Annotated in this window: 50 protein-coding genes (2 of these 50 running past the window's edge); 26 read left to right on the forward strand and 24 right to left on the reverse strand. The window is 62.5% G+C overall.

Annotated features, from left to right (window positions below):
* From HKD31_RS07460 to HKD31_RS07475, 4 genes are all read right to left on the reverse strand, one after another.
* Positions 1-2622, reverse strand: partial view of a TonB-dependent receptor domain-containing protein gene (locus HKD31_RS07460; RefSeq protein WP_194264730.1) — the 5' portion only. 357 nt of this gene lie to the left of the window's left edge; only the first 2622 of its 2979 coding nucleotides appear in the window; its start codon is at positions 2620-2622; its stop codon lies beyond the left edge, outside the window.
* Positions 2623-2904: 282 nt separating this feature from the next.
* A complete protein-coding gene (gene groL / locus HKD31_RS07465; protein ID WP_062495641.1) occupies positions 2905-4545 on the reverse strand; it encodes a chaperonin GroEL in 1641 nt (546 codons plus the stop codon).
* A gap of 50 nt (positions 4546-4595) precedes the next feature.
* Entirely contained in the window at positions 4596-4886 is a 291-nt protein-coding gene (gene groES, locus HKD31_RS07470; protein WP_062027127.1) for a co-chaperone GroES, read from the reverse strand.
* A 130-nt stretch (positions 4887-5016) separates the two neighbouring features.
* Positions 5017-5223, reverse strand: a complete 207-nt coding sequence (locus HKD31_RS07475) for a DUF4169 family protein (RefSeq protein ID WP_062495645.1) — start codon at positions 5221-5223, stop codon at positions 5017-5019.
* Positions 5224-5265: 42 nt separating this feature from the next.
* Between HKD31_RS07475 and HKD31_RS07480 the strand changes: the two genes are divergently transcribed.
* Both HKD31_RS07480 and HKD31_RS07485 read left to right on the forward strand, forming a co-directional pair.
* Entirely contained in the window at positions 5266-5991 is a 726-nt protein-coding gene (locus tag HKD31_RS07480) for a dienelactone hydrolase family protein (protein WP_194264729.1), read from the forward strand.
* 133 nt (positions 5992-6124) lie between these two features.
* On the forward strand, positions 6125-6388 hold the full coding sequence (locus HKD31_RS07485; protein WP_228120338.1) for a hypothetical protein: 264 nt from the start codon (positions 6125-6127) through the stop codon (positions 6386-6388).
* Positions 6389-6451: 63 nt separating this feature from the next.
* Here HKD31_RS07485 and HKD31_RS07490 read toward each other — a convergent pair whose 3' ends face one another.
* Positions 6452-7342: an S-methyl-5'-thioadenosine phosphorylase gene (locus HKD31_RS07490; protein WP_194264728.1), complete on the reverse strand. Its 891-nt coding sequence runs from the start codon at positions 7340-7342 to the stop codon at positions 6452-6454.
* A 274-nt stretch (positions 7343-7616) separates the two neighbouring features.
* Between HKD31_RS07490 and hemF the strand changes: the two genes are divergently transcribed.
* On the forward strand, positions 7617-8534 hold the full coding sequence (hemF, locus tag HKD31_RS07495) for an oxygen-dependent coproporphyrinogen oxidase (RefSeq protein WP_194264727.1): 918 nt from the start codon (positions 7617-7619) through the stop codon (positions 8532-8534).
* A complete protein-coding gene (locus HKD31_RS07500) occupies positions 8531-9613 on the forward strand; it encodes a type 2 periplasmic-binding domain-containing protein (RefSeq protein ID WP_194264726.1) in 1083 nt (360 codons plus the stop codon). Before hemF ends, HKD31_RS07500 begins: the two co-directional genes overlap by 4 nt.
* Before the next feature lie 5 nt (positions 9614-9618).
* Here HKD31_RS07500 and HKD31_RS07505 read toward each other — a convergent pair whose 3' ends face one another.
* Positions 9619-10182, reverse strand: a complete 564-nt coding sequence (locus HKD31_RS07505; RefSeq protein WP_338085549.1) for a Smr/MutS family protein — start codon at positions 10180-10182, stop codon at positions 9619-9621.
* A 162-nt stretch (positions 10183-10344) separates the two neighbouring features.
* Between HKD31_RS07505 and HKD31_RS07510 the strand changes: the two genes are divergently transcribed.
* Positions 10345-10554: a hypothetical protein gene (locus HKD31_RS07510; protein ID WP_062495659.1), complete on the forward strand. Its 210-nt coding sequence runs from the start codon at positions 10345-10347 to the stop codon at positions 10552-10554.
* Between the two features lie 111 nt (positions 10555-10665).
* Positions 10666-11865 (forward strand): alpha/beta hydrolase, encoded by a 1200-nt coding sequence (locus tag HKD31_RS07515; protein ID WP_194264725.1) that lies wholly within the window; start codon positions 10666-10668, stop codon positions 11863-11865.
* Positions 11866-11931: 66 nt separating this feature from the next.
* Here the strand turns inward: HKD31_RS07515 and HKD31_RS07520 are convergent, their stop codons facing one another.
* From HKD31_RS07520 to HKD31_RS07540, 5 genes are all read right to left on the reverse strand, one after another.
* Positions 11932-13440 carry a glycosyltransferase family 61 protein gene (locus tag HKD31_RS07520; RefSeq protein WP_194264724.1) on the reverse strand — a complete coding sequence of 503 codons (1509 nt, stop codon included), beginning with the start codon at positions 13438-13440 and terminating at the stop codon, positions 11932-11934.
* Positions 13441-13656: 216 nt separating this feature from the next.
* A complete protein-coding gene (locus tag HKD31_RS07525; protein WP_194264723.1) occupies positions 13657-15135 on the reverse strand; it encodes a cytochrome-c peroxidase in 1479 nt (492 codons plus the stop codon).
* A 93-nt stretch (positions 15136-15228) separates the two neighbouring features.
* A complete protein-coding gene (locus HKD31_RS07530) occupies positions 15229-16047 on the reverse strand; it encodes a DNA-methyltransferase (RefSeq protein ID WP_011253407.1) in 819 nt (272 codons plus the stop codon).
* Positions 16044-17186 carry a murein transglycosylase A gene (gene mltA, locus HKD31_RS07535; RefSeq protein ID WP_194264722.1) on the reverse strand — a complete coding sequence of 381 codons (1143 nt, stop codon included), beginning with the start codon at positions 17184-17186 and terminating at the stop codon, positions 16044-16046. Before mltA ends, HKD31_RS07530 begins: the two co-directional genes overlap by 4 nt.
* A 12-nt stretch (positions 17187-17198) precedes the next feature.
* On the reverse strand, positions 17199-17996 hold the full coding sequence (locus tag HKD31_RS07540; protein WP_194264721.1) for a Tim44/TimA family putative adaptor protein: 798 nt from the start codon (positions 17994-17996) through the stop codon (positions 17199-17201).
* A gap of 193 nt (positions 17997-18189) precedes the next feature.
* On the opposite strand from HKD31_RS07540, the gene secB reads away from it, so the two are divergent.
* A complete protein-coding gene (gene secB, locus HKD31_RS07545) occupies positions 18190-18711 on the forward strand; it encodes a protein-export chaperone SecB (protein WP_062495672.1) in 522 nt (173 codons plus the stop codon).
* Here secB and HKD31_RS07550 read toward each other — a convergent pair whose 3' ends face one another.
* Positions 18712-19359 carry a uroporphyrinogen-III synthase gene (locus tag HKD31_RS07550; protein WP_338085550.1) on the reverse strand — a complete coding sequence of 216 codons (648 nt, stop codon included), beginning with the start codon at positions 19357-19359 and terminating at the stop codon, positions 18712-18714.
* A 50-nt stretch (positions 19360-19409) separates the two neighbouring features.
* Positions 19410-20459, reverse strand: coding sequence for a hydroxymethylbilane synthase (gene hemC, locus HKD31_RS07555; protein ID WP_194264816.1), 1050 nt, complete (start codon positions 20457-20459; stop codon positions 19410-19412).
* A 67-nt stretch (positions 20460-20526) separates the two neighbouring features.
* On the opposite strand from hemC, the gene tsaD reads away from it, so the two are divergent.
* Genes tsaD through HKD31_RS07570 form a run of 3 tightly spaced genes read left to right on the forward strand, consistent with a single transcriptional unit; the run spans position 20527 to position 23437 of the window.
* Positions 20527-21624, forward strand: coding sequence for a tRNA (adenosine(37)-N6)-threonylcarbamoyltransferase complex transferase subunit TsaD (gene tsaD, locus HKD31_RS07560; protein ID WP_194264720.1), 1098 nt, complete (start codon positions 20527-20529; stop codon positions 21622-21624).
* The gene (locus HKD31_RS07565) at positions 21621-22460 is read left to right on the forward strand and encodes a 23S rRNA (adenine(2030)-N(6))-methyltransferase RlmJ (protein ID WP_194264719.1); all 840 of its coding nucleotides are present in this window, start codon (positions 21621-21623) and stop codon (positions 22458-22460) included. Before tsaD ends, HKD31_RS07565 begins: the two co-directional genes overlap by 4 nt.
* A gap of 2 nt (positions 22461-22462) precedes the next feature.
* Entirely contained in the window at positions 22463-23437 is a 975-nt protein-coding gene (locus HKD31_RS07570) for an NAD(P)H-dependent glycerol-3-phosphate dehydrogenase (RefSeq protein WP_194264718.1), read from the forward strand.
* 8 nt (positions 23438-23445) lie between these two features.
* On the opposite strand, the gene sodC is transcribed toward HKD31_RS07570, so the two are convergent.
* Together sodC and HKD31_RS07580 are read right to left on the reverse strand one after the other, a co-directional pair.
* Positions 23446-23970: a superoxide dismutase[Cu-Zn] gene (gene sodC / locus HKD31_RS07575; protein WP_194264717.1), complete on the reverse strand. Its 525-nt coding sequence runs from the start codon at positions 23968-23970 to the stop codon at positions 23446-23448.
* A gap of 100 nt (positions 23971-24070) precedes the next feature.
* The gene (locus HKD31_RS07580; protein ID WP_194264716.1) at positions 24071-25276 is read right to left on the reverse strand and encodes a NupC/NupG family nucleoside CNT transporter; all 1206 of its coding nucleotides are present in this window, start codon (positions 25274-25276) and stop codon (positions 24071-24073) included.
* 157 nt (positions 25277-25433) lie between these two features.
* Here HKD31_RS07580 and HKD31_RS07585 point away from each other — a divergent pair, with 157 nt between their 5' ends.
* Complete coding sequence (locus HKD31_RS07585) at positions 25434-25928, forward strand: glutathione peroxidase (RefSeq protein ID WP_194264715.1); 495 nt, start codon at positions 25434-25436, stop codon at positions 25926-25928.
* Here the strand turns inward: HKD31_RS07585 and HKD31_RS07590 are convergent.
* On the reverse strand, positions 25922-26311 hold the full coding sequence (locus HKD31_RS07590; RefSeq protein WP_194264714.1) for a DUF4112 domain-containing protein: 390 nt from the start codon (positions 26309-26311) through the stop codon (positions 25922-25924). The genes HKD31_RS07585 and HKD31_RS07590 overlap by 7 nt on opposite strands.
* A gap of 106 nt (positions 26312-26417) precedes the next feature.
* Here HKD31_RS07590 and HKD31_RS07595 point away from each other — a divergent pair, with 106 nt between their 5' ends.
* From HKD31_RS07595 to HKD31_RS07610, 4 genes are all read left to right on the forward strand, one after another.
* Positions 26418-26663 (forward strand): hypothetical protein, encoded by a 246-nt coding sequence (locus tag HKD31_RS07595; protein ID WP_041112121.1) that lies wholly within the window; start codon positions 26418-26420, stop codon positions 26661-26663.
* A gap of 76 nt (positions 26664-26739) precedes the next feature.
* Positions 26740-28296, forward strand: coding sequence for a murein biosynthesis integral membrane protein MurJ (gene murJ / locus HKD31_RS07600; protein ID WP_194264713.1), 1557 nt, complete (start codon positions 26740-26742; stop codon positions 28294-28296).
* A gap of 95 nt (positions 28297-28391) precedes the next feature.
* Positions 28392-31043 (forward strand): DNA mismatch repair protein MutS, encoded by a 2652-nt coding sequence (gene mutS, locus HKD31_RS07605; protein ID WP_194264712.1) that lies wholly within the window; start codon positions 28392-28394, stop codon positions 31041-31043.
* A complete protein-coding gene (locus tag HKD31_RS07610; RefSeq protein ID WP_194264711.1) occupies positions 31040-33889 on the forward strand; it encodes a [protein-PII] uridylyltransferase in 2850 nt (949 codons plus the stop codon). Before mutS ends, HKD31_RS07610 begins: the two co-directional genes overlap by 4 nt.
* Here the strand turns inward: HKD31_RS07610 and HKD31_RS07615 are convergent.
* Both HKD31_RS07615 and HKD31_RS16255 read right to left on the reverse strand, forming a co-directional pair.
* Complete coding sequence (locus HKD31_RS07615) at positions 33870-35552, reverse strand: tetratricopeptide repeat protein (protein ID WP_194264710.1); 1683 nt, start codon at positions 35550-35552, stop codon at positions 33870-33872. The genes HKD31_RS07610 and HKD31_RS07615 overlap by 20 nt on opposite strands.
* A 260-nt stretch (positions 35553-35812) precedes the next feature.
* Positions 35813-35935 carry a hypothetical protein gene (locus HKD31_RS16255; RefSeq protein ID WP_255520123.1) on the reverse strand — a complete coding sequence of 41 codons (123 nt, stop codon included), beginning with the start codon at positions 35933-35935 and terminating at the stop codon, positions 35813-35815.
* A 141-nt stretch (positions 35936-36076) separates the two neighbouring features.
* Between HKD31_RS16255 and HKD31_RS07620 the strand changes: the two genes are divergently transcribed.
* From HKD31_RS07620 to HKD31_RS07640, 5 genes are read left to right on the forward strand one after another with little or no spacing between them, the layout of a single operon-like run.
* Positions 36077-37060 carry a hypothetical protein gene (locus tag HKD31_RS07620; protein WP_194264709.1) on the forward strand — a complete coding sequence of 328 codons (984 nt, stop codon included), beginning with the start codon at positions 36077-36079 and terminating at the stop codon, positions 37058-37060.
* 23 nt (positions 37061-37083) lie between these two features.
* Complete coding sequence (thrC, locus tag HKD31_RS07625) at positions 37084-38484, forward strand: threonine synthase (RefSeq protein ID WP_172493020.1); 1401 nt, start codon at positions 37084-37086, stop codon at positions 38482-38484.
* Positions 38485-38543: 59 nt separating this feature from the next.
* On the forward strand, positions 38544-39809 hold the full coding sequence (locus HKD31_RS07630) for a M16 family metallopeptidase (protein ID WP_194264708.1): 1266 nt from the start codon (positions 38544-38546) through the stop codon (positions 39807-39809).
* A complete protein-coding gene (locus HKD31_RS07635) occupies positions 39806-41140 on the forward strand; it encodes a TldD/PmbA family protein (protein WP_194264707.1) in 1335 nt (444 codons plus the stop codon). Before HKD31_RS07630 ends, HKD31_RS07635 begins: the two co-directional genes overlap by 4 nt.
* Positions 41140-42078, forward strand: coding sequence for a Tim44 domain-containing protein (locus HKD31_RS07640; RefSeq protein WP_194264706.1), 939 nt, complete (start codon positions 41140-41142; stop codon positions 42076-42078). The genes HKD31_RS07635 and HKD31_RS07640 overlap by 1 nt, the downstream gene beginning before the upstream one ends.
* Before the next feature lie 200 nt (positions 42079-42278).
* On the opposite strand, the gene HKD31_RS07645 is transcribed toward HKD31_RS07640, so the two are convergent.
* The 3 genes from HKD31_RS07645 to HKD31_RS07655 form a co-directional block, all read right to left on the reverse strand.
* The gene (locus HKD31_RS07645) at positions 42279-43229 is read right to left on the reverse strand and encodes a heme o synthase (protein ID WP_041112112.1); all 951 of its coding nucleotides are present in this window, start codon (positions 43227-43229) and stop codon (positions 42279-42281) included.
* Positions 43226-44404, reverse strand: coding sequence for a cbb3-type cytochrome c oxidase subunit I (locus tag HKD31_RS07650; RefSeq protein ID WP_062495709.1), 1179 nt, complete (start codon positions 44402-44404; stop codon positions 43226-43228). Before HKD31_RS07650 ends, HKD31_RS07645 begins: the two co-directional genes overlap by 4 nt.
* Before the next feature lie 86 nt (positions 44405-44490).
* Entirely contained in the window at positions 44491-45171 is a 681-nt protein-coding gene (locus HKD31_RS07655) for a class I SAM-dependent methyltransferase (protein WP_011253381.1), read from the reverse strand.
* Between the two features lie 164 nt (positions 45172-45335).
* Here HKD31_RS07655 and HKD31_RS07660 point away from each other — a divergent pair, with 164 nt between their 5' ends.
* Positions 45336-45530 (forward strand): hypothetical protein, encoded by a 195-nt coding sequence (locus HKD31_RS07660; protein ID WP_062501980.1) that lies wholly within the window; start codon positions 45336-45338, stop codon positions 45528-45530.
* 9 nt (positions 45531-45539) lie between these two features.
* On the opposite strand, the gene gshB is transcribed toward HKD31_RS07660, so the two are convergent.
* Positions 45540-46517: a glutathione synthase gene (gene gshB, locus HKD31_RS07665; protein WP_194264705.1), complete on the reverse strand. Its 978-nt coding sequence runs from the start codon at positions 46515-46517 to the stop codon at positions 45540-45542.
* A gap of 94 nt (positions 46518-46611) precedes the next feature.
* Between gshB and HKD31_RS07670 the strand changes: the two genes are divergently transcribed.
* Positions 46612-47076: an NUDIX hydrolase gene (locus HKD31_RS07670; RefSeq protein ID WP_194264704.1), complete on the forward strand. Its 465-nt coding sequence runs from the start codon at positions 46612-46614 to the stop codon at positions 47074-47076.
* A 4-nt stretch (positions 47077-47080) separates the two neighbouring features.
* Here HKD31_RS07670 and greB read toward each other — a convergent pair whose 3' ends face one another.
* Together greB and uvrB are read right to left on the reverse strand one after the other, a co-directional pair.
* Positions 47081-47587 (reverse strand): transcription elongation factor GreB, encoded by a 507-nt coding sequence (gene greB, locus HKD31_RS07675; RefSeq protein ID WP_194264703.1) that lies wholly within the window; start codon positions 47585-47587, stop codon positions 47081-47083.
* Positions 47588-47691: 104 nt separating this feature from the next.
* Entirely contained in the window at positions 47692-49902 is a 2211-nt protein-coding gene (gene uvrB, locus HKD31_RS07680; RefSeq protein WP_370543903.1) for an excinuclease ABC subunit UvrB, read from the reverse strand.
* A 169-nt stretch (positions 49903-50071) separates the two neighbouring features.
* On the opposite strand from uvrB, the gene HKD31_RS07685 reads away from it, so the two are divergent.
* The 4 genes from HKD31_RS07685 to HKD31_RS07700 form a co-directional block, all read left to right on the forward strand.
* Complete coding sequence (locus HKD31_RS07685) at positions 50072-50476, forward strand: hypothetical protein (protein WP_024717091.1); 405 nt, start codon at positions 50072-50074, stop codon at positions 50474-50476.
* Positions 50477-51163: 687 nt separating this feature from the next.
* Positions 51164-53383 carry a TonB-dependent receptor family protein gene (locus HKD31_RS07690; protein WP_228120363.1) on the forward strand — a complete coding sequence of 740 codons (2220 nt, stop codon included), beginning with the start codon at positions 51164-51166 and terminating at the stop codon, positions 53381-53383.
* A gap of 278 nt (positions 53384-53661) precedes the next feature.
* Positions 53662-56028 carry a glucose/quinate/shikimate family membrane-bound PQQ-dependent dehydrogenase gene (locus HKD31_RS07695; RefSeq protein WP_194264702.1) on the forward strand — a complete coding sequence of 789 codons (2367 nt, stop codon included), beginning with the start codon at positions 53662-53664 and terminating at the stop codon, positions 56026-56028.
* Between the two features lie 344 nt (positions 56029-56372).
* Positions 56373-57671: the 5' portion of a TonB-dependent receptor gene (locus HKD31_RS07700; RefSeq protein ID WP_194264701.1), read on the forward strand. It continues 1131 nt past the right edge of the window; 1299 of the gene's 2430 nt are visible here — the first part of the coding sequence; it begins with the start codon at positions 56373-56375; its stop codon lies off the right edge, out of view.

Raw genomic sequence — 57671 nt, forward strand, 5'->3', positions numbered from 1 at the left:
GTTCGGACCGCCGGCATACAGCAGCGCACCCGTGTAGTTGGTGAACGCGCCACCCGGAACCAGCTGCTGCGTGTAGTTCAGCAGGTACTGGAAGTTGTTGGACACCGACAGGACGTCGTGACGGGCCACACGGATACGATAGTCGAAGTCGAAGTCCACGCCGCTCTCATGCAGGGCACCCGTGTTCTGGTCCGTTGCCGAAACCGTGTTGATCTGGCCGTTGGACAGACGGTTCACGAGGTTGCACAGCGAGGCGTTGGTCCCGGTGTAGCAGCCATCCAGGATGTACTGCGTCGGAAGCGCACTGATCGTGTGATTGACCGAGTAGTGCCAGAACTCACCCGAGATGGAGAGGTTCGGAATCCAGCGCGGCGTGATGATCGTACCGAACGTATAGGTCCGGCCCACTTCCGGCGCGAGATGTGCGTTACCGCCACCCAGCGTCGGAACCTGACCGGTGCCGGACTGATGGAACGTGGACGAGTTGATACCCTGCTTGGCACAGGTCGCAGCCACCGTTGCAGCAGCACCGCCATAGGTACCGACCTGAGCCGCATCGCACGGATCATTGGCAAGGTTGTAGCTCAGCGACTGGCCGCCATACAGCTCATAGACGTTCGGCTGACGATAGGACGTACCGATCGTACCGCGGAAACGGATGTCCTGCGTCGGAGCCCAGTTGATGGACGCCTTCCAGTTCTTTGCCGTATCCGACGTCGTGCTGTAACCGGACGCACGCCCCTGCACGTCAACCGTCAGATCCTTCGCAAGGAAGACGTTCTTCAGCAGCGTCGCCTTGGCTTCCGCATAACCTTCCGTCACGTCGAAGCCGCCGCTGGTCGGCAGAACCGTGTTGGTCAGGCTCTGGCCGCTGCTGATCAGTTCGTCAGGCGTGTTGGTCAGCTGCTCGCCACGATGCTCGAAACCCACCGCAATCCCCAGATCGCCGCCGCCCTTCCAGGGCATCGTCGTCACGTGGTTGTTGTTGATGCGCAGGTTCCAGTCACGAAGCTGGTAATGCGAATGCGTGTTCGTATTGTAGTTGACGTAGGACGCTGCCTGACTGCCCATCGTCCCGAACGGATTGCTGCACCCGAAAGACGGGCAGACCGACGGGTTGTAGACCAGGGCACTCGTCGAGCTGGACGGGTCAACCTGCTGCAGACCATAGGCATTCAGCAGGTTCGTATAGGACCCGACGTTCTCCAGGTGATCCGTCGACATGTTGGAGCCATAGGTATACGACAGGTCGTAATCCCAGCCATAAGCAATGGCGCCGTTGATCCCCACCTTGGCCGTGACCGTATCGGTCGCATTCTCGTCGCGACGATCCCCGAGTTCCGTCAGACGCTTGGTAATGTCGACATCCTGACCGAAGGGATTGTTCGGATCGTTCGCCGGCACCGTCAGAACGGACGGCAGGGTGCTGGGAGGCACGGAACCGTCAAACGGCTCGGCCGCCATGTAGCTGGAGCTGGTCCGATGCGAGTACATCACATTGGAATACAGGTTGGCATGCCGGTTGAACTCGTAGTGGAAATCACCCGAGAGGCTGGCATCCTGAAGCTGGTTGATCAGGCTCTGGTGACGACCGTAATCATAACGGTTGTTCGTGCCCCAGTCGCTGACCGTCTTGCCGTCCGGTGCAACGGCAGCATTCAGCCCCGATGCGCTCTGGACATGCGTATAGTTGGAATAACCGGACCCGAAGGTCTCTCCACCCGAACCCACGGGGTTATCCGTCAGCTGCACCGGATTGGCCCAGCTACGGTTACGCTGCAGGACGCCGCCCTGCGTCATGTACTGACCGAACAGCGTCAGGTTGCCCTTGTCATGATCGAAGTTCCAGCCCTTGTAGGCGGAAATCATGCCCGTATCGTTGTCGCCCTGCCCGGTGATGCCACCACGGATCGTGATGTTTCCGTCCGACAGATCATGACGCATCTTGATGTTGATGACGCCCGAGACGGCATCGGCACCGTAAAGCTCGGAACCGCCATCCTTCAGGATTTCGACGCTGGCAATCTGCTGGATCGGCAGCGCGTTCAGATCGATGCAGTTCGTCTGCCCGTTCAGCGTGGCGCGCTTGCCATCGATCAGGACGAGAACGCGGTTCGATCCCAGGTTACGGATGTCGGTGCAAGATGCACCACCCGTACCATTGGTTTCCGAGTTGTTCGTGCCCGTTCCGCCGATGGACGGAATACGTGCGAAGAAGTCGCTGAGCGTCGTGGCGCCCGTCTGCTGGATCTGCTTCGCCGTCACGATCTGGACGGGGTTGGCGTTCTGGTTGTTCGAGGAGGCCAGAGCCGATCCCGTAACAACCATGCGCTCGGTCCCACCCGAGACACCCTGCGATTCAAGCAGTGCGGCACGACGGCGGCTGGAGTAAGCCGGCGCGGTCGTGGCGACAGGAACGGCGACGGACGATGTGGTGGCAGGAGCAGCGACAGCGGCGGTCGTGCCCTTGGTAGCAGTCGTCGGGGTGGAAGCCTTGTGATGCACAACCTTGTGGGAACGGTGTTCCGGCTGCGTCGTGGAATCAGCGAAAGCCGTCCCGGACAGGGTCCCAACCCCGAGAATTGATGCACACAGCAACAAATGGCGACGAGATGTGTTCATCAAAGAACAAGATCCTTCAAAAGAATGATGGACCCTCTCTAAAGATGTCAGAGCGTTACTGTCACGAAAAATACATACCTGCCATGCTTTTACGGGGCACTTGAATGCAACATGTGTTCTCCACGCAACAGTTATACCCCTGCCCCGTTTTTTCGTTATCTTTCAGCAACTAAATAGGCAAAGAAAAAGCCTCTGACCCGCAGGCCAGAGGCTTTTTTGCAACATCTGGGGGGCCTTCCCGGCCCCTTCCTTGGAAGGGACAGGAAAGGGACCGGACTTCGATCAGAAGTCCATGTCACCCATGCCGCCCATGCCACCAGGAGCGCCGGCCGGAGCCTTCTTCTCAGGGCGTTCGGCAACCATGGCTTCCGTCGTGATCAGCAGACCGCCAACCGAAGCGGCGTCCTGCAGGGCCGTACGCACAACCTTGGTCGGATCGATGATACCGGCCGCAACCAGGTCCTTGTACTCACCCTTCTGGGCGTCGAAACCGAAGACATAGCCGTCGTTCTCAAGCACCTTGCCTGCGATGACCGCACCGTCTTCACCGGCGTTGAACGCGATCTGGCGCAGCGGAGCCTGCAGGGCCTTGCGGACGATCTCGCCACCAACGCGCTGGTCGTCGTTGTCGAAGGTCAGACCCTTCAGAGCGGAGGATGCGCGGGCCAGAGCCGTGCCACCACCCGGAACGATGCCTTCTTCAACGGCAGCGCGGGTTGCGTGCAGGGCATCGTCAACGCGATCCTTGCGCTCCTTCACCTCGACCTCGGTGCTGCCACCGACGCGGATGACGGCAACGCCACCAGCCAGCTTTGCCAGACGCTCCTGGAGCTTCTCGCGGTCGTAGTCAGACGTCGTTTCCTCGATCTGCGCACGGATCTGGTTGCAACGGCCCTTGATGTCGTCGCTGTTGCCAGCGCCTTCGACGATCGTGGTGTTTTCCTTCTCGATGTGGATCTTCTTGGCGCGACCCAGCATTTCGAGCGTGACGGATTCCAGCTTGATCCCGATGTCTTCGGAGATCACCTGGCCGCCCGTCAGGATGGCGATGTCTTCCAGCATGGCCTTGCGACGGTCACCGAAGCCCGGAGCCTTGACGGCAGCGATCTTCAGACCACCACGCAGCTTGTTTACGACCAGCGTGGCCAGTGCTTCACCATCGACGTCTTCGGCGATGATCACCAGCGGACGACCGGACTGAACAACGCTTTCGAGAAGCGGCAGCATCGGCTGAAGCGAGGAGAGCTTCTTTTCGTGGATCAGGATGTACGGGCTGTCGAGGTCAGCCGTCATCTTCTCCGGGTTCGTCACGAAGTACGGGGAAATGTAGCCACGGTCGAACTGCATGCCCTCGACAACGTCGAGCTCGGTGTGCAGGCCCTTGGCTTCTTCCACCGTGATGACGCCTTCAGAACCGACCTTCTGCATCGCAGAAGCGATCATCTCGCCGATTTCGGTCTCGCCGTTGGCGGAAATCGTTCCGACCTGGGCGATCTCTTCCGGAGACGTGATCTTCTTCGTGTTGTTCTTCAGCTCTTCAACGACGACGCCGACAGCCTTGTCGATGCCGCGCTTGAGATCCATCGGGTTCATGCCGGCGGCAACAGCCTTGGCACCCTCACGGATGATGGCCTGGGCCAGCACGGTTGCGGTCGTGGTGCCGTCGCCTGCGATGTCGTTCGTCTTGGACGCGACTTCGCGGACCATCTGGGCGCCCATGTTCTCGAACTTGTCAGCCAGTTCGATTTCCTTGGCAACCGACACACCGTCCTTGGTGATGCGCGGTGCGCCAAAGCTCTTGTCGAGAACAACGTTACGACCCTTCGGGCCCAGCGTCACCTTGACGGCATTTGCGAGGATATCAACGCCACGCAGCATACGCTCGCGGGCATCAGCGCCGAACTTTACGTCCTTGGCAGCCATAATTCTTACTCCTGAATGAGGTTCTTACGAGAGGAAACGGGGACGGCTGATCAGCCGATCACACCCATGATGTCGCTCTCTTTCATGATCAGCAGCTCTTCGCCGTCGATCTTGACCTCGGTGCCGGACCACTTGCCGAACAGCACCTTGTCACCGGCCTTGACGTCCAGAGCCACGATCTGGCCCTGCTCGTTGCGGGCACCCGGGCCGACGGAAACGACTTCGCCTTCGGTCGGCTTGTCCTTGGCGGTGTCAGGAATGATGATGCCGCCGGCGGTCTTCTCTTCGCCCGTCAGGCGACGGACCACCACGCGGTCATGAAGGGGACGAAACTTCGTCATGGATCGCTCCATTTGTGGCCACACCCTTGTACAAAGCAGCGTGACCGGGTTGCTGCACTCAATGACTGCAGTGCATTTTGGCACTCTCACATGGAGAGTGCCAAAGACATAGTCGCCCCCACCCTCGGCGTCAAGGATTCTCGCTTTCGTCCGAAGAGGCTCCGGAAGAAAGTCTGCGCCCGTCCAAAAGCGCCTGCACCCGCTGTTTCTCAAGCGTTTCAGCCAGTTTCTGCCCCCTGGTGCGGCCATGCAGACGGCGGTTCGCATCGGCAACCTTCGCATCCTCTACGCTCTTGCGGCGTTTGCGTTCCCGACGGAGATTGATGACGTCGCTCATGGCTCATGGCCTTCCGGGCATTACAAGACTGGACACACAGACATGAAACACACTCCTTCGGACAAGAAAAACCCCGTTTCCGGCACGGAAGGTCACCTGACCAGCCTGACCGCATCCGATGGCCACAGCTTCAAGGCCTGGGAAACCGGCTCCGCGGAGTCGCCCTTTGCCGTCATCGTCGTGCAGGAAATTTTCGGCCTCACCACCCATATCCGCAATGTCTGCAACGATTTCGCAGCCGAAGGCTTCCACGTCCTCGCCCCGGCCGTCTTCGACCGCGTCAAACCCGACATCATTCTGGAATACACACAGGCCGGCGTGACCGAAGGTCTCGAACTGCGCAGCAAGATCCCGTCCGAAAAGACCCTCGCCGACATCGCCGCCTGCGCAAAAGCCCTGCGCGACGCCGGCCACAGGAAAGTCGGCATCATCGGCTTCTGCTGGGGCGGTCTCCTCGCCTGGCTCACCGCCACCCGCACGCATGACGTGGATGCAGCCGTAAGCTGGTATGGCGGCAGCATCGGCAACCATGTCGAAACAGCACCGCACTGCCCGGTCGAACTGCATTTCGGCGGCGAGGATTCCTCCATCCCCCACACCGAAATCCAGAAGATCCGCGACGCCCGCCCCGAAGTCGAGGAATATGTCTATGACGACGCCGGCCACGGCTTCGGCTGCCCCGAGCGCCCGAGCTTCAACCGCGATGCCCGTGACCTCGCATGGTCCCGCAGCGTCGATTTCCTGAAAACCAATCTCGCACGGGACTGAAGCACACCCTCAGTACCATCGCCGGGAGCCGGCATCTCAAAGCGGTGACACAGACAGTCGCAAAACCGTGGAAGAGGTCTATAATAACGGCAATCCCGGCACACCCGGCGCCGGATCATACAGGAGTTTCAAGATGAGCACCAATCCGCTCAAAGACGATCCCAGACGCGACGCCGCCATTCGCCACGAAGCGCGCCTCCTGTGGGAAGCCGACGGCAAGCCGGCCTGCGGTCCCGAAGGCTATATCGAGAAGGCGACCGACCTGATCGCCATCAAGGGCGTCCCGCAGGGCACCCCGGTCAAGGACCTGCCGCCGCCGGAACTCGACGGCGTGGAAATCGACGATGCCCGTGCAGGCATTGATGTCGACGCAGACCCGAACCACAATTTCGACTGATCCCGTCAGCCGATCACGGTTCCAGCCGCGCCCGCATCACGCAGGCGCGGCATCCGCATGGCCTCAGCCCTGCTTCAGAACACGCCCTGCAACGGCACCAAGCTTGGCCACCAGCTTCGGATCACGAGCAGCCGGTGCCGTAATGATCGCATGATCCAGAGCCCGCTCGGCGCTCGCATCCACCGGACGCTTCTTCCCCAGCACCGGAATGACCGCCTTCACCAGGCGGCGCGCATTATCCGCATTCCCTTTCATGACCTTCACGACAGCCTCGACCGTCACACTGTCATGGTCGGAGTGCCAGCAGTCGAAATCCGTGACCATCGCAACGGTCGCGTAGTTCATCTCCGCTTCACGTGCGAGCTTGGCTTCCGGCATGTTGGTCATACCCACAACCGAACAGCCCCAGGACCGGTACAGCTCGCTCTCGGCGCGCGTTGAGAACTGCGGACCTTCCATCACCAGATACGTCCCGCCCCGCGTGAACGGAATCCCAAGCGCAGCCGCCTCGCCCTGCACCACATCCAACACACGCGCCGAAACCGGGTCCGCCATGCCAACATGCGCCACGCAGCCGGTGTCGAAAAAGCTCTTCTCACGCGCGAAGCTGCGGTCGATGAACTGGTCCACCAGCACGAAATGCCCCGGCGGCAGTTCTTCCTTGAGCGAGCCCACAGCCGAAAGTGACAGGATATCCGTCACACCGGCCCGCTTGAGCGCATCGATATTGGCGCGGAAGTTCAGACGCGACGGCGGAATGGGATGCCCCCGCCCGTGACGCGGCAGGAACACGCACTGCACGCCTTCAAACGTGCCGAACAGCAGTTCGTCCGAAGGCTCACCCCAGGGCGTTTCCACCCGGCGCCATTCCTTGTTCTCGAGTCCGTCAATGTCATACAGCCCCGAGCCACCGATCACACCGATGACGGGCTGGATTTCCTGTTCCGAAGACATGTCTGTTCCTGATTTCTGGTTGATCCGCTCGCCCGTTCTGGACCACGAGACGGCCCGACACGCAAGTCTTGCGACCCGCAGGCAGCGTGTTGCAGCATTCAGAGAAACTTTTTCACAAAACGCTGCCGTTTTTACGAAATGAAAACGTCTTTGCGCCATCGTCCCGCCACGGATCACCGGCAGGCATGCATCAGCCAACTGTTCGGCGACGGCGCGATTTGCTAGGACACTGCGCGTAACGAAGTTTTGTCCTGTATAGACGGGGGAAGAAAACATGGACCAGATCAGCCCCGGTTTCGCCGAAACCGTTCGTCCAGACGTGCCTCACGACGCCCTCAAGCAGGACGCCAAAGCCTGGTTCGAAACCCTCCGCGACCGCATCTGCGCGTCCTACGAAAAACTCGAAGACGAAGCAGCCGAAGGTGGCTCGCAGGTCCTGCGTGACCGCACAGCCCCCGGCCGTTTCGAACGCACTGCCTGGAGCCGCCCCGAAGGCGGTGCAGGTGTCATGTCCGTCATGCGCGGCCGCGTGTTCGAGAAGGTCGGCGTCAACGTCTCGACCGTCTGGGGCGAGTTCTCCCCCGAATTCCGCAAGAACATCCCCGGCGCTGACGAAGACCCCCGCTTTTTCGCAACCGGCGTCTCCCTCGTCGCCCATCCGTGCAACCCGCATGTGAGTGCTGCGCATTTCAACACGCGCATGATCATCACAACGAAGGGCTGGTTCGGTGGCGGCGGCGACATCACCCCGATGTTCCCCGAAAGTACGGAAGCCCAGTCGGACGCAGCCTATTTCCACAAATCCTTCGAAGACGCCTGCAACCGCCACGACCCGGAGCATTATCCCCGCTTCAAGGAATGGTGTGACCGCTACTTCCACCTGCACCACCGCAACGAACCGCGCGGCCTCGGCGGCATCTTCTACGACCAGTTCTATACCGGTGACGTCGCTCTGGACTTCGCCTTCACCAAAGACGTCGGCATGGCCTTCCACGACGCCTACCCGGCCGTCGTCCGCCGCCGCATGTTCACCCCCTGGACCGAAGCCGACCGCGACGCCCAGCTCATCCGCCGCGGCCGCTACGTCGAATTCAACCTGCTGCACGACCGTGGAACGCTGTTCGGCCTCAAGACGGGCGGCAATACCGAAGCCATCCTCATGAGCATGCCGCCGGAAGTCCGCTGGCCGTGAGACTGACCCGACGTGCAGCCCTGAAGGGGCTGGCGGCTCTGACCGGAGCCGCTCCCTTCCTGAATATCCCGGCCCGCGCTGGCACCCTGACGGATGTCCAGCTCCTTCTGGGCGGCACGCTCGCCTCGACCCCGGGCCAGTTCGCAGAACTCGCAAGCGGCCCCCTGTCCCACGCCCTGGGGCTGGAGACACCTCTTGAACTGACCCCCGACATCGGACAGGACGGCGTCCGCGCCGCCAACCTGTTCGACGCCAACAGCGCACCTGACGGCAACACCGCCCTGGCCCTGCCCGGCGCCACGCTGCTGGCATCACTGACCGGCGATTCCCGCGTCCATTACGATTTCGGTCGCTGGATTCCCGTCCTCGTGGCCTCAACCACAACCGTCGTCATCGCGCGCGCGGAGCTGCACAAGACCCTGCGCAGCCGCCTGACGGGTTTCTTCCATGACCACCCCGTCCGCCTCGCGGTCTCCCACATCGGCGGCCCAGAACTGAACGCCCTGATGGGTCTGTCACTTCTCGGCCTGCGCCCCATTCCCGTGCCTGGCTATGTCGACTCATCAAACGCTCTGACCGCCCTGCATGAAGGCACCGTCGATGCGGTCCAGATTTCCCCCTATACGCTCGACCGTCCGCTCGATGACGTCCTCGCCAACCTGCCCGAAGGTACGAGCGCGATCTATTACACGGGCGACCTGACCGACACGCATGCGACGACCATTCCCATTTTCATGGAAGCCTACCAGCAGGCCCGGCACCGCCCGCCCGAAGGCCCGTTCTACCACGCCTGGCAGGCCGTCTCCGCCGCCGCAGATACGGCCATGGCCATCGCGCTGCCCATGCTGACCCCACCCGAAATCATCATGCAATGGAGCCACGCCTGCTCAGCGGTCGGGGCGGATGCAGGCGTCCGGCGATGGTCCGACCTGCATCATTTCAAGCTGGCCACAGGCGACAATGCCGCCCCGTTCCTGTCGCGAACGGTCCCGGATCTCGGGGCCACGCTGGCCCTGCGCCGCTGGCTCGCCGTCAACATTCCGCGCTGGCGCGAAGGACAGGAAACCCGTCACATCTGACAGAATCAGCGAGGGCGGGTCTTCAGCAGAATGCGAACAGATCCATGATTGGCGGCATGCGGATGCACCACGGCCAGCACCATGGACCGCAAATCCCCCCGCTGAAGCCACATCGGCAGTTCGCGCCGGATCAGCCCGCTGGTCTGCCCGCTCCCCAGCCCCGTCACGACCTCGACACAACGCCAGTTCCGAACCCGTGCACGCTGCATGAAGTCATAAAGCCGCTCGAACGCTTCCTGCACGACATAGCCATGCAGATCGAGCCGAGCATCCACCTTCATCTGCCCGCGTGACAGACGCTTCCAGCTCGTATCATCCAGCCCCGGTGCGCGAACGCCAACAGACAGTTCCGCCGGACGCGGCGCAGGCTTCACAGACGGCACCGAAACAAAGGAACGCCGCGACACCACGGGTGTCGAGCGCGCAACCTCCGGCATAGGCGCAGGCGGCTCGGCCTTCGCCACAGGCATCATGCGACGCGGCGCGCGCGGAGAGCGCAACGGCTTGATGTCACGGACAACCATCCGCCACAACGTCGCCTCGTCCTCCCTCAGATCCCGCTTCGCCACACCATCCTCGCTTGCTGTCCCACCCGCATTGCCCGGTCGGGAATTCAGGTCCCGAGCATGTAACGGGTTCCAGCGTCATTGAACAATGTTCTTTCGGGATTTCGGCACTCACGCCGTCCTGATACGTTTACTCCCAGGTTCCATTTTCGAGAGAGCAGACCCATGAGCCATCTCACACAGGAAGAACGCGACAGCCTGCCCGACAGCGCCTTCGGCCTCCCCGAAAAACGCGCCTACCCGATCGACACCCGCGCCCGCGCCAGCAACGCCAAGGCCCGCGCCACGCAGGAATACGAGCGAGGCCTCCTCACGTCCGAAGAGCGTGACCGGATCGACAAGGCCGCTGATCGACGTCTCGCACAGGACGACTAAAGCTAGCCGCAATCGCAAATTCACTTGACGTTAAGGGGCATGCCGTCAGTGTCGCTTCCATTCGGCGTTACATGCGCCGGCTTTCGAAGCGAGACTGACAAAGGACTTTCCATGCCCCTGCCTTTCCTGCGCAAGATCCTGCCCCTTCTTGCGAGCACGGCTCTCTGCGTCTCTGGCCTCGCCCACGCTCCCGCAGCACATGCCGCAACCCCGGTCGCTGTCCAGAAGCCCGGAACCATCACCGCTTCGGTCCCTCTCGCCGACGCTCTCGGCCTTCCGGACGCCGGACGCTCGCTGCGCATCACCTATCTTTCGACCAACGGCATCACCGGCAAGGGCCTCGTTCCCGTCACGGCCGAGATCATCCTGCCCGCAGGCCCTGCTCCTCAGGGCGGCTGGCCAATCGTCGCCTGGGCCCACGGCACCGTCGGCGTCGATGACAGTTGCGCCCCGTCCCTCAACCCTGTCAGCGACCGCAACCGCACCTATCTGTCCGCCTGGATGAAGCGCGGCTTCGCCATCGTCGCCACGGACTATCAGGGCCTCGGCACACCCGGCACCCATCCCTATCTGGACACCCGCGTCGAAGCCTACAGCGTCCTCGACAGCGTCCGTGCTGCCCTCGCCAACGTCCCGGACCTGCAGAACCGGATCATGATCGTCGGTCAGTCTCAGGGAGGCGGCGCAGCCGTCGCCACAGCGTCCTACGCGCCAGCTTACGCGCCCGAACTGGACATCCGCGGCACCGTCGCCACCGGCGCGCCTTATGTGACGCCCGAACTTCTTGGCGGCCTGCTCAAGGCCGCTTCGCAGCCCGGCGTCGGCTACAGCCCGCTGATCAATTACGTCTTTTATCTCGCCGCCGGACTGGAAGGACGCGATCCGCATTTCCGTCCCGAACAGGCTTTCACGCCCAAAGCGCTGCCCGTCTATCGCAACGCGGCCCATGAATGCCTGACCTCCCTGTCCCATCAGACGCAGGAAGCCGGCCTGACCTTACAGAACAGCCTCCAGCCGACCTTCCTCAAGGCCATGAGCCCGGCCCTGAAAGACATGGCGTTCCCAACCCTCAAGCTGGCCCAGCCCCTCTTCACCGGCACTGGAACGGACGACCGCGACGTGCCCCCCGCCCTTCAGCTCGGTCTGGTCAAAGCCGCCTGTGCGGCGGGCTCGACCGTTCAGGCCCATCTCTACAAGGGGCTGGACCACAGCCAGGTCGTAAACGGCTCCCTGCCGGACTCCACCACTTTTACGACAGCCGTCATGACCGGCCAGCCCGTCACCCCGCAATGCAATCCCGTTCCCGAATAAGCCAAAGGAGATAAAGCCTTTCCCTAATCCCCAATCAGGCGTCACGATTGTCAGAAGAGAAAAATTCTACTGACAATCGGAGCCTTCGAACCGGTGAAGCGCATTCTCAAGACAGGGTGCAATCGTCAGACATCCAGCAACATCCCCCGTGTCAGAAAGATAAGCCAGCGCTTCCAGCAGAACTTTCAGGTCACCGGAAAAATCCGGATCTTCCACACGCTTCAGCCGGAACAACTCCCAATCATTGACATGGTCCGCATCGCAATGAAGATTCTTCTTCAACTCAGGCGGAACTGCTTTCAGCCATTTTCCATTTACCGGATTCTGGAATCCGACAACATTTTCTTCTTCAAAATTAAGATATGATATGACTCTTGTCTCGCTCAGCTCTTTTTCTATGAAAAAAGGCGGCAAAGAGGAATGATTTGCAAAAATAAATGACTTATTGCCGACTGTAGCCACAAGGACTTCATCATCCCTGGCTTCCTTCATATCTCTCGCAAGAAGGATATTTTCATTACCAACAAAGAAAATATCTCCTCTGTTTTTTCGTCCCAGGAATCCCAGTCCAATTTTTTCCGTTATTGTTTTCCAATACGTATTTGACCCGGCAGCCTGCACCAGAACTTCCGCAAGCGTTGAAGGATCTACTTTATCCTTACTGTATACATAGCGTATCTCGGCATCATGTGCTGCATCCATCAATTCGTATGAACGCGCAATAGGCCGGTCTTCCGGGCAAATGGCTATTCCTTTCGGGGCCCCCGCAAAGATCGACGTATGAAAAGCCGAGCCAATAGGCCCTATGACAATATTCTCGTTAAATATCTTGATCTGATCGGCAACAGACAGGTCTTCAGGTCGAACAACCTTTACTCCACGTCCCGAAAATTCGGCACAGAGATCCTCTTCGTTACAGGGCAGTCGACTATTGTAGAGAGGACTGACCCTCGAAAGATATACCATTCCTTTGAAATCAAAGCTGCTTTCCTGAACCGCCTTCAACGACAGTGATTTCAGATATTTTGCATACCCCGTATAGACAAAGCCATCTTCAGAAAACGCCTGCCCAGGTATGGTAATGGAATCAAATCTTAATGGTACACGGGGAATAATAATCTGTTCTTTTCGGACCCCTGCATAACGCAGCAGATCGACCATCCAGGGTCGGGAAAAAATCTCTTCAACGGTCAGGTCACTATGGAAAAGCACCAGTGTTTCCGGTGAGCATTCCCTCGAAAAATACCAGAGCGTGTTCAGGCATTCCGTTATGAAATGGCCGTAATGGTCGCCAATACATCCCCCATACACGACAGGCCGGTTCTGGTAAGAGGCTGCCTCTCCATTTTTCCGCGTCGTCAAGCCCTGTGTTTTCAATACAGGCGGATAACTTGAGAAAAGAGCGTTTCCGAGGATCTGTCGTCCTGTTTCATCAAATAACCCAAAGTCCTTATCCAGACCGCCTTCGCGTCTCGGAACGTACAGAACATTACGCCGATCAAAAACTTCCGGAAAACCTTCTATAACAGAACCGGAAATATCATATTTAATGCAATCCTTGATATAATCGCTCATATCATACCTATTCTGAAATATTTTTATTCCAAATCGATAGCGAAGCTGATCTTCACTGTCCATATCGTTTATTAAAACTCATCCAATATGAAACATGCAATTTCAGGTGCGCGAAAAACCACTTGATACAGACAGTTCAGATCATCGGTCCTGTATATATAAAAAAAACCGGAGAGGTTTCCCTTCTCCGGTTCTTTACTGGAAAATACTAAAGCGTCAGTTCTGGGAATCAGAACCTGACACCGGAGCCTGCAGCGGCTGGTCAGCCGGCACATCCTTCAGCGGAATACCTTCATACTTGCCAGTCAGCGTCTTGAGGAACGCCACGATATCCGTGACATCCTGATCGGCAATATCCGTATCCGGCGTCTCGTAACGCGCCATCTCCCGCACGACCTGCTCCAGCGTGGTCGCCGAGCCGTCATGCAGCCAGGGGCCTGTCAGCTCGACATTACGCAGGTTCGGAACCTTGAACCGCTCCCGGTCGCCTTCCTTGTGCGTCACGGCCATGCGGCCTTCATCGGCATCCGTCAGCTGCGTGTGACGGTTCTCGAAATACGGCCCTTCCAGCCCAAGGATCTCGTAAGCATCGCCACCCACGGCAAGACCACTATGGCAACCCGAGCAGCCGATTTCCTTGAACCGCTCATACCCGCGCTTTTCCTGCGCCGTGATCGCCTTCTCATCGCCCTTCAGATACAGATCAAAGCGGCTGTCCGGCGTGATCAGCGTCTTTTCATATTCCGCAATCGCCCCCGTGATCGTGTCCTTGTCGATCTGGTCGGAGCCAAATGCTGCCGTAAACTGCTCAGCATAGCCTGGCGTGCTGCGAACATGATCAGACACGACAACCCAGTCATGCGAACCCATTTCCAGCGGGTTCATGACCGGACCAGCCGCCTGCTCCGCAAGATCCTTCGCACGGCCGTTCCAGAACTGCGCCATGCTGAACACAGCATTATAGACGGTAGGCACATTGATCGGCCCCTTCTGGCCGCCAATACCCGTCGCGGTCGTCAGGTTGTCCACGCCACCCTTGTTCAGACCATGGCAGCTTGCGCAATTGAGCGTGCCATCACCCGACAGCCCCTTGTCGAAGAACAGCGCCCGGCCCAGCTCGGCCTTCTTCCAGTTCACATCGACACTCTCGGGGATCGGCTGGATCGGCTCGCCACGGAACTGCGCCGCCACACCTGGCGTCGCATAGTAACGCTCGCGCTGCTCACGCACCCATTTCAGGATATCCGCGCGCTGTTTCTCATCCAGATGCGCATGCGGATGCATCAGCAGATAGGCTGCCGGCGGCATGCGGTTCTGCGTGATGACTTCCTCAATGCGCGAAAGCTGCTCGACGGAAGGCGGCTTGCCGTCCTGCAGGGCCGTCAGAACTGGCGCATATTCGAAATGACGCTGTCCCTGCACCAGATCACGCTTCATGATCTGATTGGCCAGCGGCAGGCTGAAATAGAACGGCAAATTCACATTCTGCGTATGACAGTAATCGCAGCGCACTTCCCGAAGGGCCGCGAACGCCGCCATGGCCGTCGGGTCCTGACGCGTCGGACTGCTGGCGGGCAACTGCGGTGCACCAGCATGATCGAAATGCTCAAGATAGGTGACGGTACCGCCCCAGGCGACAACACCAAGTGCCACCAGACCGGCAATTCCCTTTGTAATCGTGCTGGAACGCACCATTTTTCTCCTCATACTCACGGTGTCGTGAGAATGACGAAAAGTGACAGGCAAAGTCAAAGTAATTGAACCTGTCAGGACAACAGGTCTTGTCGATCAGTCTTCGTCCTCATGGTCTATCGCCGCCCGCACCCGCTTGCGGGCCACGTTCACATAGGACGTATCGGTATCAATCCCGATCCCCACACACCCCATCCGCTCCGCCGCGACCAGCGTCGTGCCCGACCCCATGAACGGATCGAGCAGTACGCCCCCCGGCCGCAACCCGTGCAGCCGGATGCACGCCTCTGGAAGCGCCACCGGGAACGTCCCCGGATGGCTGAACTTCTCCTTGCGGCTGCGCACGGTCTCGTAGGGAATAAACCACGTATCACCCCGACACCGCCGGTCCGTGATGTGCTGCCGCCGCACGATATTGCTCTTGTCCGTAAACGGCACACCCGCATCCAGCCGCTGCACCGGCACATTCCCCGTCTTGGTCAGATGGAACACATGCTCATGATTGCGATTGACGAAACGCGCCGAGTTCAGCGGCTTGAAATGCCCGTACGTGATCTCCCCGACCGAAATCGACTTGATCCAGGTGATGTGGTTCTGCAGCACGAACAGCTTGCGCAGTCGTGTCATCAGTTCAAACGGCATCCAGGGCTGTGAGGACGACCCGGCGATATTCAGGAAAAACGACCCGTCATCCTTCATCACCCGGCACAGACTGGTGCAGACATCCTCCAGCCAGTCCAGATACGCGTCCTCGGGCAGCCGGTCCTGATACGTCCGGTACGGCACCCCCAGATTATACGGCGGAGACGTCACCACAACGTCCACACTCTGCGACGGCATCCGTCTGAGAACCGTCGTGCAGTCCCCCCGGATCAGCGTATGGACACCGAGCTTCTCCCGGCGACTGCGGATCATTGCGCCGCAGAATCCGCAGGAGGCCGCGGTAGGAACAGCACCACCCGGCCATGCGCATGCAGGTTCCCCGCCACGGACTGCGCGGTCGCCCCCCAGCCCGTGAACAGATCGGCCCGGCCGGCGCCCTTGATGTCCGTCCCGATATCCTGAGCAAACACCAGATGATCCCAGGTCACAGGCTGACCCGCCCCATAAGGCAGCTTCGTCTCGACCCACAGCGGCATCGCAAACGGCACCACGGACCGGTCCACCGCCACAGAGCGCCCGGCCGTCAGAGGCATCCCGAATGCCCCTTTCGGACCCTGCGCCAGATTGCCGTCATCACGGCGGAAGAACACATAATTCGGATTGCGCTCCATGACGGACATCATCCGATCCGGATGCGCTTCCAGCCAGGTGCGGATGCTGTCCATGCTGACACCATCCGCAGGCAGTTCCCCGTCCTGCACCAGAACACGCCCGAGCGGCACATAAGCCTGCCCGTTGCGCCCGTCATATCCGACACGCACCTGCCCACCATCCGGCAGGATCAACCGCCCCGAACCCTGAATCTGAAGGAAAAAAAGGTCTACCGGACTTTTCAGCCAGGCGATCTCAAGCCCCTGCCCCGCCAGCGCTCCGCCATCAATCGCAGCACGGTCATAATACGGCGCAAACTGGCCGTTGACCCAGCGCCCGTTGACCATCTGGCCATTGGTCGCCTTCGCCCGGACCAGATCGCGCGGACGCCCGTAAACCGGCGTCTGATACGCCCCACCCTGCGTCAGGGATGCCGGGATCTGCGGCTCGAAATACCCGGTATAGAACGCTTCAGTTCCCGCCTCGTAGGGCTGGAACCACGTCTCCAGATAGGTCCGCGCATCCGAAGCCGTCGCCAGCGCCGCGCAGGCATTGCTCCAGTCGGCAGCATGACGCCCATAGGGAATGGCCTCGCTCCCGCCAAGCGCCGTCTCGGGCGGCAACTGCGCCAGACGATGACACTCATCCCGCAGCAGCGGCATCAGGGACGTGAAATCCTCCTGCTCCCATCCGGCGAGCGAGTCATATCCGACAGGAGAGAGCGAAAGCGACGAGGGCGCATTCTGCGGCGTGCATCCGCACAGCGCGCCAAGCGTCAGCAGGGTCAGCAGTTTCTTCATCGGAGAACGCGATCAGGCCGGACGCGATGCCGCCAAGCGCCACCGCGCGTCGGACTGCCCCGCCACACGCTCGAACAGCCACAGATCGTGGAACTCGGTCACAGCCTCGGTTCCGACTACCGGCTCACCCTCACGATCCGTGAGGATATTCACCTGCCGCGACACGATCTTCACCTCGATTCGGCCGATCCGCGCCCCGTCTTCCGAAGACACAAGAAAAGCATCCAGAATGGACAGGCTCTCGATCCCGCGCAGATCGCTCCGCTGCGTCTCACCCGCCTGTACCCGCGCATCAATCGCCGAGGAAAAAGACTCCATGGAGGCCGGCGTCAGCAGCTTTTCCAGCGCCGTACGGTCGCCGACCGCAAAAGCCGGAACCACCTGACGGAACGTCCCTTCGGCTTCCTTCAGGAAACCATCGGGCGAAAATCCCGGAAAAACGGACCCGATCTCACCCAGAACCGTCCCGACCCGCGTAGCAGACGCCGGAATTTCATACTCAACGTCAGGCACCGCCTGATCGAACACCCCGGGAGCAGTCCCCGGTTTCCCTGCGACCTGCCCCGGCAGTGGCGGCGGCGCGCTCGGACGCGCCGCATCCGGAGCAGCCCCCTTCTGCGCGCCCGGACCAAACCCGGGCCCCGGACGCTCCTGCCGCACCCCCTGCATCCCGACACGACGGCCAAGAACACGGTACAGCCTCACCCCCAGCGCCACCGCGAGCACGAACAGGACCACAAGGTCCCAGGGAAAATAATGACCCGCGTGAGCCATGAGGCCGGCGGGGAGATGGATGTCGTCAGAAGACATGAAAGCCTGTGTTTCGCAGTGTTCGGTTAAAGATCCGTTGACCTACAGATAGGGTGCAATCCGTCCGATCTCAACCATCTGTCCGCCAGAACCGTGTCTTGGCGGACAGCAGACATCATGCTACCGCCGGGGGATCGCAATCGTTCCAATCGATGTCCGCCACGGGCCCAGCCCCTGCGGAACCGGAGACTGTATGTCAGAGAACACCCCCGACAACGCTGCCCTGGGCCAGGAAAACGTGCCGGCCATGCCGCTGGCCATCAACCTGCAGTACACGAAGGACCTGTCCTTTGAAGTCCCGGCCGGCGCTTCCATTTTCGCAACACTGCGCTCTGCTCCGCAGATTTCCGTCAACATCGACGTCCAGGCCAACCGTCTGGAAGAAGACCAGGCTGTTTATGAAGTCGCCCTGGCCGTCCGCGCCGAAGCCGCCGAGCCGCCGGCACAGGAAGGTGGACAGGCCGGTCGTACGGTGTTCATCGCCGAGCTGACCTACGCCGCCGTCGTGACGCTGAACAACCCGCCGCAGGAACTCATCGAGCCGATCCTGCTGGTTGAAGTTCCGCGCCTGATCTTCCCGTATGTCCGCTCCATCGTCAGCGACGTCACGCGTGACGGCGGCTTCCCGCCCGTCGTGCTGCAGCCGATCGACTTCGTTGCCCTGTGGCAGGCCAAGCGCGCCCAGCAGTTCCCGGAACCCGCCGGCGAAGCCTGATCAGACTGCTGGCCCGAGCTGCTCCAGCGGATCGGGCCACATCACCGCGCGCCATTCCTTCGGGTCCAGGCGCGCGGCAATGGCCTCTGACAGACAGAGCGCCCGCACGGCAGACAGCGCCGTGACCTCCTCGGCCCCCAGCGCTTCCCTGAACGCTTCCGCCGTTTTCCCCGAATACAGCAACACGGAATCGACTCGCCCGCCCCGCAGGGCCCGAGCCGCATCATCAGGCAGAACCGTACGCTTGCAGGCCGCATAAACCTCGACCCGCTGCACGCCCAGATCCTGCGCCAGCTCCACGCCATACCCCTCGCCACTGGCCAGCAGCACATCCGCGCCCATGATGGCCCGCGACCAGCAGAACGCTGCCAAAGCCCGCGCATCCCCGTCCGCCGCTTCGACATTCACGAAGCCGTCCCGCCGCGCCCGCGCCGCTGTCTGCGCACCAACGGCCACAACCAGCCGATCCCGAGGCCAGTCCCGCAGCGCGGGCAGCGCATTCGCACTCGTCACCAGCACGGCCCGGAATGCGCCCGGCGCAACAGGCTCGAATGTCGTGATATCCAGCATCGGACACGCCACAGCCTCCCAGCCAAGAGCCCGGACTTCCGCCATCGTAGCGGACAGTCCGGGCTCCGGCCGGGTCACCAGAACCGCGCGCGCCAGTTCAGGGCGACCCGGTTCAGGCCGGGTAAGCGTCAGGGACGCCTCATTTCATCAAAGATATGGGCCGGCGTGTCGCGGCGAAGTTCGTCCGCAAGCTCGGTCCCCAGACGGGCTGCCTCGAGCGGCGCCCCTTCGATCTCGCGACGCAGCAGGAAGGTCCCGTCCTCGCTCGCAATCATGCCGCTCAGCTTGAGAACACCATTCTCGATCCGGGCATAACCCCCGATCGGCGTCCGGCACGAACCGTTCAGCTCCGCCAGAAGCGCACGCTCGGCCGTCGAAACCGCCCGCGCCTCCGGATCCTCGATCGCGGACAGCAGTTCGCGCAGTTCCAGATCGCTCTCACGAACCGTCACGCCCACAATACCCTGACCCGAAGCCGGCAGCATCTGGTCCGGCTCCAGCACGACATCCACACGGTCTTCCATACCCAGACGCCGCAGTCCGGCCAGCGCCAGAAGCGTCGCTTCGCACGCCCCGGCCCGCAGCTTGTCCAGTCGCGTCTGCACATTGCCACGCAGCAGACAGAACCGCAGATCCGGACGCACATGCAGCATCTGCGCCTGACGACGCACCGACGCACAACCGATCAGCGCCCCTTCCGGCAGACAGTCATACGGATGCTGCGGATCAACCTTTACATCCCGGTCCCGAAGGATCAGCGCATCGCGCGCATCCTCACGCTTGAGCGTGCAGGCCAGCACCAGACCCGGCGGCAGGTTGGTTTCCAGATCCTTGAGGCTGTGCACCGCGAAATCGATCCGCCCGGCTGCCAGCGCCTCATGGATTTCCTTGGCAAAAAGCCCCTTGCCGCCGATTTCCGCCAGACGCTGCACCAGATTGCGGTCGCCTTCGGTGCTGATCTGATATTCCTGAAACGCCCCCATATCGCGCAGGACGGGGCAGAACCGCGTCAGGCGCGTCAGAAAGTTCCGCGTCTGGACCAGCGCCAGCGGAGACGCCCGCGACCCGACACGAAGAGGGAGCTTGCGGCCGGTAGGCGGCTCAGCGGCATGGGAGCGGCGGACGGCTTCCGCGGCGACTCTCTGGAGCGCCTCGGAAGGCAGGACGGGAGCATTCATGAACGGCAGCTTTAGCCCATTCACACGGGACTGTCATGATATGACAGACTCGGCCATAATAAGCCCCATGTCAGCCTCCGCCACTTCTCCATCCGCATCCACGCGCCCCCTTCTGGCCATCGAAACCTCCTGCGACGATACGGCCTGCGCCATCCTCGCTTACGACGGCACGATCCTGGCCGAAGGCGTCCTATCCCAGACCGACCATGCCATTCTCGGCGGCGTCGTCCCGGAAATCGCGGCCCGCGCCCATCTGGACGCCCTGCCCGCACTGGTGGCGGAAGTCCTGAAAAAAGCCTCCCTGACGCTGGCCGACATCGACACTTTCGCCGGCACGACCGGCCCCGGCCTGATCGGCGGCCTGATCGTCGGCAGTTCCTACGCCAAGGGACTGGCCATGGCGCTGCACCGTCCCTTCGTGGCTGTGAACCATATCGAGGCCCACATCCTCACCCCGCGCCTCCCCAGCCTGGGTGCTGACCTGCACTTCCCCTACCTGACAATGCTGGTCTCGGGCGGCCACTGCCAGTGCGTCTCGGTCGAACAGACCGGCCGCTATGTCCGTCTAGGCGGTACGATCGACGACGCTGCCGGAGAAGCCTTCGACAAGGTCGCCAAAATGCTCGGCCTCGGCTGGCCCGGCGGCCCGGCCCTTGAAAAACTCGCCACCGAAGGCCGCGACGACGCCTACCCGCTCCCCCGCCCCCTCAAGGGCCGCGAAGGCTGCGATTTCTCATTCTCGGGCCTGAAAACCGCCGTCAGCCGCCTGATCGACACACAGGACCCGACTGGCAGCCGCGACGCCCTTCCGCACCAGTTCGCAGCAGACGTCGCCGCCTCCTTCCAGCGCGCCGTCGCGGATGTCATGGCCGACCGCGCCGAACACGCCCTGGCCCTCAGCCCGAACGCCACAGCCCTGGTCGTCGCAGGCGGCGTCGCCGCCAACAAGACCCTGCGCCACGCCCTCGAACAGGTCGCCGCCAACCACCGCATCCCTTTCCTCGCGCCCCCTCTGCGCCTGTGCACGGACAACGCGGTCATGGTCGCCTGGGCCGCGCTCGAACGCCTCCACGCGGGCGAAACCCCCAACGAAATCGACACCGCCGCCCGCCCCCGCTGGCCCCTGTCTGAACGCACTCCCTCCACCCCGGAACACGCCTCTTGAACTACCGCCACATCTACCACGCCGGAAACTTCGCCGACTGCATGAAGCACGCCCTGCTTCTCGCACTCATCAAGGCGCTGAAGCGCAAACCCGCAGGCTTCGTCGTCCTCGACACCCATGCCGGATGCGGCCGCTACGATCTGACGTCCGAGGAAGCCGAAAAGACCGGCGAATGGCGCGCAGGCATCGGCCAACTTCTCAACAGCCCGGCCGCCGCCCCACTTGCGGACTATCTCGACGCCGTGCGCCCCAACGTGCAGGACCGGCACCGCTACCCCGGCTCCCCCGCCTTCGCCCGCGCCGAACTCCGCCCGCAGGACCAGCTCATCGCCTGCGAACTGCACCCCGAAGACGTCCGCCCCCTGCGCCGCCTCTTCCACGCCGATCCGCAGGCCGCAATCCATCACCGTGACGGCTATGAAGCCCTGCGCGCCCTGCTTCCGCCGAAGGATCTCAAGCGCGGCCTCGTCCTCATCGACCCGCCGTTTGAAAAGCCGGACGATTTCGCCCGCTGCGCCGATGCCATCGCCCTGATCCGCACCCGTTTCCGCGCCGGGATCATCGCCGTCTGGTACCCGATCAAGCACCGCACCCCGGTCCGCGCCTTCTACACAGCGCTTCAGGACGCCGGCATCCGGGACATGCTCGCCTGCGAGTTCCTGCTCCGCCCACCCGTCGATCCGTCACGCCTGAACGGCTGCGGCCTGCTGGTCGTCAACGCGCCTTTCGGCTTCGAGGACGAGGCCCGCAACATTCTCGAAGCCCTCGCCACCGGCCTGCGTTCTCCCGAGGCCGAAGACATCCAGATCAACATCGAACGACTGGCAGAAGAATAACCATGACCACACGTCCGCATATCGCCGTCATCGGCGCCGGAGCCTGGGGAACGGCGCTGGCCTGCGCCACAGCAGCGACAGGCGCGGACGTGACCCTCTGGATGCGCAATCCAGCCCCCCCCGGAACCCGTACCCTCCCGCGCCTGCCGGACATCACCCTGCCCGAAAACGTCACCATCACCGGAGACTTTCCCCGCAGCGCAGACGTCGCCCTGCTCGTCACCCCGGTCCAGACCGCCCGCAACGTCTCCGCACGCCTTCAGACCGTGCTCGACCCCGCCGTCCCCGTCGTGACCTGCTGCAAGGGACTGGAACAGGCCACATCCCTCCTGCCGCTCGACGTCCTGGCGGAAACCATGCCCGGCCGTCCGACCGGCGTCCTTTCCGGCCCCAACTTCGCCATCGAAGTCGCAAAAGGCCTCCCCGCCGCCGCAACGCTGGCCTGTACAGACCTCGCTCTCGCGCAGAAACTCACGGCGCTCCTCAACACGTCCAGTTTCCGCCTCTACGCCAGCGATGACGCTGCCGGCGTCCAGCTCGCAGGCGCTGCCAAGAACGTCATCGCCATCGGCGCCGGCATCACGATCGGCGCAGGCTTGGGCGAAAACGCCCGCGCTGCCCTCATTACCCGCGCCGTCGCCGAAATCGGCCGCCTCGCCGAAGCCACAGGCGGTCGTGCCACTACCCTCGCAGGCCTCGCAGGCATGGGCGACCTCATCCTGACCTGCACCGGACGCGGCTCGCGCAACTACAGTGTCGGTCTGGAACTCGGCGAAGGCCGCCCGCTCGCAGACATCCTCGCCTCACGCACCACAGTCGCAGAAGGCGTGCTGACTGCTCCGGCCATGCTCGCCCTGGCCCGGCAGCACAACGTGCGGGTGCCGATCATGGAAACCGTCACCCGCCTCCTCAACGACGGCGTCTCGATCGAGGAAGCGCGCCACCTTCTGCTGGACCGCCCCCCGACCCGGGAATAAGGCGTGGCTCAGTGCAAAACGGCGCAGGCCACGCGATCTCCCGAACCGCCAATCGGCTGGGTCTGATAATCATCCGGCTTTGCATGAATGACCACGGACGCCCCGTCCGCATCCATCAGCGCCGGCAGCCCATTGCCCCCCCTCAGCGAGACCAGCGTGGAATAAAGCTCCACAGTCGCCGTCCCGTCCGCCGCGACATACAGGTTCGGCAGATCCCCGGCATCATTCGCATCCGCCTTCAGCAGACCATGCACAACCGGCGTCACCGCATGAACATGCGCCCCCGCACTGGTGAATTTCGGAGCCGCACAGCTCCCCTTTTCATGGAAATGAATCCCGTGCCAGCCCGGCGTCAGCCCCTGGACCTGCAGACGCAGCAGAACCCCCTTGGGCGCTCCCGTCACGTCCACGATCCCGTGCGTGGCCCCATCCGTCCCCTTCAGCTCCCCGCTCACATGCTCCGCCGCAGACGCCAGAGCAGGAACAGCCATCACAGAGGCCAGAAGAAGGGTCAGGAATCCGGAACGGCGCATGGAGAAACTCACAGTCTGATCAGAGGAAGATGATAACTGTTCGCATCCTACCCGGATCCAGCCCTCCCATGGATCAGAGATTCGTGAACGCCCCCGCAGCTCAGACGAACAGCCCCGCAATCACCGCACTCATCGCATTGGACAGCGTGCCCGCTGCCACGGCCCGAACAGCCAGCGACGCCACATCCGTCCGCCGACGCGGCTCCGCACTCCCGAATGCCCCGATCAGAATCCCGATCGTGGAGATGTTCGCAAATCCGCACAGCGCGAAGGACAGGATCGTGATCGTCCGCTGCGACAACGCATGCGCATGGATCAGCGGCGACAGGTTCACATAAGCCACGAACTCGTTGAACGCGATCTTCTGTCCAAGCAGTCCCCCCGCCACGATACATTCGCTCCACGGCACCCCGAGCAGCCAGGCAAACGGCGCAAACACCGTCCCCAGGATGCGCGCCAAAGACAGCCCAACCGCTCCCAGAAGTCCGTTCGCAAGCGCAATCAGCCCCACAAATGCAATCAGGACCGATCCCACCGCCACTGCAATCTTCGCGCCATTCATCGCACCATCCGCAATCGCCTCGAACATGCTGTGATGCCCGTGATCCGCCCCGGCAATCTGCGCATCAGACCGCCGCGGCCCCGGAAACAGAATGCGCGAGAACAGCAGCCCCCCCGGGATCGCCATGAAAGACGCCGCCAGCAGGTTCTCCATCGGCACACCGAGCGAAGCATATCCCGCCAGCACGGACCCCGCGATCGACGACGTCCCGCTGCACAGAACCGTCGCCAGCTCCCCTTCCGACATTTCCGCCAGACAGGTCTGAAGCGCGATCGGCATCTCGCTCTGTCCCAGGAAAATCGTCAGGACCGCCGAAAACGATTCGAGCCCCGTTGTCCCCAGTACCCGAGACAGCGCCCCGCCAATCAGCTTCGAGAGGAACTGCAACACGCCCCAGTGCTGCAACAGCCCCAGAAGTGCTGCGACATAAACGATCTCCGGCAGAACCTTGAGCGCAAAGACGAAACTGTCATTGCCAAACAGCCCGTTCATCTTCGGCCCCACAAGCCCGCCGAACAGGAACGCACTGCCCACATCCCCGTAAGACAGGACCTTCGTCACCGCATCGGACATCAGATGCAGCCCATGCGCGCCCGCCGGCACCCACAATACGACCGCCGCAATCAGCATCTGCAATAGCAGCGCCCGTCCGACGAGTGACCAGTCGATGGCCCGGCGGTTGGTGGACAAAAGCGCACCCAGAAACAGAAGACCGGCCATGCCGACAAGGACGCGCAGGATCACGCAGGCAAACTCCTCACCCAAAAACAGAACGACGCACCCGGAACTGAACCCGAAACGACCTGAACCTGTCCGTCATGTCACGTCCTGTCCACCCCTCCTCTCTCGCCTGCACGCCCCCGAACCGCTAGGATGCCGCCGACTGATAGGGAGAAGCCCCATGACCTGTGCCTATGATTTCAGCCTTCCCGGCCTGTCCGGCGACACGATCGACCTCTCGGCCTATCGCGGACGACCGCTGCTGATCGTCAACACGGCATCCAAATGCGGCTTCACCCCCCAGTACGAAGACCTCCAGCACCTCTGGTCCCGCTACGGCCGCGACTACCCCGAAGGCCTGATGATCATCGGCGTGCCGTCGAATGATTTCGGCCAGCAGGAACCCGGCTCGTCCGAAGACATCAAGAATTTCTGCCACCGCAATTACGGCGTGAGCTTCCCCATGACCGCGCGCCAGCATGTGCGCGGCCCCGAAACCACCCCGCTGTTCCGCTGGCTGGACAAGCAGGGCGGCTTCCTCGCCCGCCCGCGCTGGAATTTCTACAAATATCTGACCGACCGCGACGGCAAGCTCGTCAACTGGTTCACACCACTGTCCAAACCCGCCTCAAACCGCGTCGAGGAAGCCGTCCGGAAGGTCCTGCTGAATCACTGACCCCCGAGCCGCCCCGCAAGGGAGGCTTCGATCAGCGCGATATTCCGCAGATCGGCCTTGAAGACCGTATCGAACAGATCCCCCGCCAACGGCACGAGGCCCACCACGGCCTCAATCGCCACATTGCCCAGCATCCGCTGCACGGTCTGGCGGTCCACGCCCATCCGCAGCCCTTCCCAGACGATATAAAGCGACAGCGCCGTCCCGATCAGCGCACCGCCTCCGGGCAGAAGCCCCAGCAGCGTATCCAGCCCCGCCCGCAGCCGCAGCCCCGGAATCCGCGCGGCAGAGTTCAGAAGCCAGGCCAGACGCCGGATCCGATCCAGCCTCAGGCGAAGCTCGGCAACACTCACAGGCGGGGAAATCGTTGAAAAATCGGTCATGGCACCCCCTATCACGCAACAGCGACAGGGAAGTTCGTCTTTTTTCCTTGAACAACCGTATCGAAACCCGCCAGAGTTCAAGTCAGAAATGTGACAGGAGACATTTATGAAGGACTCACCGCTCCGCCCGATCCTGCCCCTTCTGGTCGTTGCCGCCCTCGGCGCGCTGACCCCGGCCGTGGCCCATCACGTCACGACCTTCCTTGGCCTGTCCGGCATCTTCTGGGCCAGCGCCATGCTGATGCTGGAAGTCACGCTCCTGTGCATCGGCCTCGCCGCGATCCGCCCCACGATCCAGCAGCCCGCCAGAGCCGAAACAACCCTGCACAACCGCGAAACGGTCCTGCGCTGAAGCCCATCCGCCACACTGCGCTTTTCCTGTAACGGAGGATATGTCGCGGCGCCGGATGTTAGGCTAGGATCAGGAAATGCTTCGCAATTTCCTGACAGTCGGCAGCTGGACCATGCTTTCGCGTGTCCTCGGCCTCGTTCGTGACCAGCTTCTCGCCGCGTTCCTGGGTGCCGGCCCCGTTCAGGACGCCTACCTGATCGCGCTTCGGCTGCCCAACATGTTCCGGCGCCTCTTCGGTGAAGGCGCATTCAACGCCGCCTTCGTGCCGATGTTCACCGAACGCTACGAAACGAAGGGCCACCAGTCCGCCCTGCGCTTCGCGGGGCAGGCCCTGTCCGGACTGATGCTCTGGCTCGCCCTGCTGACGGTTCTGGCCGAAATCTTCATGCCACTGGTCGTGGAATGCATCGGCTCGGGCCTCACCGGCACCCGCTTTGAAACCGCGGTGCACCTGTCACGAATCACGTTTCCCTACATGCTGCTGATCTGCGGCGCAGCGCTCGTCTCCGGCGTGCTCAACGGCCTCGGCAAGTTCACCGCCGCCGCCGCCGCCTATGTCACCTTCAACATCATCGGCATCGCCGCAATCCTGCTCGGCGCGCTGGTCTGGCACAACACCGCCGTCGTCAGCGCCTGGGGTGTCACGCTCTCCGGCGTCGTCCAGCTCGGCGCCCTGTACTGGGCCGCCCACCGCGCGGGCATGGCCCCACACCTGACATGGCCCAGCCTGTCGTCCGACATGCGTGCCCTGCTGCGCCGCATGGGGCCCGGCCTCGTCGGGTCCGGCGTCACCCAGATCAACCTGACCGTCGACACCATCATCGCCACCCACCTGCCCGTCGGCACGCCCTCGATCCTGTATTTCGCGGACCGCATCAACCAGCTCCCCCTCGGCGTGCTGGGCTCGGCCGCCGGGACGGCGCTCCTGCCGCTCCTGACACGCCACATCGCCAATAATGACCGCGCTGCCGTCCATTCCAGCATCAACCGCGCCATCGATTACACGCTGCTCCTGACGCTGCCCGCCATGATCGGCATGATCTTCCTGGCCTCCCCGATCATGGCCGCGCTCTTCGGATATGGCCGCTTCACGGTCGCAGACGCGATCCTTTCGGGACAATGCCTTCAGGCCTATGCCCTCGGCCTGCCCGCCTTCGTCCTCATCAAGGTCCTCTCCCCGGCCTTTTTCGCGGAAGGGGACACCGTCACCCCCGTGCGCATCGGCTTCTTCACGCTGGGACTGAACCTCGTCCTCAACCTTATGCTCTACCGCCCGCTCGGCCATATCGGGCCGCCGCTGGCCAGCACGATCGCCGCCTTCGTCAACTGCACGCTGCTCGCCGTGATCCTACACCGGCGAGGCCTCTTCATCGCAGATCCACTCCTGAAGGGCCGAGCCACGCGCATCGCGGGCGCCGCCATCATGATGGCCCTGTGGGTCGCCGCGGCCGAAAAACTCGCAGCTCCCGGCCTGCCGTCCTGGCACGGCATCTGGCGCTTCGGCATGCTCACGGCCCTGATCATCTTCGGCATGCTCGTCTACGCCGTAATGCTGGACGCCCTGAAAGTGGTGCGCCTGCGTGACGCCACCGTGGCTTTGCAGACACGCCTGCACCGCCGACGCGCCCGCTGACCCCTCCGTGCCGGTTCACACACCGGCACGGAGACGTTATTTTCCCATCCCCTTCCCGAAGTGACAGCCCGGAGACCGGACCCATCGGCACCTTCATGCCCCTGCCCACCGCCGAAAACGCCAGCCCCGCGATGGCCCAGTGGTTCGATCTCAAACATCAGGAACCCGACGCCCTCCTGTTCTTCCGCATGGGCGATTTCTACGAGCTGTTCTTCTCCGATGCGCAGGCCGCCGCCATGGCGCTCGACATCGCGCTCACGGCCCGCGGCACCCATCAGGGTGAGCCGATCCCGATGTGCGGCGTCCCCGTCGCGGCCGCCCCGGCCTATCTGTCGCGTCTGATCCGTCGCGGCTTCCGCGTCGCCGTCGCCGAACAGACCCAGACACCCCCGAAAAAAGGCGAAAAACCGCAGAAAGGCCCGCTGTCCCGCGCCATCGTCCGCGTCGTCACCCCCGGCACCCTGACCGAAGACGAACTGCTCGAAGCCGGACGTGCCAACCTGCTTCTCGCCATCGCCCGCAGCCCGGAAAAGCGCGCAAAGACGGTAGGTGCCGCCTGGATCGACATCTCGACCGGCGCCTTCGAAACCGCCTCGGTGCCCGAACCCGCCCTTCCCGAACTCATGGCCCGGCTCGACGCCGCCGAGATCCTCTCCGAACCCGACCTGATCCCCCCAGACTACGCGTCCCGACTGGCCCCCGTCGCCGTCCCACCCACGCTCGACAGCGCCCGAACCCTCGTCGCCCGCGCCTATGGCGTCGCCCAGATCGACGCGCTCGGAGACTTCCCGCCCGAACAGGCCATCGCCTGCGCCATGGCCCTGAATTACGTCCAGCGCAGTCAGGCCGGCGCACTCCCGCGCCTCTCCCGCCCCATCCCGCAGGGCACGGACGGCGTTCTCGGCATTGACCCCGCCACCCGCGCCAGCCTCGACATCCTCCGCACCCGCGACGGCGAGACGAAACACAGCCTCCTCGGCGCCGTCACCCGCACCGCCACGGCCGCAGGCTCCCGCCTCCTCGCCCAGTGGCTCGCCTCCCCCCTGACCGACGCCACCGCAATCACGGACCGCCAGAACGGCTGGCTCTGGCTGCAATCCATCCCCGGCCTGTCCGGCGCACTCGGCGACATCCTGCGCCGCACGCCAGACCCCGCCCGCGCCCTGGGCCGCATCTCCGCCGGACGCGGCCAGCCCCGCGATCTCGCCGCCATCCGCGACACGCTGATCGCCGCCAACGACATCACCGCCCTGTTCCAGCCCGCCTGCGACCAGAACACACCCACGCTGATCCGCACCCTCACCGCAGGCCTGTACGGCCGCGCCGACACCCTGCTGGAGCAGCTTCAGGCCGCCGTCGCCGAAACCCTTCCCGCCCGGATCGAAGACGGCGGTTTCATCGCCCCCGGCTACAACACGGAGCTGGACCGCTATCGCGGCCTGCGTGACGAAAGCCGCCGCATCATCGCCGCCATGCAGGGCGAGCTGTCCGAAAAATTCGGCGTCTCGAACCTCAAGATCAAACATCACGCGCAGCTCGGCTACGTGATCGAAGTCCCGTCCGCCGCCGGCACGAAACTGCGCGACAATCCCGAACTGTCCTTCCGTCAGGGCACGGCCAGCCTCGCCCGCTTCTCCACGGAAGAACTCGCCGGTCTGGACCGCGCCATCCTCGAAGCTGCCGACAAGGCTGCCACACTGGAACGCCGCATCTTCGCCGAGCTCTGCGCCCGCATCCTGCAAACCCCGGCCCTCGATGACGTCGCAGAGTTTCTGGCCCTCGCCGACGTCCTGCGCTCCTGCGGCCTGCTCGCAGAAGGCGGCTCATGGTGCCGCCCCACAGTCACGGACGGCACGGAGTTCAGCCTCGTCGCCTGCCGCCACCCGGTCGTCGAAGCCGCACTGGCCGAGTCGGGAAGCGCCGATGCCCGCTTCATCCCCAATGACTGCGCCCTGCCACCCGAACACCGCGCAATGCTGCTCACCGGCCCGAACATGGCCGGCAAATCCACCTTCCTGCGCCAGACCGCCCTCGCGGTAATTCTTGCGCAGGCGGGCCTCCCCGTTCCCGCGAAATCCGCACAGATCGGCGTCGTGGACCGCCTGTTCTCCCGCGTCGGCGGCGCGGACGACCTCGCCCGCGGCCGCTCCACCTTCATGGTCGAAATGACCGAGACCGCTGCGATTCTCAATCAGGCCGGCCCCAAGTCCCTCGTCGTCGTGGACGAGATCGGCCGTGGCACCGCAACCCTCGACGGACTGTCCATCGCCTGGGCCACGCTCGAAGCCCTGCACACCCAGCTCGGCTCGCGGACAATCTTTGCAACACATTTCCATGAGCTCGGCGCCCTGACCGAATTCCTCCCCCGCCTCGCCCCCTACACGATGGCCGTGAAAGAGTGGCGCGGCGAGGTGATCTTCCAGCACGAGGTCCGCCCGGGTGCCGCCCGCAAAAGCTGGGGCCTGCATGTCGCAAAACTTGCGGGAATCCCGGCTTCCGTGGTCAATCGCGCCAGCCGGCTCCTGTCCCAGTTCGAGCGCGAACAGGCCGAAGCCCGCTCCTCGCTCCCGCTTTTCGAAGCCGTAACGGAGCCGGAAATACCCCCCGCGCCCGAGCCCGCAGCGCCCCCCATCCCCACGCCGCTGGAAGACGCCATCAGGGCCCTAAACCCCGATGATCTCTCTCCCCGGGACGCGCTGGATGCGCTATACGAACTGAAACGCCTCGCCTCAGGAAACGGCACTTGAAAGAAACCTCTTTCTGGGGCGAAACTCCCTCTCTTTCCTTCGCTGACGATACGGATAAGCCCCTGTCTGACCGAACCGCCTCCCCCCCGTGCGACCCGGCCTCCTCCCTGCAGACCGCTCTCGATACGGCTGCGGCACAGGGGCAGACGACCCGCGAGAACGTCCTCTCGATCCTGCGGCGGCATCTCGGCAGCGGTAACGCCACTGTCCGTCACGAGTTTGAAAAGCGCAGGATGTCGGGAATCGACGCCGCCCGCGCCCTCGCCCGCCAGGCTGACGACATGGTCTGCGCGCTGGCCGAACTCGCCGCACAGAAACACGAATCCCCCGGCGAAATCCTCTGCCTCTGCGCCACCGGCGGCTACGGCGCGGGACTTCTCGCCCCCTTCAGCGACATCGACATCCTCTTCCTGATCCCCGGTGACCCGACCCCGGCCATGACCGCCCGGATCGAGTTCATCCTCTACGCCCTGTGGGATCTCGGCCTGCGCGTCGGCCACGCCACCCGCTCCATCGCCGAATGTGTCCGCGACGCCGACAGCGACCTCACCATCCGCACGGCTCTGCTGGACCTGCGTTTCCTTCACGGCGAGCGCGGCCTCGCCCGCGACCTGCGCTGCGCCCTCGGCGCCGATCTGCAGAACGACCGGCTCTGCGAGTTCGTCATGGGCAAGATCGCCGAACGCGAACAGCGCCACCGCCGCTTCGGCGACAACCCCTACATGGTCGAGCCCAACATCAAGGAAGGCCGCGGGGGCCTGCGCGACCTGCAAACCCTGAACTGGATGGGCCGTGCCGCCCTGGGCTGTGCCGTCTCCACCCCGGATCGCAACGGCCAGCCCGCCGAAGCCCCGCAAACCCCGTCCTTCGCCTCCTTCGGCCTGCTGACAGACCGCGAATCCCTGCGCGCCCGCCGCTCATGGGACTTCCTGTGGACCGTCCGCCTGCATCTGCACTACATCACCGGCCGCGCCGAAGAACGCCTGACCTTCGACGTCCAGCCCGTCATCGGCGGCCGCATGGGCTACGCCACGCACGGTCGCCAGCGCGGCGTCGAGCGCTTCATGCGGCACTATTTCCTGACGGCCCGCGACGTCATGCGCCTCACCAGCGTGCTGCAACCCGTCGTGCTGATGCATCTTCAGGACCAGACCACCGGCGAGCCCCCCAAGGTCGTCCCCGGCCCCGAAGAGTTCCAGACCATTGCCGGTCGCATCTGCCCCATCGAACCCGTAACCTTCGCGGCCCAGCCCCGCGAAATGTTCCGCCTGCTCGACTGCGGCCGCCGCCATGACCTGCCCCTGCACCCCATCGCAATGCAGCAGATCATCCGCAACGAACGCCACGCCGTCACCCTGCGCGACGATCCCGCAACCGCGAAAATCTTTCTGGACCTGCTCTGCGAGCCGAGTGCGGACGAGACAAAAGCCGTCCCGTTCTGGCTCCCGATCCTGAACGAAACCGGCCTCCTCGGCCGCCTCCTGCCAGACTGGTCCCGCGTCGTCGGACAGATGCAGTTCGACAGTTATCATATCTATACGGTCGACGAGCATATCGTCGAAGCCGTCCGCATGATGGGCCAGATCGAAGCCGGACGCATGGCGGACGAGATCCCCCTGGCTTACACGCTGGCCAGCGACCTGCGCTCCCGCCGCGCCCTCTACGTCGCCGTCCTGCTGCACGATATCGGCAAGGGGCGCGGCGGCGACCATTCCGAAATCGGCGCCGACCTTGCGCTGACGATCTGCCCGCAGCTCGGACTCGACCCCGAGGAAACCGACACCGTCTCCTGGCTGGTCCTGCATCATCTCCTGCTGTCCCAAACCGCCTTTACCCGCGACATCGATGATCCTCGCACGATCCTCGACCTCGCCGATACCATCCAGTCGCCCGAACGCCTGCGCCTGCTGCTTCTCCTGACCATCGCTGATATGCGCGCCGTCAGTCCGAAGGTCTGGAACGCCTGGAAAGCCACCCTCCTGCGCGAGCTTTTCTCCCGCGTCGCCGAGGTTCTGGAAGGCGGACTGGCCGCCACCGAACGCGACAGCCGCGTCAACCATGCCCGCGAACTCGCCCGCGACGGCCTCACCGGCACCCTGCCCGAAAGCAGCATCGACCGCTTCCTGGACCTTGGCTATCCGAGCTACTGGCTCGGCTTCGACACCGACACCCAGATGCGCCACGCCCGCATGGTCCATGACTCAGACCGCTACCGCTCCCCGGTCACGGTCGAGGCCTATCCCATCCCCGAACGCGGCGTCACCGAACTCACCGTCCTCTGCGCCGACCATCCGGGCCTGTTCTCCCAGATCGCAGGCGCTCTTGCCGTCGCAGGCGCCTCCATCGTGGACGCCCGCATTCACACACTCAGCGACGGCATGGCACTCGACACCTTCTGGGTGCAGGACGGCGAAGGCTGCTCTTTCGAGGAGCCGCATCAGCTCGGCCGCCTCAACCATCTCGTGGAACAGGCCCTCTCCGGTCGCCTCGACATCCGCAAGGGCATCGAAGACGCCAGCCATCACAGCACCTCGCGCCGGATGCGCGCGATCCACGTCCCGCCCCGCGTCGTCATCGACAACACCGCTTCGGACCGTCACACCGTCATCGAAGTCAACGGCCGTGACCGTCCCGGCCTGCTGCACGACATCACATCCGCTCTCAGCAGCCAGTCCCTCCAGATCTCCTCGGCCCACATCACGACCTACGGCATGCGCGCCGTAGACGTGTTCTACGTCCGCGATCTGCTGGGCCTGAAAATCACCGATCCGCTCCGCCTCAGCCGCCTGCGCGAGACCCTGCTCGCCTCCCTGACAAGCGCTCCGGTCACCACACCCGCAAGCTGAGCGCCTCCGCGACCTCCCGCAGCACGGCCTCCCATCCCGCGGCAACCGCCGCACCGGAGGGCGGCCGGAACTGCCGGACGTCCCCGTACCAGTCCACATCCTTCCAACGCCAGTCGCCACCTTCACGGTTGAGCAACCACAACGGCCGTCCCAGAGCGCCCGCCATATGCGCGACCAGCGTATCCACACTGATCACAAGCGCGCATCGCCCTACTTCTCGCGCCAGATCCACAGGCGTCTCAAGCGAAACCCGTTCCATCCAGTCCGGAACATCACCGCGCTGAAGGGCGACGAACCGCACACCGTTCACCTGCCGCAACACCTCCAGACACTCCACCGGAACCGACCGCCTGCGATCAAACCGATAGGACGGATTCCCCGACCAGCAGACCCCGATCCGCCCCGCCTCAGGCTTTTCCGAAACCGCCAGATACGGCTTCGGTGACGGCACATCCTCCATCCCCAGCACAGCCGGCAGACTCAGCAGACTGACCTCAGCCGCAACCGGCCCGTCCGCTGGCAGGATCCGCCCCTGATCCAGCTCCGGCATCAAATCCGCCAGCGCCGCAGCCCGGAACCCCAGCCGCAACGGTCGCAGCATCGCCGCTTCCGTCAGAAACCGCAGAAACTGCACCTCATCGCCCAGCCCCTGCTCGCCCACAACAGCCACAGGCTCCTCTCCCGCCGAACCATCCCATTGCGGAACATCCGAAGCCAGACGCAGCAGCGATCGTCGGCTCTCAAAATCCCGCCACCCTTCCGCAAACCGTCCCTGCCCCAGCAGAATGGTCGCCCGGTTGAAGCGCGCCCGCTCCGCCTCCTCTCCGCTCTCGCGCATCACGATCGTCCCAAAAAGCGCCTCGGCCTCTTCCAGACGCCCGACTTCCATCAGGACCGTCCCCAGACTGTTGGCGATCCGCCCATCCGAAGGCCGGAGTTGCAAGGCTTCCCGCAACGTCTCACAGGCCGCGCGCAGATCGCCCAGCGCCATCTCCACCAGCCCCAGACTATTGAGCGTCTCCGCAGTCCGTGCCCCCCGCTCACAGGCCTGCGACAGAACTGCCGCTGCTTCGTCGAACGCATTGCAGGCAAACAGCGCCGCTCCCAGATTGGCCAGCGCTCCCCCATCCTGCGGCCTGCGACTCACAACTTTCCGGAACTGTCCGACCGCCTGCTCGAACAACCCGTCCTCAAGAAACAGCCCCCCAAGCCGGGTCCTCACGAAACTGTCATCCGCTGAAAGAGCAACCGCTTTTTCCAACGCCGCACGGGCCTCGTCCCGACGTCCCAGTCTTTCAAAAGCCTCGCCCAGAGCCGCCTGCGCACGCGGATCGGAGGGCTGGAGGATCACTGCCACATTCAGCGCCGCACGCCCCGCCTCGGCATGCCCCTGAGCTACAAGCGCAAGCCCCAGCGTGATATGCATCCGGGCCTTACGATCAGGAGAAATGCCGTTTTTCTGCAACGCCCGCCCCACCAGTGCGATAGCCGTAGCATCCTGTCCGCGCGCACGCGCCAGACAGGCCATTCCATGCAGGGCATCGGGCTGTCCCGGCTCCCTGACCAGGATGTTACGAAAATCTTCCTCTGCTCCGGCGAGATCTCCTGCACGGAAACGGGCAAAGGCGGCTTCGGTCGGATCGGCAGAAAACAGAGGCATCATCAACTCTTCGTGCTCCGAAAATGCCACAAAATCCAGATAGACAGGCGTTAACGAAGTTTTCACAGTTATTTGGTCAAAACCGTAAATCCAAGTACCGTGTCAGAGGTTTTCAGACGATGCATCTTGAACAGAGAACAGGCCCGGTCCCGGGTCTGGTGTACGCGACGGTCCGACAGGGAATGACCACCCGGACATTTCCCATCGAGGTGCGGCGAACTGCTTCGGGCCATTACATCTCCCGCATGCCTGACAACCGATGGTCAATCGAGTGCCTGACCATCGAAGCCGCGCTGCTGATGCATGCTGCGGTCCTGTTCCCAGTCGAGCACGAGCTTGCACCTTGGCTCTCGAATCCAAGGCCAGCGCCTCTTGTCGTTGATCATGTCCCCGGTCCTCTCAAAAGCCCAATCGCTGACGGTCATGGAACAGAGCCGGCTACCCCAACCAAAACCGAAAAGACCGAAGTAAACTCCTGAAGCCACTTCTGACTTGCCAAACACGGCTGGCAGGGCAATGTCAGAGGCATGAAAACCCGTCTCCTGCACGTCGCCGCCGCTACCGGCCTTGCGGCACTGGCCGTCATGGCCACCCCCGCCAGAGCGGATCATCCCTGGCAGGACGCTCCCGTTCAGGCGTCCATCACAGCAGACGCAACGCTCCCGGGCCTACAGCCCACAACGCTGCTCGCCGCCGAAAACGGGACCTATCTGGCCCTCGATACCAACGGACATCCCGTCCGGATCGACGCCGCCAATACGGTCTCCCCCCTTCCCGGCCCCAGTCAGCCCACGGACCGCCTGGTCGCGCTGACCCGGTCCGGCACTGATCTGTGGGGCCTGGCAACCGGCGCACAGCCCGCCCTCATCCGGATGTCGCAGGACGGATCGCTCCAGTCACGCATTCCCCTGAGCGGCGCCACGGTGCAGGGCAGCAACCTGATCGCCCTTCAGGTCCACGATACCCACGCCTATCTGGCCGATGAAGGCAAACCCGCCCTCGTCGTGGCAAACCTCCAGACCGGCAAGGCCACCCGCTTCCTGCCCTACGACATGTCCCTCACCGGCCGCCATCCGCTCCTGCGCAACAACCAGCCGCGCATGGGACCGGACGGACACCCCATGGCCGGCGGCAATGTGCGCTTCCTCATGCTGGATGCGAAAGGCCAATGGCTCTTCTACCAGCCCGCCTGCGGCCCCATGTCCCGCATCGAAACCGCCCTGCTGACCGACACGACCTTCACCGCCGTCGAACAGCTCGACGGCATTACCGAGTGGCGGACAACCCCCAGCCTCGGCGGCGCGACCCTGACCCCGGATGACACCTTCTACCTGTCCGACATCACCGTCGGCAGCATCCTGAAATTCGGCAGCGACCGCATCCCGCTGCGGATCCTCCGTGACCAGCGCCTCTTCGATGCAGGCGCCCCCGCCGTCTCAGACAGCCACCAGATGGCCGTTCTGGCCACGGAAGATGGCACAACCCACATTCTTCGCATCGCCTTGCCCTGACAGGACGTGATATAAATTCCCCCATGCGCTACCGATCGACCCGCGGCGAGCTGACCGCCGACGCCCCGAACTTCTCTGACATCCTTCTCGCCGGCCTTGCGGGAGATGGCGGTCTCTACATGCCGGAGAGCTGGCCGAAGATCAGCCCGCAGACCCTGCGCGAGTGGCGCACGCTCTCCTATCCGGACCTCGCCGCCGAAGTCATCGCCCTCTTCACCGAAGGCGCGATCGACGTCGACACCCTGCGCGACATGACCCGTGACGCCTATGCGGATTTCGATCACGCCGCTGTCGTCCCGCTGGTCGAAGTCGAGCAGGACCTGTACTCCCTCGAACTGTTCCACGGCCCGACGCTCGCCTTCAAGGACATGGCGATGCAGATGCTCGGCCGCCTGTTCGATCACGTCCTGACCCAGCGCAACCGCCACGTCACGATCGTCGGCGCCACCTCCGGCGACACCGGTTCGGCCGCCATCGAGGCCTGCCGCGGCCGCGAACGCCTCTCCGTCGTCATCCTGCACCCCAGGGGCCGCACGTCCGACGTCCAGCGCCGCCAGATGACGACCGTTCAGGACGACAACATCCTCAACATCGCCGTCGAAGGCGATTTCGACACCTGTCAGGATCTGGTCAAGGCGATGTTCGCCGACCACACCTTCCGTGACGAGGTCTCGCTCTCGGCCGTCAATTCGATCAACTGGGCCCGCATCGCCGCCCAGATCCCGTATTACGTCCGCGCAGCCCTCGCTCTCGGCGCGCCGGACCGCGAAGTCTCCTTCTCGGTCCCGACCGGCAATTTCGGTAACGTCCTCGCCGCCTGGGCCGCAAAACAGATGGGCCTGCCCATCAAGAAGCTCTGCATCGGCTCCAACCGCAACGACATCCTCACCCGTTTCGTCATCGACAACGACATGAGCGTGCGGACAGTCGAACCCAGCCTGTCACCCTCGATGGACATTCAGGTCTCATCCAACTTCGAGCGCCTGCTGTTCGAACTGCTGGACCGCAACTCCACCCGCTGCGCCGCCATCATGCGTGAGTTCCGCGAGACCGGCCGCATGGCCGTCCCGCACGACGCCTGGACCCGCATGAAAGAGGTGTTCGAGGGCATGACCCTCACCGACGAACAGACCAGCGAAGCCATGCGCCTGTTCTACAACGAGAGCCTCTATCTCGCGGACCCGCACAGCGCGATCGGCCTCGCCGTCGGCAAGCGTTTCCAGGAACCCGGCATCCCCATGGTCGCGGCCGCTACGGCCCACCCGGCCAAGTTCCCGGACGCCGTGATCGCCGCGACCGGCATCCACCCCAAACTCCCGCCGCACCTGTCCGACCTGTTCGAGCGCACCGAGCGCTACGAGTGCATGGACAGCCAGATTGCCGGCCTTCAGGACGCCGTCCGCGCCCATATCCGGCGCGGCTGATCGTCCAACACAGGCTCCCCAACCGGGGGGCCTGCCTTCCTTCGACAATACGGAACCTCATGCCCGATACGATTGAAGTCACCAGACTCGATAACGGCCTGACCATCATCACCGAACGGATGGATCGCGTCGAAACCGTCTCCTTCGGAGCCTATGTCTCCATCGGCACGCGCGACGAGACCGCCGACAACAACGGCGTCTCCCATTTCCTCGAACACATGGCCTTCAAGGGCACAGAGCGCCGCTCCGCCTCCCGCATCGCCGAGGAGATCGAGAATGTCGGCGGCTACATCAACGCCTACACTGCCCGCGAAACCACAGCCTATTACGTCAAACTGCTGAAGAACGATCTCGCCCTCGGCGTAGACATCATCGGCGACATCCTGACCCACAGCACGTTCCTTGATGCCGAAATCGAGCGCGAACGCGGCGTCATCCTTCAGGAAATCGGTCAGGCCAACGACACGCCCGACGACATCATCTTCGACCAGTTCCAGGAACGCGCCTTCCCCGAACAGCCCATGGGCCGTCCCACACTGGGCTCGGAAGAGCTCGTCTCGACCATGACGCGTGATACGCTCATGTCCTACATGCGCGAGCACTACACGACCCACAACATCACCATCGCCGCCGCCGGAAACCTGCACCACCAGCAGGTCGTCGATCTGGTGAAGGAACACTTCCGCGACCTGCCCACCCATCAGACGCCCCGCCCCCGCGCGGCCGCGTATGAAGGCGGCGAACTGCGTACGACCCGCGAACTGGATCAGGCTCATCTCGTCATGGGCTTCCCGTCCGTCAGCTATATGCACCCCGATCATTACGCGGTCATGATCCTCTCGACGCTGCTCGGCGGCGGCATGTCTTCGCGCCTGTTCCAGGAAATCCGTGAGCGCCGCGGTCTGGTCTACAGCGTCTATTCCTTCGCCTCCCCCTTCAGCGACAGCGGCCTGTTCGGCCTCTATGCCGGCACGGGCGAGGAACAGACCGCCGAACTCGTCCCCGTCATGATCGACGAACTCAAGCGCCTTCAGGATGGCCTGAGCGAAGCGGAACTCTCCCGCGCCCGCGCCCAGCTCAAATCCTCGCTCCTGATGTCGCTGGAAAGCACCGGCAGCCGCTGCGAGCAGCTCGCCCGCCAGATCCAGGTCCATAACCGCCCGATCCCGACCGCCGAGACAGTCGGCAAGATCGACGCCGTGACGGAAGACGACATTCTGCGCGTCGCCCGCACCATTTTCTCCGGCACGCCGACCTTCACCGCGATCGGCCCCGTCGGCAACATGCCCTCGCTCGAGGACATCACAGCAAGGCTCGCCGCATGACCACTACAACGCCCGTCGAAGCCCTCCTCGCCGCAGCCCGCCGCCACGGCGCCGACCACGCGGACGCCATCCTCGTCCGCGACGAGTCCGAATCCGCACTCGTCCGCAAGGGCGTCCCCGAAGGCATCGAGCGCTCCGAGAGCGTTGCCCTCGGCCTGCGCGTCTTTCGCGGCAAACGGGCGGCCACGGTTTCGACAAGCGTTCTGAACGAGGCCGAGTTCGATCGTCTGGCCGAACAGGCCTGCGCCATGGCCCTCGTCGTCCCCGAAGACCAGTATGCCGGCCTCGCCGAAGCCGCCCTTCAGGGCCGTTTCGACGCCGCCGGACTGGACCTCGAATGCAGCTCCGCCCCGAGCATGGACGACCTCCTCGCCCGCGCCCGCGAAGCCGAGGACACCGCCCTGTCCTTTGAAGGCATCACCAACACCAACGGCGCCTCCGCCGGTCACGGTCGCACCTCGGTCATGCTCGGCACCTCCGCGGGCTTCTTCGGCGCCTACAGCCGCACCGGACATTCCACCAGCGCCAGCGTCCTCGCCGGCGAAGGCGCCACGATGCAGCGCGACTACGCCTTCCGCAGCGCCGTGCATCTCGAGGACCTCGAAAGCCCGGCCGTCATCGGCCGCGAAGCCGCCGAGCGCGTCCTGGCCCGCCTCAATCCCGGCCGCCCCCGCACGGGCACGTACAGCGTCATCTACGACCCGCGCGTCTCCAGCACCCTGCTCGGCCATCTGGTCGGGGCCATCAATGGTGCCGCCATCGCGCGCGGAACGTCCTTCCTCAAGGACAGCCTCGGCAAACAGATCCTCTCCGCCGGCCTGACCGTCCATGACGACCCGCGCCGCATCCGGGGTGCAGCCTCCCGCCCCTTCGACGCCGAAGGCTGTGCCGCCCTGCCGCTGGACCTGATCGCGGACGGCATCCTCCAGACCTGGCTCCTCGACTCCCGAAGCGGCCGCCAGCTCAACATGCCCACGAACGGCCGCGCGAGCCGTGGCGTCGCCTCACCGCCCTCCCCGAGTGTGACAAATCTTCATCTCGCACCCGGAACCCTTTCTTCCGAGGCCCTGCGTTCCGATATCCGTGAAGGGATCCTGATCACCGAGCTCATGGGCTCGTCGGTCAACATGCTGACCGGCGATTACAGCCGTGGCGCTTCGGGCTTCATGATCCGCAACGGCGAGATCGCCGAACCCGTCGCCGAACTCACGGTCGCGGGCAACCTGAAAGACATGTTTGCCCGCATGATTCCGGGCAGTGATCTAATGTTCCGGCAGAGCGTTAATGCGCCAAGTATCCGGATCGACGGCATGAACATTGCAGGACTTTGATGCGTAAATTCCGACTTTCTACGACCGCCCTCGCCCTCCTCTGCGCTGTCAGCCTCGGCGCGCTGGGAACAGCGGATGCGCGCCCGGGCGGCGGCAGCTCCATCGGAAGCCGCGGCTCCCACACCTGGAGCGCCCCGCCGCGCACATCCATCACGCCAGGCTGGGCCCGCCCGATGGACCAGTCCGCAACCCCGCGCTCTGCACCCGGTTACGGCGCAACGCCCACAACCCCGATGCCCGGCTACGGCGCCCCGGCCTTCAGACCGTCCTACCCGGTCCGCCATCCGTTCCTGAGCGGCTTTGCAGGCGGCTTTCTGGGCGCAGGCCTGTTCGGTCTGCTGAGCGGTCACGGCTTCATGGGCGGTATGACCGGCGGTACGTCGTTCTTCGGCTTCCTGCTGCAGGTTCTCATCATCGGCGGCCTGATCGCCTTCGTCCTGCGCCTGTTCGGTAACCGTGGCCAGCGCAGCCCGATGGGCATGCCCTCTTCCGCAGGCGCAACCCCCTTCGGCAACGCAGGCGGCAGCACACCCGTAACGCTGACCAATGACGACTACCTGAGCTTCCAGCGCCTTCTGCTCGACATCCAGGCCGCCTGGAGCGCACAGAACATGCGCGCCCTCGCCAGCATGGCGACCCCGGAAATGACGGGCTATTTCAACGCCCAGCTTTCCGATCTGGCGAGCCGCGGCGCCCGGAACATAGTCTCCAACGTCCAGTTCCAGCGCGGTGACCTCTCCGAAGCCTGGCGCGAAGGCAACCTGACCTACGCCACGGTCGCCATGCGCTACTCCATGACGGACGTCACCACGGACTCCATGGGCAACGTCATCGACGGCAGCTCCACCGAGCCCGTCACCGTGACCGAACTCTGGACCTTCGTCCGCGCCGATGGCCGCGGCAACTGGATCCTCTCCGCCATCCAACAGGCGGGCTGAAAAGCCCCCCAAACAGAAAAAAGGCCCGGGAAACCCCCCGGGCCTTTTTTATTGCCTGAATGAGAAGCTGAACCCCGGCCGTTACAGCCGCGTCAGCGTAATCACGTAAAAGATCACAGCCAGCAGCACCACACCACCAACAATCCCCGTAATCCGGCTCAGACGCCGCTTGCGGGCGAGATCAATATCAGTGGTCATGTTCATCCGATCAGAACCCGGTCAACCAGCAGCCCACAGAACAGCAGGAACAGATAGGCCAGCGAATACCGGAACGCGAACCGCGCCGGCTTGTCCTTCGTCAGGCTCACCCCTTCCGCATCCTGCTTGTCCATCAGCACCCGGAACGCACAGAGAATGAAACCCAGATCCAGCAGACTGGTCACAACCGTATAGGTCAGCCCTACCTCGTGAACGAAGCTGGGCACCAGCGACACAGCCGTAAGAATGAACGTGTAGATCAGAATCTGCCACCGCGTATGCCGCGCGCCCTTCACGACCGGCAGCATCGGAATGCCCGCCTTGCCGTAATCCTTGCACGCATACAGCGACAGCGACCAGAAATGCGGCGGCGTCCAAAGGAACACGATCGCAAACATCGCCACCGGCAGCACAGCCATGGAGTTCATGGTCGCAGCCCAGCCGATCATCGGCGGAAACGCGCCCGCAGCCCCACCAATCACGATGTTCTGCGGCGTGCTCCGCTTGAGCCACATCGTGTAAATCACGCTGTAAAAGAAAATCGAGAACGCCAGGATCCCCGCCGCCAGCGCATTCGTCGCCAGCCACAGCACAACCACCGACAGAACCGAAAGCACAACGCCATAAACCAGCGCCGCCTGCTCCGGCATCCGCCCATCGGGAATAGGCCGCACGACTGTCCGCTTCATGATCGCGTCAATGTCGCGGTCATACCACATGTTGATCGCACCAGCGGCCCCGGCCCCGATGCAGATGCACAGGATGGTAATCAGCCCGATGGGAATGGACGGCCAGCGGGGCGCCACAGCCATGCCCGCAGCGCCCGTAAACACCACCAGCGAAATCACACGCGGCTTGAGAAGCGCCAGCCATTCCCGCAGAGACGGATCACCATCCTTGCCCGGAACGGAAAAAACCCCCGAAGGGGCTAAAGGTGTCGCCGTATCGCTCATGCCGAGACCCGGGCACGCCCGGTCTCCCTCAACAGGAACAGCCCGACCAGACCAAAAGCCAGCAGACTGATCCCCATAAGAACCTCACCATAGATCATGACGCCCGGCACGATCGAGCAGAACGCCCCGACCAGCATCAGCCCGGCATGCAGCCGGCTCATCATCACGGGGATCCGACGGGGGAGAAGCATCTCAACCCAGGCATAGAACCCACCGCAAAGCGCCATGATACCGCCGAACGCCACAGCCGTATGATCGCCTGAATGTCCCGGAAGCCAGTCAGACAGCCACCCGGCCGTAAACAGCAGAATGCTGCCAATCGCCCAGAGCGCGGCACCATCCAGATCGCGTTTCTGCTGCCACACATCCCGGCACAGCGCCCCGATCAGCACAACCGACGGCACGATCTGCGTCACAAAAACAAGACTAGCCATCACGCCAGACGGAAGCGAGCCATAAAGCCCGTCCATCCACAGAAGCGGACCACCAATGCCCATGACGCCAAAAACATAAGGCGCCACCGTCCAGGAAGCGCCCCCATTGGACGAGCGCGACAGCAGCGCGGACGCCACCAGCCCCAGAGCAGGCGTCAGCATCAGCGCGGTTTCCGGAAGATGCAGCGTCTCGATCAGGGCCGTGGTCGTAATCCCGTCCATCATGCCGCGCGTCACAACCGCCGCCAGAACCGGCGCCACGAGAACAACGCTGCACGCGGTCGCCAGCAGCGACCAGGCCAGCGGCGACATGTCACGGAAACGGCAGGTCCGTCCCTCCAGACATGTGGTGATCACATCGATCGCCACAGCAAGGATCCCGACCGACCACAGCAGCAGAGCTACGAACGGCAGAACCGGAAGCAGCACCACGCCGGAAGACAGGAACCCGAACCCCGCCATCGTCAGGCCCCGAAGCACCGTCCGGTCAGTCCCCAGCGCGGACGGCAGAAGCCACTGGCCAAAACCCCCAAGCGCTGCCGGGCACATGACGAAGAACGTCATGAGAATACCATGGCAAAACGCCTGACCACTCGTGGGATGTGTCTGAAGAATTGGCAGAGCCAGCGACCCGCCCAGCAGACCGGCAAAAAGTGCCAGCAGAATGAAAGACGTTCCGACTCGGCGGCTGGAACGGGCCGAGGCAGTATACGGGGCAGTATCGACAGCCTGATAAGTCATGATCGCGTAGTCGGTCCCTGAACTAGGAATACCGCAGCGAGCGTCGGAATACTCGGCGCCGACACAAGTGCGGAACCAAACGCCGATCAGGCGACCAGGGCTGCTGCGTCGCTTTTACTCTCGCATTGCGGCAATGTCACGAGTGTAAACAGTCCCGCAGGCGGAACCGGCGTCAGCGTGGCGCGGCGCAGGTCTTCCGGCGGCAGCAGCGATTCAATCGCAAAATCCGGGTGCCAGCCCAGCGAACGCGATGCGCGGGCCATGCCCCGCTCGACCGAAAGACGCAGGCCGCCCGTCGCTAGGAAGTGGTTGACGAACAGGATATGCCCGCCCGGCTTCACGACACGCTTGAGCTCGGCCAGCAGCCGGTCCGGATGCGGCACAACGGACGCAACAAACATCGCAACAGCAATATCGAAGCTGTCGTCCTCGAACGTCGTGGCTTCCGCATCCATTTCCAGCAGATCATCCACATTCGTCAGATGATCCTGCAGGACGCGGATGCGCGCACGCTCCAGCATGTCTTCGGAAAGGTCGATTCCCGTAATCCGCTTGTCGCGGGAATAGGACGGCAGGGCGAGCCCCGTTCCGACACCGACTTCGAGAACCCTCTCGCCTGGCAGGGCATTGACCGCAGCCACTGCTCTCTTACGTCCGTACCCCGAAATACCGCCAAAAACAGTATCATAAACGCGGGCCCATCGGCGATAAGCCGTCTTGACGGCTTCCGCGTCCAGTGCCGAACGCGGGGAAAGGGTTGAGGACATGATGATATGCGACCTTCTTTGTCCGCCCGGCCCTCAACAGGCCAAGGCTGTCCGGAACATGTTCAATTGGCACCTTCTTGCCCTCCCGGATATGCATCTGGCAAGACACGCAGTGCGCAAGACGTTTCAAAGCGACACATCGGACAGGCCCGAGGAGGACAACAGTGCTGATCTATTCCCTCGTGGGGCTCACATTCATCATCTGGACAGGAATCTATTTCCTGTATTTCCGTCAGCAGGTTATCGCCTGGTTCAGCAACCGTTTCGGGAAAGACCGCCCCGTCCCCGTCGAGGACGATGCACCCGAAGCCCAGCTTCCGTTCAGTTACACGCCCCCGCCCAAAGACGATAAATCCTGACCGGCCCCCTCAGGCCAGGACACGCCGCTCGATCGCATCCCAGATCAGCCCGGCGCTGTTGATCCCGTCAAAACGGTCCAGTTCCTGCAGACCGGTCGGCGACGTGACGTTGATTTCCGTCAGCCAGTTGCCGATCACGTCGATCCCCGTGAAAATCAGCCCGTGATCGCGCAGATACGGCCCGATCGACTCACAGATTTCCCTATCCCGCGGCGTCAGCTCCACACTCATGGCCCGACCGCCGACATGCATGTTCGACCGCGCCTCACCCGTCGCCGGAACCCGGTTGATCGCGCCAATCGCCTCACCATCCACCAGAATGATGCGCTTGTCGCCCTGACGCACGGCCGGCTCATAACGCTGGATCATGAGCGGCTCACGCGACCGCGCAAAATGCATCTCCAGCAGCGCACCAAGGTTCTCATCATCCGGCTTGATCCGGAAAATCCCCGATCCGCCATTGCCGTAAAGCGGCTTGACGATGATGTCCTGATACTTCTCCCGGAACGCCAGGATTTCGCGCGTGTCCCAAGTCACGAGCGTCGGCGGCATCAGATGTGGGAAATGCGTCACCAGCAGCTTTTCCGGCGCATTGCGCACGGCGACCGGATCATTCACCACCAGCGACCGCCCCTCGCCCACGCCATGCACATGTTCAAGCATGTGCGTGGCGGTGATGTAGCCCATGTCGAACGGCGGGTCCTGACGCATCAGGATCACATCCGTCTGCCCCAGATCCAGCACCTGCTCCTCACCGAACGTCGCATGATTACCCCGCTCGCGCCGCACTTCAACCGGCCGCGCCCGGGCCTGCACACGCCCGCCCTTGCCCTGTCCTTCAACAAGGCTCAGCGTCGTCACCGGATAGACCCACAGCTCATAGCCGCGCGCCTGCGCCTCAAGCATCATCGCAAACGTGGAGTCACCATCAATATTGACGTACTCCAGAGGATCCATCTGAACAGCAACGCGAAGAGAACGGGACATCGGAAAACTCCGGCAGGGAGAAAGAGGAGTGGTCCAGTCCTCTGTAACCGCATGACCCGGTTTTTCAAAATCCCCCGTTCCGGAGTTCCCTCTCATGACCGCCCCACGACGCGCGCCATTCCAGATCCTCGTCCTGCCCTTCCGCAAAACCGGCAGCGGCACCGAATACGCTCTCTTCCGGCGCAGCGATTCCGGGGACTGGCAAGGCATCGCAGGCGGGGGTGACGACGGCGAAACACCGCTTCAGGCTGCAAAACGCGAAATGCAGGAAGAAAGCGGCCTCTCCGCAGACACGCCCCTGTTCCCGCTACAGGCCAGCGCCACCATCCCGGTCAACCATTTCGCCGCCCGCTCCACATGGTCACCGCTGCTCTACGCCATCCCCGAACACTGCTTCGCAGCCGACGCCACCGGACAGACCCTGTTTCTCTCCGCCGAGCACACGACCTGCGCATGGTTTTCCAACGAAAACGCGCGCCAGCACCTGACCTGGGACTCCAACCGCACCGCCCTGTGGGAAACAGCCGAACGCCTGCGCGACGGCACACTCCTGCTCTAAAGGCTCAGACCGTAGCCACCGCCACCGGATAAACAATCTTCAAAATCTCGATCTCGACCGGCCCCCGCGGCGTCTGCAACATCGCAACGTCCCCGACACGCGTCCGCATCAGCGCCCGCGCCACAGGCGACACCAGACTGACCTCCCCCCGCGCCAGATCAGACTCGTCCACACCAAGGATCGTCACCGTATGCTCGACGTCATCCTCGTCCACATACGTCACGGTCGCCCCGAAAAACACACGGTCCCGCGTCGTCTGGGCCGCAGGATCAACGATCACCGCATTCTCCAGCCGCTTGCCCAGAAACCGCATCCGTCGGTCGATCTCCCGCAACCGGCGCTTGCCATACTGGTAATCCGCATTCTCCGAACGATCGCCATTCCCCGCCGCCCAGGACACGATCTCCACAATCCGAGGCCGTTCCTTCTGCGCTAGCTCCTTCAACTCGGCGCGCATGACAGCAGCCCCCTTCGGCGACAGGTAATGCGACAGCGGCGTCTTCTCAGCCATGCGCCCGACCTGCCCCAACCGAAGAAACCAGCAACGAAAAACCCATGTTCAGATCCTGAAAAAACCAGCCACGTCCAAAAAACGAAAAGACCGTATGGCCCGGATCAGCGTCCCCGGCCACGCTTCTTCTTCGCCGGATCGTAACCGCCCCCACCAGGTCCCAGCGGCACAGGCGTTTTCGGAGCCTTCCGCGCGCCCGGCCGCCCGGCGGTCGAGTTCGCAATCGGCGGCGGCTCCAGCCCCATATCGATCGCTTCCAGACGTTTGACCTCGTCGCGCAGCCGCGCCGCCTGCTCGAAGTCCAGATTGGCCGCAGCCTCCCGCATCCGCTTTTCCAGATCCTGGATCGTGGCCGGCAGGGACTTGCCAACAAACTGCTCCGTATCGCCAGATCCATCCGGCGCCACGGTCACATAATCCTGCTCGAACACCGAAGACAGCGCATCGCCAATCTTCGAACGCACCGTCATCGGCGTAATCCCGTGCGCCTCGTTCCATTCCGTCTGCTTGGCCCGACGCCGCGCCGTTTCCTCGATCGCGTATTTCAGACTGTCCGTCATCTTGTCCGCATACAGCAGCACGCGCCCATCGACATTACGCGCCGCACGTCCGATCGTCTGGATCAGCGACGTCCGCGAGCGCAGGAACCCTTCCTTGTCCGCATCAAGAATGGCCACGACCGAACATTCCGGAATATCCAGCCCCTCACGAAGCAGGTTGATCCCCACCAGCACGTCAAACGCCCCGAGCCGCAGATCACGAATGATCTCGATCCGCTCCAGCGTATCCACATCCGAATGCAGATACCGAACCTTGACGCCCGCTTCGCCGAGATAGTCCGTCAGATCCTCGGCCATCCGCTTGGTCAGCGTCGTCACCAGTACGCGACCGCCCTTGCTGATCGCGTCCCGACATTCATGCAGCAGATCATCCACCTGCCCCTCGACCGGCCGCACATCCGTCACCGGATCAATCAGCCCCGTCGGCCGGATGATCTGCTCAGCAAACACACCGCCCGTCTGCTCCATTTCCCACGGTCCCGGGGTCGCGGAGACAAAGATCGACTGCGGCCGAAACGCATTCCACTCCCCGAAGGCCAGCGGGCGGTTATCGATGCAGGACGGCAGACGGAATCCATAATCCGACAGCACGCTTTTCCGCGCCCTGTCCCCACGCTCCATCCCGCCAATCTGCGGCACCGTGACGTGACTTTCATCAACGATCAGCAGCGCATCTTCCGGCAGATATTCAAACAGCGTCGGCGGTGGATCCCCCGGCCCACGCCCCGACAGATAGCGCGAGTAGTTCTCGATCCCCTTGCACGCCCCGGTCGTCTCGATCATTTCCAGATCGAACGTGGTCCGCTGCGACAGACGCTCCGCCTCCAGCAGTTTGCCCTCTTCGGTAAACTGCGTCAGCCGCCCGCGAAGCTCGTTCTTGATTCCGATCATCGCCTGATTGAGCGTCGGTCGCGGCGTCACATAATGCGAATTCGCATAAACGCTGATTTCCGCCAGATCCGCCGTCTTGTTCCCGGTCAGCGGATCGAACTCCACGATCTGGTCGATCTCGTCACCAAACAGCGACACCCGCCAGGCCCGGTCCTCGTTCTGCACCGGGAAAATATCGATCTGCTCGCCCCGAACCCGGAACGTCCCGCGCTCGAACGCCGCATCATTGCGCCGGTACTGCAACTCCACCAGCGCCTTGATCAGCCGGTCGCGGTCAATCGACCCGCCAACCTCAAGCCGCACCACCATCTTCGAATATGTCTCAACCGACCCGATACCGTAAATGCACGACACGGACGCCACGATGATCACGTCATTACGCTCCAGCAGCGCCTGCGTGGCGGCATGGCGCATCCGGTCGATCTGCTCGTTGATCTGGCTGTCCTTCTCGATATACGTATCCGACCGCGGCACATACGCCTCCGGCTGGTAGTAATCGTAATAGGACACGAAATACTCGACCGCATTATCCGGGAAGAACTGCTTCATCTCCCCATAAAGCTGCGCCGCCAGCGTCTTGTTCGGCGCGAGGATCAGCGTCGGCTTCTGCGTCGCCTCGATCACCTTCGCCATGCTGAACGTCTTGCCCGAGCCCGTAACGCCCAGCAGAACCTGGTCCCGCTCCCCGCCTTCGACGCCCTGCACAAGCTCCGCAATCGCCGTCGGCTGATCGCCCGCCGGCTCGTAATCCGATTTGACAACGAATTTGCGCGTCTTCGCCTTCGCAGGCTGCCGCTCCGGCAGGAACTGGGTCAACGGCATTGCGGTCGCATTACGGACGGACGAGGATTCTTTTATGGCCATCATGCCAAGATGGGAAAGCGCATCACGGACAGCAAGAGCTTTCCCCGCCCTCTCCCATAAAGACAGCATTCCGCCTGCGTATCTTTATGACATTTTATTGCTGAAAGGGATGGAGGGACTCGCGACCCGGCGGTATCAACACTCCCGTATCTTTGAAGGAAGAACCGTCATGGACGTCCAGACGATCGAGCAGACCTACAACCAGCTCCAGCAACAGGCCCAGCAGTCCGCCCAGGCCCTTCAGGCCCTGGGGTCCAAGATGCAGGCCGCCGCCCAGGGTGGCGACATGCAGGCCCGCGAATGGTCCCTCGACCTGCGCGAACTCGCCCTCGCCTTCCAGGCCGAACAGCAGCAGGTCACGAACCTCCTGCAACAGCTCCACGCGGCCCTCGCCAACGCCCAGCAGGATTACGGCAGCCAGACCACCTATCAGGCCCCGACCCAGCAGGCCCCCGTCCAGCCGGTACCGGACAACAATTTCGTCTCGAACATCCTCAATTCCGGCTTTGCCCGCTCCGTCGAAGCCGGCGCCGGCTTCAGCATCGGCAACGACCTGATCAAGGAAATCTTCTGATTTTTCAGGATGTTTCAGCGCTGAATTTTTCCGGTACCCCCGCCTGGTAAAACCCACAACACCCTCTCCAGACCCGACCACCCGTCGGGTCAAGTCCTCTTCCTGTTCCGGACCTCATACGACAAAAATCCGTTGCGACCCGAACCCGCCTTTTGACAAGACTTCAAGAAATCATATACGAAAATATAACGATTTCAGAGGAAGGTTACTCCTGATTTCGTGGAATATATTAAAATTATTTCACAAAATCCGCATCAATAACTCTTCAAAAAAAATCATCTCTCCCAAATACAGTCTGCATATTTATATAAACATAAAGAAGCCTCCTCTTTATTATCAAAAAAAACCATGCAAAGAGGTGATGTATTAATGAAACAGAACACCCAAAATACACAAATTCGCTAACAAATATGTTGTTCCGTTGCATTTTTATGACGTAGCGTGACGCACAGGATTTACATCGACAAGAATTAGGACCAGCCCGTGCAGTCAGACCTGGGACGATACCTGTTATCCGGCGTTGCGTTGATCGGCCTTCTGATCAGCCCTGCCCACGCCGAAACCACCGACCACGCCGACCATAAAACACGTCCGCATCGTTCGAATCATATCCGCACTGCGTCCCCCGCCCACCGGCCGCTTCCCTCCCCCCGCAAGCACACGGAAGTCAAATCCGGCTCCGAATCCATGACCGTTCATGTGCGCCGCAGAGGCTCCCACAGCGCGGAGGAAGTCGTGTCGCGCGAAACGATGGACCACTTCGTCGCCGGCACCAGCCCGATGCAGATTCTCGCCCTGACGACACCGGGCGCGAACTTCGCATCCGATGACGCCTTCGGTCTCGATACGGTCGCAAACACCCTGTACGTCCGTGGCTTCAACCAGACCCAGCTCGGCGTCTCGCTCGACGGCATCCCGATGGGCGGCCAGGGCTTCCACAACTGGAACGGCCTCGGAGTCGACCAGATGGAAATCCAGGAAAACATCACCAGCCTGACCATGTCCCAGGGCGCAGGCGCGCTGGATACCCCCTCGGCCCAGACCCTCGGCGGCGCCATCACCTTCACCTCCTCGGACCCGTCCGACAAGGCAGGCGGCCAGATCAGCCAGCTCTTCGGCAGCTATAACGGTTTCAGGACCTATGGCCGGGTAGACAGCGGCAAGCTGAACTCCAGCGGCACGAAGTTCTATGCCGCCTATGCCCGCACCGATCAGGATCTGTGGAAAGGCTATGGCGACCAGCAGGAACAGCAGGCCAATTTCAAACTGGTCCAGCCCGTCGGCGACCGCGGCAAGATCACGGCCGTCTTCGACTACTCGAACTTCGAGCAGTACAACTATCTCGGCCTGACCAAGAACATGTGGCAGAAGATGGGACGCAACACGACCTATCTGAAACCCAATTACGAACTCGCCAAGCAGTACGCCTATTACGCCCAGAACGGCGGCGTCCCCGCCGGGCTCGAAGGTGTGCTCTCCAATGACGAAATCGGCGATTACGCCTATGACGGCACCCAGACCCAGAGAAACTATCTCTCGGCCATCACGGGTGAATTCCAGCTTTTCCCGAACGTCACGTCCAAAACGATCGCCTACGCGCATGTCTCGAACGGCGATTACAGCGCAACCAACCCGTTTCTGACCTCGCCGACCTCACAGGTCCCGATGGCCATGGAAACCGGCCATCCTGACGTCCGCCGTCTGGGCTTCGTCCAGAACTTCGACATCCATGCAGGCCACAACAACGACATCAAGACCGGCATCTGGTACGAAAACGACCGCTTCAACTACCCGATGATGATGTACGAAGACGGCGTCAACACGCCGCATTCCTCCATCGCCGACTTCAAGAACGGCACCACCTGGTGGTCGGACTCCTTCAACACCAACACGTTCCAGTTCTACCTGCAGGACACTTACCAGATCATTCCGGGCATGACCGTTGAAGCAGGCTTCCGCTCCCTGCTGCAGACAACCCACGGCGGGACCAGCGTCGACAATACAGCCTCACTTTCCGACTGGGGCGTCTATTACAGCCATCCCGCCTCCGGCAGCCTGACCGCAGCCAATGCGTTCCTTCCGCATTTCAACTTTGACTACCACTTCCTCAATCAGCACGAAGTCTATTTCGACATTGCCGAAAACATGCGCGCCTATGACTACTCGGCCCAGAGTTCCAGTGGCTCCGCATGGTCAGGTCTTGGGAGCGCATCCAACCCCGCACAGACCGTCTTTGACGAAAACAAGAAATCCCTGCGCCCCGAGCGGACCTGGAACTATGTGGTCGGCTACCGCTTCAACTCCCACTTCTTCTCTGGAAGCGCGGACTTCTACCATACCGATTATTACAACCGCCTCGCAGCCATCACGAGCGGCTCAACGGGCAACACCTACAGTTCGTTCATGAATGTGGGTCGTGAAACCATGAACGGCGCAGACGTCGCAGGCACGCTCCGCCCCCTGCCCGGTCTGGCCATCACCAACAGCTTCAGCTGGAACGACGCCACCTATGAAGACACGCACCTGCCCTATAACGGCGGTTACGTGAGCATCAAGGGCAAGCATCAGGTCTACTACCCGAAGTTCATGTACAAAGCTGACGTGAGCTACACCTGGCACCACGCAACCTTCAACTTCAACACGACGTACACAAGCGCGCGTCAGATGACCTACACCAACGATGAGCAGATTCCGGCCTACTGGACATCAAACCTCAACGTTGCCTACGATTTCGGCAAGGTCGGTTTCGCCCAGAAGCTGAAGACCTCCTTCGGAATTACCAACCTCTACAACCAGAACTATATCGGCGGCGTCTATGGCGCAGCCTCGGTCGCTGGTGACGACAACGCAAACCTGTTCGTCGCAGCCCCGCGCGAGTTCTTCGGAACGATCGCAGCCCAGTTCTGATCCGAACTCCACGATCCGGTACCCCTCAGGGGCGCCGGATCCGGCCGGCCGGTCAGCCCCTCACATAACGACAAAACATATCACATACATATTGTGATATTATGTTTACATCTCCGTTATATATACTCATGATAATGTTATATTTAACATAAGCGCAGACATGCCATTCATCGCACTGATCAATCCTGATCCAAGGATTCCAGTACGATGGACACCCGATCACCTCGTCTTTCCTTCTGCGGCGACATGGCGCTTCCCACAAGCGGAGACGCCCTCCAATGAACAGCGCGCCCCGCATCCTTCCAATGATCATCGGACTTCTCGGCGCCCTCATGGCCGCCTTCCTGATCATCGAAGGCCTCCACCTCATCATCCTCGGCGGCTCGTGGTTCTACACCCTCGCCGGCATCGCGCTGGCGGCCAGCAGCGTCTACATGATCCGTCGCAACATCCTCTCGACATGGATCGCCCTCGGCCTCCTGCTCGCCACCGTTCTGTGGTCGCTCGCCGAAGTCGGCACCAGCTTCTGGCCCAGCTTCTCCCGCCTGATCGTGTTCCTGTGCGTCGCCCTGATCGCGACCCTCATGGCGCCCTGGCTCAGCGGCCCCGGCCGGCGCTACTTCACCCGCCCCGTCACAGGCGCCACCTCCGGCGCTCTCGGCGCCATCATCGTGGCCTTCCTCGCCGGCATGTTCCAGGTCCACCCGACCATCGCCCCGCAGGACACCACCCACCCGCAGGACACGGCGTCCGCAAACGAACCTGATCAGACCGGCCATGACTGGCCCGCCTATGGCCGCACGGCGTCCGGCACGCGCTACGCCAGCTTCACGCAGATCAACCGCGACAATGTCAGCAAGCTCCGCGTCGCCTGGACCTACCGCACCGGCGACATGGCGCTGAACGGCGCCGAGTTCCAGGGCACCCCCATCAAGATCGGCGACACGGTTTATATCTGCTCACCCCACAACATCGTCTCGGCCCTCGACCCCGACACCGGCACGGAAAAGTGGAAGTTCGACCCCCACGCCCAGACAAAAGTCTGGCAGCGCTGCCGCGGCGTCGGCTACTGGCATGACAGCACGACCACGGACGCCAACGCGCCCTGCGCCTCGCGCATCGTCCTCACCACGATCGACGCCCGCCTCATCACCATCGACGCCCGCACCGGCCAGGCCTGCACGGACTTCGGAACGAACGGCAACGTCAATCTCCTGACCGGCCTCGGCCCGACAGCTCCCGGCTCCTACTACCCGACCGCCGCCCCCCTCGTGGCCGGTGACATCGTGGTCGTCGGCGGACGCATCGCCGATAACGAGCGCACTGGCGAACCCTCCGGCGTTGTGCGCGGCTATGATGTCCGCACGGGCGCACAGGTCTGGGCCTGGGACGCCACCAACCCGCATCGCGGCACCACACCGCTGGCTGACGGCGAGATCTACCCCGCCGAAACCCCCAACATGTGGGGCACCGCCAGCTACGATCCCAAACTCAACCTCGTGTTCTTCCCGCTCGGCAACCAGACTCCCGATTTCTGGGGCGGCGACCGCAGCAAGGCCTCGGATGAATACAACGACGCCTTCGTCGCCGTGGACGCCAAGACCGGCGACGAACGCTGGCACTTCCGCACCGCCAACCACGACCTCGTGGACTACGACGCCACCGCCCAGCCCATCCTGTACGACATTCCGGACGGCCATGGCGGCACCCGCCCGGCGATCATCGCCATGACCAAGCGCGGCCAGATCTTCGTGCTCGACCGCCGCGACGGCACCCCGATCGTCCCCGTGGAAATGCGCAAAGTCCCGCAGGACGGCGCACCGGAACACCAGTACCTCGCCCCCGAACAGCCCTATTCCGCCCTCTCCATCGGAACAGAGCGCCTGAAACCCAGCGACATGTGGGGCGGCACGATCTTCGACCAGCTCCTGTGCCGCATCCAGTTCGCCTCCTACCGCTATGAAGGCGAGTTCACCCCCGTCAACGAAAAGCAGGCCACCATCATCTATCCGGGCTATTACGGCGGCATCAACTGGGGCGGCGGCGCCGTGGATGAAAGCACCGGAACGCTGCTGGTCAACGACATCCGCATGGCCCAGTGGGGCAAGTTCATGAAGCAGGAAGAAGCCCGTCGCAGCGGCTTCAAACCCAGCTCGGAAGGTGAATATTCCGAACAGAAAGGCACCCCCTGGGGCGTCGTCCGCTCGATGTTCTTCTCCCCCGCCGGTCTTCCCTGCGTAAAACCGCCCTATGGCACGATGAACGCCATCGACCTGCGCAGCGGCAAGGTCAAATGGAGCATGCCACTCGGCACGATCCAGGACATGCCCATCCACGGCATGGTCCCCGGCCTCGCCATTCCGCTCGGAATGCCGACCATGAGTGGCCCGCTGGCCACGCATACCGGCCTGGTGTTCTTCTCCGGCACGCTCGACAACTACGTCCGCGCGCTCAACACCGACACCGGCGAAGTCGTCTGGAAAGCCCGTCTCCCCGTCGCGTCACAGGCCGCTCCCATGAGCTACATGTCCGACAAGACCGGCAAACAGTACATCGTCGTCACCGCAGGCGGCCTGACCCGCTCCGGCGTCGACAAAAACCGCGGCGATTACGTCATCGCCTACGCCCTCCCCTCCGAAGAATAAGAGCACAGCAACAAGAAAAGGGGCGCTTCCCACAAAGGAAGCGCCCCTTTTTCATGGCCTCAAACCCCATCGAACCCGGCAGGCACCTCTGCGAACATCCTGAGCGCTTCGACACCCATACTCCCAAAACTCAAAATATAATTCTTGAGAGACAATCGGTTACTTAAGAAAGGAAACATGTATCCGAATAATTCAAAACGAATCCAAAAGGAAACATGTAAGTATATTTTATTTCATCATCAAACTGTAATAACAAAAATAAATCGTCCGTGATAACTGCATTTCCGGGAAGTGCTCATACAGGGCCATCATAACCAGCCATCTTCCAAGGATTTATCACGACGATGAGATCTCGTTACTATCTCTGCGCCACGACCGCTCTGGCCTTAAGCGTTTCCTCCGCTTTCGCCCAGTCTGCCGTCGCGCCACAGTCCAAGAGCCACCGTCACACACAAACCCATAAATCCGCTGCACCAAAAGAAGATGGCCCGTCCATGATGGGCTCCACCTCGCCAACAGATGAAGCCCGATCCGAAACCGTCCGTGTCCAAGGCAGCCGCCGGTCATCGCCCGGCGCAGGTCTGATGGTTCACGAAGATGCGGCAAAATCCCGCTCGACCGTGACACAGGACTTCATTTCCAAACAGACGCCAGGCGTCAACCCGATGCAGCTCATTGCAATGCTGCCAGGTGTGAACACCACCTCCGTCGATCCACTCGGCCTCAATGGCGGCAACATGACCATGCGCGGCCTGAATGCCAGCCAGATCGGCTTCACGCTGGAAGGTTTCCCGATCAACGACATCGGAAACTACGCCGTCTATCCGCAGGAAATCGTAGACTCCGAGAACCTCCGCTCCATCAATGTCGAGCAGGGCTCCGCAGATCTGGACAGCCCGCATATCAGCGCATCCGGCGGTGCCGTGAACATGTATCTGCTCGATCCGAAGGACCATTTCGGCGGCCATCTGGATGGAACATACGGCAGTTACAATTCCCGTCGCATTTTCGGACGCATGGACACGGGAAAGATCGGCAACACCAACCTCAAGGGCTACGTATCCTTCTCCGCAGCCCATGAAGATTCATGGCGTGGCCCCGGCTCCCAGCGAAAGCTGCACGGCGAAACGAAATGGGTCAATGAATGGGGTCAGGGCAACCGGATTTCCCTCGCAATTGTCGGCAACCAGAGCAACAGCACCCTCTTCCCGTCCATGTCGCTGGCAAACTGGAAGAAATACGGCGTCAACTATACCTATACCGGCAAGTGGAACCCCAGCAGCCCCAGTACCAATTACTACAAGCTGCACCAGAACCCCTTTACAAACATCTATGCCAGCGCCCCTTCGACATTCACACTGACCGACCACCTGACCCTCACGGAAACACCCTATTTCTGGTACGGCAACGGTAACGGCGGCGGCGCCTACAGCGAAAGCCTGTCCAGCCAGCAGTACGGGGCCCAAACGCTCTCTGCTTCCATCGGACAGTATAATTCATCCAATACGAAGAGCCTTCTGGTCTATAATCCCTCCAACACACAGACCTATCGCCCCGGCGCCGTCACCAAACTGGCTCTGCATACGGGTGCAAACCGCCTGATGATCGGCTACTGGTTCGAGTACTCCAAGCAGCTCCAGACC

The organism is Gluconobacter potus (assembly GCF_015244705.1).
In the GTDB taxonomy this organism is placed as follows: Bacteria; Pseudomonadota; Alphaproteobacteria; order Acetobacterales; family Acetobacteraceae; genus Gluconobacter; species Gluconobacter potus.

What these genes read in the sequence shown, in the direction of transcription:
- groL (WP_062495641.1), bottom strand. Translation starts at nt 4,545, where the DNA reads ATGGCTGCCAAGGACGTAAAGTTCGGCGCTGATGCCCGCGAGCGTATG.
- groES (WP_062027127.1), bottom strand. Translation starts at nt 4,886, where the DNA reads ATGACGAAGTTTCGTCCCCTTCATGACCGCGTGGTGGTCCGTCGCCTG.
- HKD31_RS07475 (WP_062495645.1), bottom strand. Translation starts at nt 5,223, where the DNA reads ATGAGCGACGTCATCAATCTCCGTCGGGAACGCAAACGCCGCAAGAGC.
- HKD31_RS07480 (WP_194264729.1), top strand. Translation starts at nt 5,266, where the DNA reads ATGAAACACACTCCTTCGGACAAGAAAAACCCCGTTTCCGGCACGGAA.
- HKD31_RS07485 (WP_228120338.1), top strand. Translation starts at nt 6,125, where the DNA reads ATGAGCACCAATCCGCTCAAAGACGATCCCAGACGCGACGCCGCCATT.
- HKD31_RS07490 (WP_194264728.1), bottom strand. Translation starts at nt 7,342, where the DNA reads ATGTCTTCGGAACAGGAAATCCAGCCCGTCATCGGTGTGATCGGTGGC.
- hemF (WP_194264727.1), top strand. Translation starts at nt 7,617, where the DNA reads ATGGACCAGATCAGCCCCGGTTTCGCCGAAACCGTTCGTCCAGACGTG.
- HKD31_RS07510 (WP_062495659.1), top strand. Translation starts at nt 10,345, where the DNA reads ATGAGCCATCTCACACAGGAAGAACGCGACAGCCTGCCCGACAGCGCC.
- HKD31_RS07515 (WP_194264725.1), top strand. Translation starts at nt 10,666, where the DNA reads ATGCCCCTGCCTTTCCTGCGCAAGATCCTGCCCCTTCTTGCGAGCACG.
- HKD31_RS07520 (WP_194264724.1), bottom strand. Translation starts at nt 13,440, where the DNA reads ATGAGCGATTATATCAAGGATTGCATTAAATATGATATTTCCGGTTCT.
- HKD31_RS07525 (WP_194264723.1), bottom strand. Translation starts at nt 15,135, where the DNA reads ATGGTGCGTTCCAGCACGATTACAAAGGGAATTGCCGGTCTGGTGGCA.
- HKD31_RS07530 (WP_011253407.1), bottom strand. Translation starts at nt 16,047, where the DNA reads ATGATCCGCAGTCGCCGGGAGAAGCTCGGTGTCCATACGCTGATCCGG.
- mltA (WP_194264722.1), bottom strand. Translation starts at nt 17,186, where the DNA reads ATGAAGAAACTGCTGACCCTGCTGACGCTTGGCGCGCTGTGCGGATGC.
- HKD31_RS07540 (WP_194264721.1), bottom strand. Translation starts at nt 17,996, where the DNA reads ATGTCTTCTGACGACATCCATCTCCCCGCCGGCCTCATGGCTCACGCG.
- secB (WP_062495672.1), top strand. Translation starts at nt 18,190, where the DNA reads ATGTCAGAGAACACCCCCGACAACGCTGCCCTGGGCCAGGAAAACGTG.
- hemC (WP_194264816.1), bottom strand. Translation starts at nt 20,459, where the DNA reads ATGAATGCTCCCGTCCTGCCTTCCGAGGCGCTCCAGAGAGTCGCCGCG.
- tsaD (WP_194264720.1), top strand. Translation starts at nt 20,527, where the DNA reads ATGTCAGCCTCCGCCACTTCTCCATCCGCATCCACGCGCCCCCTTCTG.
- HKD31_RS07570 (WP_194264718.1), top strand. Translation starts at nt 22,463, where the DNA reads ATGACCACACGTCCGCATATCGCCGTCATCGGCGCCGGAGCCTGGGGA.
- sodC (WP_194264717.1), bottom strand. Translation starts at nt 23,970, where the DNA reads ATGCGCCGTTCCGGATTCCTGACCCTTCTTCTGGCCTCTGTGATGGCT.
- HKD31_RS07585 (WP_194264715.1), top strand. Translation starts at nt 25,434, where the DNA reads ATGACCTGTGCCTATGATTTCAGCCTTCCCGGCCTGTCCGGCGACACG.
- HKD31_RS07590 (WP_194264714.1), bottom strand. Translation starts at nt 26,311, where the DNA reads ATGACCGATTTTTCAACGATTTCCCCGCCTGTGAGTGTTGCCGAGCTT.
- HKD31_RS07595 (WP_041112121.1), top strand. Translation starts at nt 26,418, where the DNA reads ATGAAGGACTCACCGCTCCGCCCGATCCTGCCCCTTCTGGTCGTTGCC.
- murJ (WP_194264713.1), top strand. Translation starts at nt 26,740, where the DNA reads ATGCTTCGCAATTTCCTGACAGTCGGCAGCTGGACCATGCTTTCGCGT.
- mutS (WP_194264712.1), top strand. Translation starts at nt 28,392, where the DNA reads ATGCCCCTGCCCACCGCCGAAAACGCCAGCCCCGCGATGGCCCAGTGG.
- HKD31_RS07615 (WP_194264710.1), bottom strand. Translation starts at nt 35,552, where the DNA reads ATGATGCCTCTGTTTTCTGCCGATCCGACCGAAGCCGCCTTTGCCCGT.
- HKD31_RS16255 (WP_255520123.1), bottom strand. Translation starts at nt 35,935, where the DNA reads ATGATCAACGACAAGAGGCGCTGGCCTTGGATTCGAGAGCCAAGGTGC.
- HKD31_RS07620 (WP_194264709.1), top strand. Translation starts at nt 36,077, where the DNA reads ATGAAAACCCGTCTCCTGCACGTCGCCGCCGCTACCGGCCTTGCGGCA.
- thrC (WP_172493020.1), top strand. Translation starts at nt 37,084, where the DNA reads ATGCGCTACCGATCGACCCGCGGCGAGCTGACCGCCGACGCCCCGAAC.
- HKD31_RS07630 (WP_194264708.1), top strand. Translation starts at nt 38,544, where the DNA reads ATGCCCGATACGATTGAAGTCACCAGACTCGATAACGGCCTGACCATC.
- HKD31_RS07635 (WP_194264707.1), top strand. Translation starts at nt 39,806, where the DNA reads ATGACCACTACAACGCCCGTCGAAGCCCTCCTCGCCGCAGCCCGCCGC.
- HKD31_RS07640 (WP_194264706.1), top strand. Translation starts at nt 41,140, where the DNA reads ATGCGTAAATTCCGACTTTCTACGACCGCCCTCGCCCTCCTCTGCGCT.
- HKD31_RS07645 (WP_041112112.1), bottom strand. Translation starts at nt 43,229, where the DNA reads ATGAGCGATACGGCGACACCTTTAGCCCCTTCGGGGGTTTTTTCCGTT.
- HKD31_RS07650 (WP_062495709.1), bottom strand. Translation starts at nt 44,404, where the DNA reads ATGACTTATCAGGCTGTCGATACTGCCCCGTATACTGCCTCGGCCCGT.
- HKD31_RS07655 (WP_011253381.1), bottom strand. Translation starts at nt 45,171, where the DNA reads ATGTCCTCAACCCTTTCCCCGCGTTCGGCACTGGACGCGGAAGCCGTC.
- gshB (WP_194264705.1), bottom strand. Translation starts at nt 46,517, where the DNA reads ATGTCCCGTTCTCTTCGCGTTGCTGTTCAGATGGATCCTCTGGAGTAC.
- HKD31_RS07670 (WP_194264704.1), top strand. Translation starts at nt 46,612, where the DNA reads ATGACCGCCCCACGACGCGCGCCATTCCAGATCCTCGTCCTGCCCTTC.
- greB (WP_194264703.1), bottom strand. Translation starts at nt 47,587, where the DNA reads ATGGCTGAGAAGACGCCGCTGTCGCATTACCTGTCGCCGAAGGGGGCT.
- uvrB (WP_370543903.1), bottom strand. Translation starts at nt 49,902, where the DNA reads ATGGCCATAAAAGAATCCTCGTCCGTCCGTAATGCGACCGCAATGCCG.
- HKD31_RS07685 (WP_024717091.1), top strand. Translation starts at nt 50,072, where the DNA reads ATGGACGTCCAGACGATCGAGCAGACCTACAACCAGCTCCAGCAACAG.
- HKD31_RS07690 (WP_228120363.1), top strand. Translation starts at nt 51,164, where the DNA reads ATGACCGTTCATGTGCGCCGCAGAGGCTCCCACAGCGCGGAGGAAGTC.
- HKD31_RS07695 (WP_194264702.1), top strand. Translation starts at nt 53,662, where the DNA reads ATGAACAGCGCGCCCCGCATCCTTCCAATGATCATCGGACTTCTCGGC.